Source organism: Streptomyces sp. NPDC008150 (assembly GCF_042956945.1).
GTDB lineage: Bacteria > Actinomycetota > Actinomycetes > Streptomycetales > Streptomycetaceae > Streptomyces.
This window is the reverse complement of sequence record NZ_JBIBHJ010000001.1, coordinates 629,466-685,783: the sequence shown is the minus strand read 5'-3', so window position 1 is coordinate 685,783 and position 56,318 is coordinate 629,466. Positions and strand designations below refer to the sequence as shown.

At 73.4% G+C, this 56,318-nt stretch carries 51 protein-coding genes and 1 tRNA gene (1 of these 52 only partly in view); 27 read left to right on the top strand and 25 right to left on the bottom strand.

Going from position 1 to position 56,318, the window contains the following annotated elements:
• The first annotated feature begins 96 nt into the window (after window positions 1–96).
• A complete protein-coding gene (locus ACFZA0_RS02945; protein WP_391010216.1) occupies window positions 97–531 on the top strand; it encodes a DnaJ family domain-containing protein in 435 nt (144 codons plus the stop codon).
• A gap of 152 nt (window positions 532–683) precedes the next feature.
• Here ACFZA0_RS02945 and ACFZA0_RS02940 read toward each other — a convergent pair whose 3' ends face one another.
• Together ACFZA0_RS02940 and ACFZA0_RS02935 are read right to left on the bottom strand one after the other, a co-directional pair.
• Window positions 684–1,643: a hypothetical protein gene (locus tag ACFZA0_RS02940; RefSeq protein WP_391010213.1), complete on the bottom strand. Its 960-nt coding sequence runs from the start codon at window positions 1,641–1,643 to the stop codon at window positions 684–686.
• 5 nt (window positions 1,644–1,648) lie between these two features.
• Window positions 1,649–2,446: a hypothetical protein gene (locus tag ACFZA0_RS02935; RefSeq protein WP_391010210.1), complete on the bottom strand. Its 798-nt coding sequence runs from the start codon at window positions 2,444–2,446 to the stop codon at window positions 1,649–1,651.
• A gap of 392 nt (window positions 2,447–2,838) precedes the next feature.
• Here ACFZA0_RS02935 and ACFZA0_RS02930 point away from each other — a divergent pair, with 392 nt between their 5' ends.
• Complete coding sequence (locus ACFZA0_RS02930) at window positions 2,839–3,459, top strand: GNAT family N-acetyltransferase (RefSeq protein WP_391010207.1); 621 nt, start codon at window positions 2,839–2,841, stop codon at window positions 3,457–3,459.
• Between the two features lie 17 nt (window positions 3,460–3,476).
• On the opposite strand, the gene ACFZA0_RS02925 is transcribed toward ACFZA0_RS02930, so the two are convergent.
• Window positions 3,477–5,741, bottom strand: a complete 2,265-nt coding sequence (locus tag ACFZA0_RS02925; RefSeq protein WP_391010204.1) for a DHA2 family efflux MFS transporter permease subunit — start codon at window positions 5,739–5,741, stop codon at window positions 3,477–3,479.
• Window positions 5,742–5,914: 173 nt separating this feature from the next.
• Here ACFZA0_RS02925 and ACFZA0_RS02920 point away from each other — a divergent pair, with 173 nt between their 5' ends.
• Complete coding sequence (locus ACFZA0_RS02920) at window positions 5,915–6,979, top strand: peptidoglycan-binding protein (protein WP_391010201.1); 1,065 nt, start codon at window positions 5,915–5,917, stop codon at window positions 6,977–6,979.
• 49 nt (window positions 6,980–7,028) lie between these two features.
• Here ACFZA0_RS02920 and ACFZA0_RS02915 read toward each other — a convergent pair whose 3' ends face one another.
• Window positions 7,029–7,691, bottom strand: a complete 663-nt coding sequence (locus ACFZA0_RS02915) for an HAD-IA family hydrolase (protein ID WP_391010199.1) — start codon at window positions 7,689–7,691, stop codon at window positions 7,029–7,031.
• A 325-nt stretch (window positions 7,692–8,016) separates the two neighbouring features.
• Window positions 8,017–8,595 carry a TMEM165/GDT1 family protein gene (locus ACFZA0_RS02910; RefSeq protein ID WP_391010196.1) on the bottom strand — a complete coding sequence of 193 codons (579 nt, stop codon included), beginning with the start codon at window positions 8,593–8,595 and terminating at the stop codon, window positions 8,017–8,019.
• Between the two features lie 443 nt (window positions 8,596–9,038).
• On the opposite strand from ACFZA0_RS02910, the gene ACFZA0_RS02905 reads away from it, so the two are divergent.
• The 3 genes from ACFZA0_RS02905 to ACFZA0_RS02895 all read left to right on the top strand — a co-directional run bounded on the left by ACFZA0_RS02905 (window position 9,039) and on the right by ACFZA0_RS02895 (window position 13,906).
• Complete coding sequence (locus tag ACFZA0_RS02905; RefSeq protein WP_391010193.1) at window positions 9,039–9,683, top strand: DUF1524 domain-containing protein; 645 nt, start codon at window positions 9,039–9,041, stop codon at window positions 9,681–9,683.
• Between the two features lie 269 nt (window positions 9,684–9,952).
• Complete coding sequence (locus ACFZA0_RS02900) at window positions 9,953–11,602, top strand: alkaline phosphatase D family protein (RefSeq protein WP_391010190.1); 1,650 nt, start codon at window positions 9,953–9,955, stop codon at window positions 11,600–11,602.
• Between the two features lie 240 nt (window positions 11,603–11,842).
• Entirely contained in the window at window positions 11,843–13,906 is a 2,064-nt protein-coding gene (locus ACFZA0_RS02895; RefSeq protein ID WP_391010187.1) for an FAD/NAD(P)-binding protein, read from the top strand.
• On the opposite strand, the gene ACFZA0_RS02890 is transcribed toward ACFZA0_RS02895, so the two are convergent.
• Entirely contained in the window at window positions 13,857–14,435 is a 579-nt protein-coding gene (locus tag ACFZA0_RS02890) for a superoxide dismutase family protein (protein ID WP_391010184.1), read from the bottom strand. The two genes, ACFZA0_RS02895 and ACFZA0_RS02890, sit on opposite strands and share 50 nt — an antisense overlap.
• Before the next feature lie 292 nt (window positions 14,436–14,727).
• On the opposite strand from ACFZA0_RS02890, the gene ACFZA0_RS02885 reads away from it, so the two are divergent.
• Window positions 14,728–15,372 carry a VTT domain-containing protein gene (locus tag ACFZA0_RS02885; RefSeq protein ID WP_391010181.1) on the top strand — a complete coding sequence of 215 codons (645 nt, stop codon included), beginning with the start codon at window positions 14,728–14,730 and terminating at the stop codon, window positions 15,370–15,372.
• A gap of 28 nt (window positions 15,373–15,400) precedes the next feature.
• Here the strand turns inward: ACFZA0_RS02885 and ACFZA0_RS02880 are convergent, their stop codons facing one another.
• On the bottom strand, window positions 15,401–15,643 hold the full coding sequence (locus tag ACFZA0_RS02880) for a DUF2277 family protein (RefSeq protein WP_391010178.1): 243 nt from the start codon (window positions 15,641–15,643) through the stop codon (window positions 15,401–15,403).
• Between the two features lie 138 nt (window positions 15,644–15,781).
• On the opposite strand from ACFZA0_RS02880, the gene ACFZA0_RS02875 reads away from it, so the two are divergent.
• Window positions 15,782–16,123, top strand: a complete 342-nt coding sequence (locus tag ACFZA0_RS02875) for a hypothetical protein (protein WP_391010175.1) — start codon at window positions 15,782–15,784, stop codon at window positions 16,121–16,123.
• 74 nt (window positions 16,124–16,197) lie between these two features.
• Here ACFZA0_RS02875 and ACFZA0_RS02870 read toward each other — a convergent pair.
• Window positions 16,198–16,269: transfer RNA gene (locus tag ACFZA0_RS02870), tRNA-Val, on the bottom strand.
• A gap of 181 nt (window positions 16,270–16,450) precedes the next feature.
• Here ACFZA0_RS02870 and ACFZA0_RS02865 point away from each other — a divergent pair.
• From ACFZA0_RS02865 to ACFZA0_RS02855, 3 genes are all read left to right on the top strand, one after another.
• Window positions 16,451–17,218: a hypothetical protein gene (locus tag ACFZA0_RS02865; protein WP_391010173.1), complete on the top strand. Its 768-nt coding sequence runs from the start codon at window positions 16,451–16,453 to the stop codon at window positions 17,216–17,218.
• Window positions 17,219–17,299: 81 nt separating this feature from the next.
• Entirely contained in the window at window positions 17,300–18,670 is a 1,371-nt protein-coding gene (locus ACFZA0_RS02860) for a hypothetical protein (RefSeq protein ID WP_391010170.1), read from the top strand.
• 306 nt (window positions 18,671–18,976) lie between these two features.
• Window positions 18,977–19,204 (top strand): FmdB family zinc ribbon protein, encoded by a 228-nt coding sequence (locus ACFZA0_RS02855; protein ID WP_391010167.1) that lies wholly within the window; start codon window positions 18,977–18,979, stop codon window positions 19,202–19,204.
• Between the two features lie 41 nt (window positions 19,205–19,245).
• On the opposite strand, the gene ACFZA0_RS02850 is transcribed toward ACFZA0_RS02855, so the two are convergent.
• Genes ACFZA0_RS02850 through ACFZA0_RS02840 form a run of 3 tightly spaced genes read right to left on the bottom strand, consistent with a single transcriptional unit; the run spans window position 19,246 to window position 23,765 of the window.
• Window positions 19,246–20,088, bottom strand: a complete 843-nt coding sequence (locus tag ACFZA0_RS02850; protein WP_391010164.1) for an HAD family hydrolase — start codon at window positions 20,086–20,088, stop codon at window positions 19,246–19,248.
• Window positions 20,088–22,556, bottom strand: coding sequence for a phosphoribosyltransferase domain-containing protein (locus tag ACFZA0_RS02845; RefSeq protein ID WP_391010161.1), 2,469 nt, complete (start codon window positions 22,554–22,556; stop codon window positions 20,088–20,090). The genes ACFZA0_RS02850 and ACFZA0_RS02845 overlap by 1 nt, the downstream gene beginning before the upstream one ends.
• A gap of 42 nt (window positions 22,557–22,598) precedes the next feature.
• Entirely contained in the window at window positions 22,599–23,765 is a 1,167-nt protein-coding gene (locus ACFZA0_RS02840) for an HpcH/HpaI aldolase/citrate lyase family protein (protein WP_391010158.1), read from the bottom strand.
• A gap of 241 nt (window positions 23,766–24,006) precedes the next feature.
• Here ACFZA0_RS02840 and ACFZA0_RS02835 point away from each other — a divergent pair, with 241 nt between their 5' ends.
• Window positions 24,007–24,936 (top strand): TerD family protein, encoded by a 930-nt coding sequence (locus ACFZA0_RS02835; protein ID WP_391010155.1) that lies wholly within the window; start codon window positions 24,007–24,009, stop codon window positions 24,934–24,936.
• 69 nt (window positions 24,937–25,005) lie between these two features.
• Here the strand turns inward: ACFZA0_RS02835 and ACFZA0_RS02830 are convergent, their stop codons facing one another.
• The 6 genes from ACFZA0_RS02830 to ACFZA0_RS02805 form a co-directional block, all read right to left on the bottom strand.
• Window positions 25,006–25,746 (bottom strand): Tellurium resistance, encoded by a 741-nt coding sequence (locus ACFZA0_RS02830; RefSeq protein WP_391010152.1) that lies wholly within the window; start codon window positions 25,744–25,746, stop codon window positions 25,006–25,008.
• 130 nt (window positions 25,747–25,876) lie between these two features.
• The gene (locus ACFZA0_RS02825; protein ID WP_391010150.1) at window positions 25,877–27,025 is read right to left on the bottom strand and encodes a DUF475 domain-containing protein; all 1,149 of its coding nucleotides are present in this window, start codon (window positions 27,023–27,025) and stop codon (window positions 25,877–25,879) included.
• A 165-nt stretch (window positions 27,026–27,190) separates the two neighbouring features.
• Window positions 27,191–27,766 (bottom strand): TerD family protein, encoded by a 576-nt coding sequence (locus tag ACFZA0_RS02820; RefSeq protein WP_391010147.1) that lies wholly within the window; start codon window positions 27,764–27,766, stop codon window positions 27,191–27,193.
• Between the two features lie 165 nt (window positions 27,767–27,931).
• Entirely contained in the window at window positions 27,932–28,507 is a 576-nt protein-coding gene (locus ACFZA0_RS02815; protein WP_391010144.1) for a calcium homeostasis/redox stress adaptation protein, read from the bottom strand.
• Between the two features lie 112 nt (window positions 28,508–28,619).
• Window positions 28,620–29,078 carry a redoxin domain-containing protein gene (locus ACFZA0_RS02810; protein ID WP_391010141.1) on the bottom strand — a complete coding sequence of 153 codons (459 nt, stop codon included), beginning with the start codon at window positions 29,076–29,078 and terminating at the stop codon, window positions 28,620–28,622.
• Between the two features lie 152 nt (window positions 29,079–29,230).
• Window positions 29,231–29,668: a DUF3052 family protein gene (locus ACFZA0_RS02805; RefSeq protein WP_391010138.1), complete on the bottom strand. Its 438-nt coding sequence runs from the start codon at window positions 29,666–29,668 to the stop codon at window positions 29,231–29,233.
• Between the two features lie 636 nt (window positions 29,669–30,304).
• On the opposite strand from ACFZA0_RS02805, the gene aceE reads away from it, so the two are divergent.
• On the top strand, window positions 30,305–33,052 hold the full coding sequence (gene aceE, locus ACFZA0_RS02800) for a pyruvate dehydrogenase (acetyl-transferring), homodimeric type (protein ID WP_391010135.1): 2,748 nt from the start codon (window positions 30,305–30,307) through the stop codon (window positions 33,050–33,052).
• 141 nt (window positions 33,053–33,193) lie between these two features.
• Here aceE and ACFZA0_RS02795 read toward each other — a convergent pair whose 3' ends face one another.
• Window positions 33,194–33,505: a small hydrophobic protein gene (locus ACFZA0_RS02795; RefSeq protein ID WP_391010132.1), complete on the bottom strand. Its 312-nt coding sequence runs from the start codon at window positions 33,503–33,505 to the stop codon at window positions 33,194–33,196.
• Between the two features lie 197 nt (window positions 33,506–33,702).
• Window positions 33,703–35,322: a DHA2 family efflux MFS transporter permease subunit gene (locus ACFZA0_RS02790; protein WP_391010128.1), complete on the bottom strand. Its 1,620-nt coding sequence runs from the start codon at window positions 35,320–35,322 to the stop codon at window positions 33,703–33,705.
• 181 nt (window positions 35,323–35,503) lie between these two features.
• Between ACFZA0_RS02790 and ACFZA0_RS02785 the strand changes: the two genes are divergently transcribed.
• The 3 genes from ACFZA0_RS02785 (at window position 35,504) to ACFZA0_RS02775 (ending at window position 38,333) form a co-directional block, all read left to right on the top strand.
• Window positions 35,504–36,088: a TetR family transcriptional regulator gene (locus tag ACFZA0_RS02785; protein WP_391011797.1), complete on the top strand. Its 585-nt coding sequence runs from the start codon at window positions 35,504–35,506 to the stop codon at window positions 36,086–36,088.
• Window positions 36,089–36,190: 102 nt separating this feature from the next.
• Window positions 36,191–37,405 carry an alpha/beta hydrolase gene (locus tag ACFZA0_RS02780; protein ID WP_391010125.1) on the top strand — a complete coding sequence of 405 codons (1,215 nt, stop codon included), beginning with the start codon at window positions 36,191–36,193 and terminating at the stop codon, window positions 37,403–37,405.
• A gap of 67 nt (window positions 37,406–37,472) precedes the next feature.
• On the top strand, window positions 37,473–38,333 hold the full coding sequence (locus ACFZA0_RS02775) for a DUF4429 domain-containing protein (protein ID WP_391010122.1): 861 nt from the start codon (window positions 37,473–37,475) through the stop codon (window positions 38,331–38,333).
• Between the two features lie 57 nt (window positions 38,334–38,390).
• On the opposite strand, the gene ACFZA0_RS02770 is transcribed toward ACFZA0_RS02775, so the two are convergent.
• Window positions 38,391–39,407: an aldo/keto reductase gene (locus ACFZA0_RS02770; protein ID WP_391010120.1), complete on the bottom strand. Its 1,017-nt coding sequence runs from the start codon at window positions 39,405–39,407 to the stop codon at window positions 38,391–38,393.
• Window positions 39,404–39,901 (bottom strand): MerR family transcriptional regulator, encoded by a 498-nt coding sequence (locus ACFZA0_RS02765; protein WP_391010117.1) that lies wholly within the window; start codon window positions 39,899–39,901, stop codon window positions 39,404–39,406. Before ACFZA0_RS02765 ends, ACFZA0_RS02770 begins: the two co-directional genes overlap by 4 nt.
• Before the next feature lie 95 nt (window positions 39,902–39,996).
• Between ACFZA0_RS02765 and ACFZA0_RS02760 the strand changes: the two genes are divergently transcribed.
• Window positions 39,997–40,479, top strand: a complete 483-nt coding sequence (locus ACFZA0_RS02760) for a GNAT family N-acetyltransferase (protein WP_391010114.1) — start codon at window positions 39,997–39,999, stop codon at window positions 40,477–40,479.
• 69 nt (window positions 40,480–40,548) lie between these two features.
• Window positions 40,549–41,382 carry a serine hydrolase gene (locus ACFZA0_RS02755; protein ID WP_391010112.1) on the top strand — a complete coding sequence of 278 codons (834 nt, stop codon included), beginning with the start codon at window positions 40,549–40,551 and terminating at the stop codon, window positions 41,380–41,382.
• A 110-nt stretch (window positions 41,383–41,492) separates the two neighbouring features.
• On the opposite strand, the gene ACFZA0_RS02750 is transcribed toward ACFZA0_RS02755, so the two are convergent.
• On the bottom strand, window positions 41,493–43,109 hold the full coding sequence (locus ACFZA0_RS02750) for a DHA2 family efflux MFS transporter permease subunit (RefSeq protein ID WP_391010109.1): 1,617 nt from the start codon (window positions 43,107–43,109) through the stop codon (window positions 41,493–41,495).
• Window positions 43,110–43,318: 209 nt separating this feature from the next.
• Here ACFZA0_RS02750 and sigJ point away from each other — a divergent pair, with 209 nt between their 5' ends.
• Entirely contained in the window at window positions 43,319–44,287 is a 969-nt protein-coding gene (gene sigJ / locus ACFZA0_RS02745; protein ID WP_391010106.1) for an RNA polymerase sigma factor SigJ, read from the top strand.
• 24 nt (window positions 44,288–44,311) lie between these two features.
• Here the strand turns inward: sigJ and ACFZA0_RS02740 are convergent, their stop codons facing one another.
• The gene (locus tag ACFZA0_RS02740) at window positions 44,312–44,983 is read right to left on the bottom strand and encodes a pirin family protein (RefSeq protein WP_391010103.1); all 672 of its coding nucleotides are present in this window, start codon (window positions 44,981–44,983) and stop codon (window positions 44,312–44,314) included.
• An 86-nt stretch (window positions 44,984–45,069) separates the two neighbouring features.
• Here ACFZA0_RS02740 and ACFZA0_RS02735 point away from each other — a divergent pair, with 86 nt between their 5' ends.
• From ACFZA0_RS02735 to ACFZA0_RS02710, 6 genes are all read left to right on the top strand, one after another.
• Complete coding sequence (locus ACFZA0_RS02735; protein WP_391010100.1) at window positions 45,070–46,275, top strand: helix-turn-helix domain-containing protein; 1,206 nt, start codon at window positions 45,070–45,072, stop codon at window positions 46,273–46,275.
• An 89-nt stretch (window positions 46,276–46,364) separates the two neighbouring features.
• Entirely contained in the window at window positions 46,365–47,276 is a 912-nt protein-coding gene (locus tag ACFZA0_RS02730) for an acyltransferase domain-containing protein (RefSeq protein WP_391010096.1), read from the top strand.
• A 23-nt stretch (window positions 47,277–47,299) separates the two neighbouring features.
• Window positions 47,300–48,331 carry a beta-ketoacyl-ACP synthase 3 gene (locus ACFZA0_RS02725; protein ID WP_391010094.1) on the top strand — a complete coding sequence of 344 codons (1,032 nt, stop codon included), beginning with the start codon at window positions 47,300–47,302 and terminating at the stop codon, window positions 48,329–48,331.
• 101 nt (window positions 48,332–48,432) lie between these two features.
• A complete protein-coding gene (locus ACFZA0_RS02720) occupies window positions 48,433–48,681 on the top strand; it encodes an acyl carrier protein (protein ID WP_057583001.1) in 249 nt (82 codons plus the stop codon).
• A 121-nt stretch (window positions 48,682–48,802) separates the two neighbouring features.
• The gene (gene fabF, locus ACFZA0_RS02715; protein WP_391010090.1) at window positions 48,803–50,074 is read left to right on the top strand and encodes a beta-ketoacyl-ACP synthase II; all 1,272 of its coding nucleotides are present in this window, start codon (window positions 48,803–48,805) and stop codon (window positions 50,072–50,074) included.
• A gap of 173 nt (window positions 50,075–50,247) precedes the next feature.
• The gene (locus tag ACFZA0_RS02710) at window positions 50,248–51,858 is read left to right on the top strand and encodes a translation initiation factor 2 (protein WP_391010087.1); all 1,611 of its coding nucleotides are present in this window, start codon (window positions 50,248–50,250) and stop codon (window positions 51,856–51,858) included.
• 55 nt (window positions 51,859–51,913) lie between these two features.
• Here the strand turns inward: ACFZA0_RS02710 and ACFZA0_RS02705 are convergent, their stop codons facing one another.
• Window positions 51,914–52,408: a DUF3145 family protein gene (locus tag ACFZA0_RS02705; protein ID WP_391010084.1), complete on the bottom strand. Its 495-nt coding sequence runs from the start codon at window positions 52,406–52,408 to the stop codon at window positions 51,914–51,916.
• A gap of 310 nt (window positions 52,409–52,718) precedes the next feature.
• Here ACFZA0_RS02705 and ACFZA0_RS02700 point away from each other — a divergent pair, with 310 nt between their 5' ends.
• Complete coding sequence (locus tag ACFZA0_RS02700; RefSeq protein WP_391010082.1) at window positions 52,719–53,603, top strand: SGNH/GDSL hydrolase family protein; 885 nt, start codon at window positions 52,719–52,721, stop codon at window positions 53,601–53,603.
• Between the two features lie 77 nt (window positions 53,604–53,680).
• Window positions 53,681–54,655, top strand: coding sequence for a galactose-1-epimerase (locus ACFZA0_RS02695; RefSeq protein WP_391010079.1), 975 nt, complete (start codon window positions 53,681–53,683; stop codon window positions 54,653–54,655).
• Between the two features lie 97 nt (window positions 54,656–54,752).
• On the opposite strand, the gene ACFZA0_RS02690 is transcribed toward ACFZA0_RS02695, so the two are convergent.
• A protein-coding gene (locus ACFZA0_RS02690) for a glycoside hydrolase family 3 C-terminal domain-containing protein (protein ID WP_391010076.1) crosses the window boundary here: on the bottom strand, window positions 54,753–56,318 show its 3' portion. It continues 876 nt past the right edge of the window; 1,566 of the gene's 2,442 nt are visible here — the last part of the coding sequence; the start codon falls outside the window, past its right edge; the stop codon is at window positions 54,753–54,755.

The following is a 56,318-nucleotide window of genomic DNA, read 5'->3' as shown; positions in this document are numbered from 1 at the left end:
TCGGCCGACGCCAATGGCCAGGCGCGGCAGCCTCGTTGGCGCCCGCGGCGGAATGATAGTTGGGCCGGGCCGCCGCGTGTTGGGCACAATGAAGACATGACCGAGCGAAAGCCACCGGGTGTCACTTTCGAGTCCTGGGTCGATCACCAGATCCGTGCCGCCGAGGCGCGCGGGGAGTTCGAGGGGCTGCCCGGCGCGGGCAAGCCCCTGCCGGACGACCTGACCGCCCCCTACGACGAGATGTGGTGGGTGAAGCGGAAGCTGGCCCGCGAGGGCCTGTCCGTGCTGCCGCCCACCCTCGCCCTGCGCAAGGAGGCCGAGGACGCGCTCCTGGCCGCGTCCCGCGCCCCGTCCGAACGCGCGGTGCGCAAAATCGTCGAGGACGTCAACGTCAAGATCCGCGACGTCATGTTCAAGCCGCCGCCCGGCCCGCCGCTGGGCCTGAAGCCGTACGACGTCGACGAGGTCGTACGGCAGTGGCGCGAGGGCCGGGAGCGGCCCGCGCCCCGCGGGGACACCGGCGCGGCGTAGGACCCGGGCGTGCGGCGCGTGCGGGCCGCAGCGCCCCACCGGCGCGACGCGCCGAGGCCACGCTCCCCGGGCCCGGAGATCCGGGTGGGGGCGTGGCCTCGGCGTGCGGACGGCCCGGGTCCCGCGGTGCGGGCGGACGGGTCACCCGTGGGTCACAGGTGCAGGAGCCGTTCGGTCAGCTCGCGGTAGTCCTTCAGGGCCAGCCGCAGCTTCTCGGTGTCGGCCTCGGAGGACGACGTGTCGCCGCCCTTGGAGCCGGACTCCCAGGAGGTGCGCAGCGAGCGGCGGCGCTCGGTCACCGCGTCGGTGAAGCGGGCGGCGACCTCCTCCAGCACGTGGTCGGCCTCCTCGACCGCGTCGCGCGGACCGTCGACGAAGCCGGTGACGGCCTGCTGGAGACGCAGGGCGAACTTGTCGCCGTCGTCGTGGCCGAGCAGTCCCGAGCCGGACTTGCCGGTCCCGGTGCCGGTGGACGTCGACGTGGACGCCGTGCCGGACGGCTTGTGGCCGGGGGCGGCGGGGGTGGTGGCACGCGTCTTGGCGGCGAGGGCGTCGCCCTCGTCCGTACCCGCGCCGATCCCGCTGCGGACAGCGTGGCCCTTGGCGGTGCCGTCGGTGCTGTCGGTGCCGACGCCGGTGCCGGTCGTCGTGCCGCCGGCCGTTCCCGTCCGGGTCCGGCCCGTGTCGGCCGAGGTGTCCGTCGCACGGTCCGAACCGGTCGTCGCGGCGCGGCGCTTGGCCTCGTCCACCACGGACTCGCCGGAGCCGGTGCGGCCGCCGCGGTCGTCCGACGCGGTGGACCGGTCGGAGCCGGACGTACCGGTGCCGGTGCGTCCCGTCGCCGTGTCGTCGCCGCGGACGCCCGAACGCTCCCGGGCGGTGTCGGCGCGCCCGGTCGTGTCGCGGCGGCCGGTGGTGCCCTCGTCCGTGTCGTCCGTGCCGTCGGTGACGCCGTAGCCGTCACGGACCGCGCTGGTGTACGCGCCGCCGTCGACGGCGGGGTCCGTGGTGCCGGTGTCCGTCGTGCGGTCGGCGGCCCGGCGGGCCTTGTCGTCCGTCGTGCGGGCCTTGTCGTCGCCGGTCGTGCCGGCGCCGGATGTCACATCTGCCATGTTGCTCAACTCTCCTTCGCCTGGCGCTTGTTGATGGCCCAGGGTGAGTGGCCGCGGCCACTGTCGGTGTGGGCCGGGGTACGACCGTCGTCGGTGGTGCGGGCCGTGCCGTCCGTGTCGGTGTCCGTCGTGGTGCCGGTCACGGGGTCGGCCGTGCGCTCCGCGGTGGTGTCCGTGGTGCCGCGGGTGGTACGGCCGGCCTCGTGACCGCCGGGGCCGACCAGCTTCTCGAAGAGGTCACGTGCCTCGACCATGGCGGCGCGCAGGTCCTCGGTGCCCGCTGCGGCGGTGCCGTCGGCCGTCGCCGTGCCGTCCGTCGTGGTGGCGCCCGCGTCGGTGGCGGTGGTGCCGCCGACCTCGTGCACCTTGCGGTACCCGTGCACCTGGTGCGCGTGGTGGACGGAGAGCGCCGTGAGCTGCTCCTCGTACTGGCCGCCGTCCGGGTAGCCCCGGGCCGCCGCGACCTCGCCTATCAGCCGGTCCGCCTCGGCGACCGCTTCGCGCGGGGCGTCGACGAACCGCTCCTGGGCGGCGGTCCAGCGCGCTTCGAACTGCTCGCGCTGCGCCGGCTCCAACGGCCGCTCCCGCAGGTCGCCGTGGCGCTGGACGCGCTCGGCGAGCTCCTGCTCGGTGGCCTTGGTATCGCCGTCGTGGCGGGCCAGTACCCGGTCGTACTCGGGACCGAAGCGTCGCTTCAGCTTCTGCCCGCCGTGCGGGCCCCCCTTGCGCCGGGTCAGGACGACCGCCACCACGACGACGGCCGCCACGATCACGATCAAAGCGATGATCACGCCTGTGGACATGAATGCCTTCCGGGTTCTCGACCCAACCGGCCCGTCCTGTGGACCGGTTCGGAAGGCGGGTTGCCCGGAAGTCCCTCCTCAAACGGTCGGCGCCCGCACCTCCCGGCCGGTCCCGGCGCGCCGACGCGGGGTCCGGGACCGGCGCGTGCCGCCGCGCGGACGCCGGCCCGGGGTCGTCACGAGGGGTGACCGGCGGCCGGGACGGGTCAACATCCGCGCGGATCACGGCAGGTGACACCGGGTGGGCACGCGCGCCGCGGGCCCCCGCGGCGGCGACACCGGCCGCGCCGAGCGCCCGCACCCCGCCCGCCTGCCCCAACTCCCCCTGTCTGTAGGGGGCTTGGCCGTGCCGCACATAATCTCCGTGCGTCCGCCGCGCGCGGGCACCCACAATGACCCGCGTGACGACCACGCCCGTGATCCCGCCCGACCCCGCGACCGCCCCCTGGTCCGTCGCCCCGGAGCCGTTCGACTCCCCCACGGCGCGGGCGCTCTGGCGGGCGTACTACACCGAGGTCAGCGACCGCTGGTACCTGCTGCACGAGGGGCGGCACACCGAGCCCGCCGAGCTGGAGCGGGGCATCGCGGCCCGCGACGGTGCGGAACTGACGCCGCCCTCGGGGCGGTTGCTGGTGGCGCGGTACGGCGGGGAGCCGGTCGGCACGGCGGGCGTGCGGCTGCTGGACACCGCCACGGCCGAACTGACCCGGGTGTTCCTCGTCCCGGCCGCCCGCGGCAGGGGCGGCGCCGCCCTGCTCGTGGCCGCCGCCGAGGACGCGGCCCGCGGACTGGGCGCCACGCGGGCGGTGCTCGACACCCGGGCCGACCTCGTCGAGGCCCGCGCCCTGTACGCGCGGCTGGGCTGGACCGAGACCGGTCCCCCGCCGCACAACGACGACCCCTACGCGGACCACTGGTTCACGAAGCGGCTCGGCGGGGCCGCCGCACCCACCGCGCCGGGCGGCCCCGCCGTGCCCACCGCACCGGGCGGCCCCGCCTCCGGTCACCGCTGACCGGCGCCCGCCCGCCCTCAGCCCCCGGCGCGCGAACCGGCGCCGGCGGCCGTCAACACACGTTCCCCGCGCGGGAGTTCCGCGTCCGAGCCGCACAGCTCGCCGTTCAGCTCCTCGACCAGCAGCACCAGGTCGGTCGGCCGGTCCGGGCCCCACCAGTCGCCGAGCAGCTCGGACAACGAGTCCTCGCGGGCCAGCGCGAGCCGCTCGGCGAACTGCCTGCCCCGGTCGGTGAGTTCGAGGTCGAGACCCCTGCGGGTGCCCAACTCCCGCTCCTCCACCTCCCGTTCGGCGGCCAGGATGACGTGCAGCGGCACCACGCTGTGCTCGGCGAGCTCCGCCGGCTCGACCGACCCGTACCGTTTCATCCGCAGCAGCAGCCAGCTCGACGCGGGCATCAGGTCGTAGCCCGCCCGCTCGGTGATCCGTTCGTACACCTCGCGCCGCCCGTCCCGGGTCCCGAGGACGGACAGCGCCCGGCAGACCTCGTCGCGGGAGGACCGCTCGACCGGGTTGGACGCGATCGTCTGGGAGGCGTCCGGCGCGGTCACCGACCGCCGCAGCGGTTCCTCCTTCAGGAACCAGGCCAGCACGAACCCGACCAGCACCACGGGCACCGCGTACAGGAAGACGTCCGTGATGGACGACGCGTACGCGTGCACCACCGGCGGGCGCAGCGCGACGGGCAGGTCGCCGATGCCGCGCGGGTCGGAGGTCAGGGTGTCGGAGGACACGCCGGGCGGCAGTGCCGCGCCCCGCAGCGCGTCGCCGAGCCGGTCGGTGAGCCGGCTCGTGAAGACGGTGCCGAAGACGGCGACGCCGAAGGACGCGCCGATCGACCGGAAGAACGTGGCGCCGGACGTCGCGACGCCGAGATCCCGGTAGGAGACGGCGTTCTGCACGACGAGCACCAGGATCTGGAGCACCATGCCGAGGCCGAACCCGAAGACGAAGAAGGTCGCGCTCATCGCCAACGTGGAGCTGTTCTCGTCGAGACGGTGCAGCAGGAGCAGTCCCACCGCGGTGACGGCGGTGCCCAGGACGGGGAAGACCTTCCAGCGTCCGGTCCGGCTGACGATCTGCCCGGACCCCGTGGACGCGATGAGCAGCCCGATCACCATCGGCAGCATGTGCACGCCCGACATGGTCGGCGACACGCCCTGGACGACCTGGAGGAACGTCGGCAGGTAGGTCATCGCCCCGAACAGGGCGAAGCCGACGACGAGGCTGATGACGGCGGCCAGCGCGAAGGTCCGGATCCGGAACAGCCGCATGGGCAGCACGGGTTCGGCGGCCCGGCGCTCCACGGCGACGAAGACGCAGGCCAGCACCACGCCGAGGGCGGCGAGGCCGGCGATCTGCGGCGAGCCCCAGTCCCAGGTGGTGCCGCCGAGGGAGGCGACGAGCACCAGGCAGACGGCGACCGCCGCGACGAGCGCGGTGCCCAGGTAGTCGATGACGTGCCGGTCGGAGCGGCGCGGGATGTGCAGGAACACGGCGACGACGGCCAGCGCCACAACGCCGATCGGCAGGTTGACGTAGAAGACCCAGCGCCAGCTCAGGTGCTCGGTGAAGACGCCGCCGAGCAGCGGGCCGAGCACGCTGGTCGCGCCGAAGACCGCCCCGAACAGGCCCTGGTACTTGCCGCGTTCGCGGGGCGGGACGATGTCGCCGACGATCGCCATCGACAGCACGAGCAGTCCGCCGCCGCCCAGGCCCTGGAGGGCCCGGAAGCCGATCAGCTCCGGCATGTTCTGCGCCACGCCGCACAGCGCGGAGCCGATCAGGAAGATCACGATCGCGACCTGGAACAGCCGTTTGCGCCCGTACTGGTCGCCGAGCTTGCCCCACAGCGGGGTCGCGGCGGTGGACGCGAGCAGGTAGGCGGTGACGACCCAGGACAGGTGCTCCATGCCGCCGAGGTCGCTGACGATGGTGGGCAGCGCCGTCGCGACGATCGTCTGGTCGAGGGCGGCGAGCAGCATGCCGAGCAGCAGGGCGCCGATCGGGACGAGGACGTTGGCCGGCACGTGCTCGGCGCGGTGGTCGTTGTCCCGTCGTGGCACGGGGGCCTCCGGAGCCTCGGTGGCACCGTGCTCACCACCGGCCGCTCCACCGTGCTCACCACCGGCCGCTCCGCCGGCCGCCCCACCGGCGGCGGCACGCGCCCCGGCCGCGTCCTCGGCGGGCGGGAGAGCGGCTCCGCGCGGTCCGGGCGACGCCCCGGTGACCCCGTGCGCGTCCGCCGCGTCCGCCGCCCCACCCTGCGCATCCCCGGTCATGAAGACCTCCAGGTGCTCTGGGGAACACCTACCATCCTGATCGTTGCAGCCGCTTTGTGCCCAGTTGTGACCTCTGGGCACCGTTCGAGAGCGGATTGTTGCGGGGGCTTCGGGGAGGAGGTGTGCGCGAGGTCTGCATAATCACTTCTGTTCGCAGGGGAGGGGACGAACACGTGAACCAGCAGAAGGGGAACCGGTGTCCGGAGTGCGACGCGCTCAGAGGGCCGGACCACACGCCGTCGTGCGGTTGCGGACAGCAGGCGGCGGAAGCGCTGCGTGACGCCCGGACCGCCGACGCGGCCGCCGCCGGGGACTTCGACCCGCTGCGCATCAGGCCGTACGTCGAGCTGGAGACGCCGGGCGAGGAGACACCGCCCGCCGAGGCCGACGCCACCATGACACTGCGGGCCGTCGGGGCCCCGGCCGCGGACGGCACCGCCGCCCGGGCGCCCGACGCGACCATGGCCCTGCGCACCGTGACCGTGCCGCCGGGGGCCCCGTCGCTCAGGCCGGCGGGCGCGATGCCCCCGCTGGCACCCGTACCGGCGGAGCCGAAGGCCGCGGACCTGGTCCTGTTCACCGGGCCGGACACCGCGCAGGACCGGACGGGGCCGCCCGTGGCGGGCGACGGGGACGGCGCGCCCCGCCGCCCGCGCCGCGCGCTGCTGATCGGCGCGGGGGTCGCCGTGGCCGCCGTCGCGGTGGGGGCCGCCTTCGCGGGGGGGCTGTTCTCGTACAGCACGCCGTCGCACGACGGGGCGCCGCAGGAGGTACGGGCGGCCGTGCCGGAGGTGTCCGAGTCGGCGGCACCGGCCGCGGCGTCCGTCGCGGCGTCGGCCATCGCGCCGGTCACGAGCGCCCCGGTGCCCCCGGTCACCGCGAGCGCGTCGACCGCGCCCGCGTCGCCGAGCCCGTCGCCCAGCGCCACCCACTCGACGCAGGCCGCCACCCCCTCGGCCTCGGTGCGCGCCGAGCACACGAGGAGCCCCGCGCACGACCGGGGCGACAACGACGGGTCGGCCACTCTCCGGCGCGGCGACCGCGGCTCGGACGTGGTCGAACTCCAGGAGCGGCTGCACCAGTTGAGCCTGTACCTGGGCCAGGACGACGGCGTCTACTCGACCCAGGTCGAGGCCGCGGTGACCACCTACCAGTGGGCGCGCGGCCTGCGCGACGACCTGGGCGTGTACGACGCGAAGACCCGCGCGAGCCTGGAGGCGGAGACCTCGCAGCCCTGAGCGGGCGCGACGCCGGGGGCCCGGGAACGGCCCCGCGCGTCCGCGTCCGTCAGCCGATGCGGATCAGCAGTCCCCCGTCGGCGTCCGCCGGTTCCACACGGACCCGGGTCAGGTCCGGGACCACGGCGTCCGGGCCGTACGCGGCGGCGCGGGGGCCGACCCCGACGACCCGCATCCCGGCGGCCCGGCCGGCGGCGATGCCGGCCGCGGAGTCCTCGAAGACCACGCAGTCGGCGGGGGCGACACCGAGTTCGGCGGCGCCCTTCAGGAAGCCCTCGGGGTCCGGCTTGCTGGCCCCGACCGACTCGGCGGTGATCCGCACGTCGGGCAGACCGAGACCGGCCGCCGCCATGCGGGCGGTGGAGAGGGCGACGTCCGCCGAGGTCACGAGGGCGTGCGGCAGCCCGCGCAGCGAGACGAGGAAGGCGTGGGCGCCGGGGATCTCGACGACGCCCTCGACGTCGGAGGTCTCCTCGACGAGCAGCCGGGCGTTGTCGGCCATGTTCTGCTCCACGGGCCGGTCCGGCAGGAGCAGGGCCATCGAGGCGTAGCCCTGGCGGCCGTGGACGACCTTCATGACCTCGGCCCCGTCGAGTCCGTGCTCGGCCGCCCAGCGGTGCCAGATCCGTTCGACGGCGGCGTCGGAGTTGACGAGCGTGCCGTCCATGTCGAGCAGCAGGGCACGGGCGTGGAGAACGGTGGTGGCCGTCATCGGCGGGCTCCAAAGCGCGGTGGGCGCGGGACGCGGGAGGAACCGGGGGGCGGGGTGCCGGGCCCCGGAACGAGGAACAAGGCGGCCCCGCCCGTCGGTCAGGGGAAACGGGCGGGAGCCACTTTGTTCTCCCACGGTACAAAACAACGGGGCTCCCCCGCCACCACCCCCGGCGATTCGCCCGCGGCCGGCGCCGGGACGACGGCCCCGGCACCGCCCGCGGGCGCGGATCGCGGGACCGGGAACGGGCACGGCCACGGGCCGGATCGCGGGACCGGGAACGGGCACGGGGCACCCCGGCGGGCGCCCCGGTGCCGCACCCGGCTCAGGCGATGGCCTCCCACAGGCTCCACACGCCGAGGCCGATCATCAGGAGCGCGGCGACCTGGGTCACCAGCCGCAGCGGGACCCGCTTCATCAGGGCCTTGCCGCCCACGATGCCGAGGCCCGCGACGGCCCACAGGCCGAGGACGGCGCCGATGCCCACGGACAGCGGGTCGTCGTAACGGGCGGCGAGGTTCGCGGTCATGATCTGCGTGAGGTCGCCGAACTCGGCGACCAGGATGAGCATGAACCCGGTGCCGGCGACCTTCCAGAAGGACTGGTTCTCGGGCTTGCGGACCTCTTCCTCGTCCTCGGCCTTCTTCAGCAGCAGGACGGCGGCGCCGGCGAGGAAGAGCACGCCGGTCACCGCGTGCACGATTCCCTGCGGCAGGAGGGTCAGCACACTGCCCGCCGCCACGGCGAGGACGACGTGCAGCGCGAAGGCGGCGGCGACGCCGGTGAAGACGTACGAGGCGCGGTAGCGCGTACCGAGGACCAGGCCGGCGAGCGCGGTCTTGTCCGGCAGCTCGGCGAGGAAGACGACGCCGAAGACGATCGCCATGACGGTGAAGCTGATCAAGATTCCTCAATCGGTCGGGGGCCGCCCCGCCGAGAGAACGCGTCTGCGCGTGGACACCTCGGCACGGCAGCACACGGCTCTGCCCGCGCCGAGGCCGGCACGGGTGGTGCACTGCTTTGCCGAAGGTCTCGCTGGCCGGTCCCGCAACGGGCCCCGCCTCCGGGCGCCGGCCCCGCGATCGTGATCGCTGGGCAGTATGTCGACGGTCCGGCGAAGAGCTACTCCCCTTCTGCGCCGTCCATCGTACGCGACGCTGCGATGTGCACGTCAGGCCGGGCGGCCCCGCGGGGGTTCCCGCTCCCGCGGAAGGTGATCACGTCGGACGTCTTGTCGTGTCATGTTCACGTCATTAGTTTCTAACCCGGCGCTCATCCCCCCGCAACACGGCGCCGCGAGCATTCCCCTGCTCACGTCCAACACCCCCACGCCTCAAGGGAGTTCGCATGCCGAAGTTCTACGCGCGTCGACGGCTCAGCATACTGGCGGCGTTCACCGGACTCATAGCCTCCGTCGGGCTGTTGAACGGTCCGAGCGCCTCCGCCGCCCTCCCCACCCCGGTCAGCGCCGCCACCGCGCGCACGTACCTGGCCTCGCTCACCGTCAAGGCGGAGAGCCGGACCGGCTACGAGCGGGACCTGTTCCCGACCTGGATCACCATCAGCGGCACGTGCAACACCCGTGAGTACATCCTCAAGCGGGACGGCTCCAACGTCGTCACCGACTCCGCCTGCGTCGCCACGAGCGGCAGCTGGTACTCCGTCTACGACGGCGCCACCTGGTCCGCCGCCTCCGACGTGGACATCGACCACCTCGTCCCGCTGGCCGAGGCGTGGGACTCCGGCGCGAGCGCCTGGACCACCGCGCAGCGCCAGGCCTTCGCCAACGACGTCACCCGCCCGCAGCTCCTCGCCGTCACGGACAACGTGAACCAGGCCAAGGGCGACAAGGACCCGGCCGAGTGGATGCCCGCCCTCGCCTCCTACAAGTGCACGTACGTCCGCGCGTGGGTGCAGGTGAAGTACTACTACAAGCTCGCCGTCGACTCCGCGGAGAAGACCGCGCTGACGAACTACCTCGCGGGCTGCTGACCGGCCGCCCGCCGGGGGCGCGGTGTTTCTCACACCGCGCCCCCGGGACGGGTCGTGCGCGCGTGAGCGGGAAGGCGCCGGTGATGAGCACGCACCGAAGCAGCGAACCCGACCCCGCGGACCCCGACCCCGGCCGGGCCCCGACCCCGCACGACCGGCCCGCCCCCGGGCCCCGCGCGACGGACGCCCCGCCCCCGGAACTCCGCGCCACGTCCGGATCGTTGGCTACCGTGCGGGACACGACGGACGCCGAGCGACGGGGAGGCCACGTGCCGGAGCTTCGACTGGGACCGCTGCTGAGGTACGCCGACGGCGCCTCGGCGACCGTGTGGGTGGAGGCGGACCGCCCCTGCACGGCCGAGGTGCGCTGCGCGGACGGCGCCAGCGGCAGCTCCCCGACCTTCCTGGTCGCGGGCCACCACTACGCGCTGGTGCTCGTCGAGGGCCTGACCGCGGGCACGGCGACGGAGTACGAGGTACTGCTCGACGACACCCCGGTCTGGCCGCTGCCCGACTCCCCCTTCCCCCCGTCGCGGATCACCGCGCCCGGCGAGGCCGACGGCGACACGGGGGTGCGCGTGGCGTTCGGCTCCTGCCGCTGGGCGGCGCCCGCCGAGGGCAAGGACCCGGTGGGCCCCGACGCGCTGGACACCCTGGCCGCCCGGCTGGCCGCCGATCCCGCGGCCGAGCGCCCCGACGTCCTGCTGCTGCTGGGCGACCAGGTGTACGCGGACGAGACCTCCGAGAGCACCAGGCGCTGGCTCGCCGGCCGCCGCGACCTGGACGACCCGCCGGGCGCGCAGGTGGCGGACTACGAGGAGTACACCCACCTCTACGACGAGTCCTGGCGCGACCCCGAGGTGCGCTGGCTGCTGTCCACCGTGCCCAGTTGCGCGATCTTCGACGACCACGACGTCATCGACGACTGGAACACCAGCGCGGCCTGGCTCGCCGACATGCGGGCCACCGACTGGTGGCAGGAGCGGATCCTCAGCGGCCTGATGTCGTACTGGGTCTACCAGCACCTGGGCAACCTCTCGCCGGCCGAACTGGCCGTGGACCCGCTGTACGCGGCCGTCCGCGAGGCCGCCGACGGGACCACCGTGCTGCGCGAGTTCGCGGCCCGCGCCGACACCGACGCGACCTCGGTGCGCTGGAGCTACCGGCGCGACTTCGGACGGGTGCGGCTGCTGATGGTGGACAGCAGGGCGGCCCGCGTCCTCGACGAGGACCGGCGCGCGATGCTCGACCCGGGCGAGGAGCAGTGGGTGCGCGAACAGGCCCTGGAATCACCGGAGTCGTACGACCACCTCCTCATCGGCACCTCGCTGCCCTGGCTGCTGCCGCACCTCGTGCACGACGCGGAGGCGTGGGACGCGGCGCTGTGCCGGGGTGAACGCGGCACACTCTGGGCCCGGTTGGGCGAGAAGCTGCGGCGCGGGGCGGACCTCGAACACTGGGCGGCCTTCCCGGCGTCCTTCGACGCGCTCGCCGCGCTGATCGCCGAGGTGGGCTCCGGCCCGCAGGCCCCGGCCACGGTGTGCGTCCTGTCCGGGGACGTGCACCACGCGTACGTGGCGGAACCGGTGTGGCGCAGCGGCCGCCTCGACTCGCGCGTGCTCCAGCTCACCTGCTCGCCGGTGCACAACTCCGTTCCCCCGTACATGCGTTTCGGGTTCCGCTTCGGCTGGAGCCGGGTGGCCCGCGCGTTGGGCCGCGGGCTCGCGCGGCACGGACGGTGCGCGCCCACGCCGGTCGTCTGGCGCCGCACGGAGGGGCCCTGGTTCGGCAACCAGCTCATGACGCTGGTGATGCGCGGGCGTTCGTCCCGGCTGCGGCTGGAGCAGGCGCGCGCGGGGCAGGGCGACGACGGCAGGCCGTACCTGAAGACGGTGATGGAGTCCGAAGTCTCCCGCTGACAGGGCTTTTCGGGGCATCCGGCACGGTGAGCGGCGTTCGGCCGCTTCCGTGCGCCCTTGCCCGGTGTCCGTGATGCTCGCGATGCCCGTGATGCTCGTGACGCATCCCACACCCGGCCCGGATCCTGCGGCCCGCTTGTCGGCGTGGGCGGCCACCGACGGCATGATGAGGCGGACCGTCCGCTTCCATCGTGGGCGCCCCCACCGCGCGCCCCCCACACACGCTCGGGAGTCACCCTCTTGTCTGCACCGACCGCGGCCGTCGCAGGAACCGCGCAGTCCGCCGGGCCCGACGGTTCTGCCGACGTCCGGGTCGCCGTGGTCGGCGCCGGGCCGCGCGGCACCAGCGTCCTGGAGCGCCTGTGCGCCTCCGCCCCGGAACTGCTCGCCCCGGGCACCCGGCTGACGGTCCACGTCGTCGACCCGGCGCCACCGGGACCGGGCCGCGTCTGGCGCCCGGCGCAGTCGCCCGAACTGCTGATGAACACCGTGGCCGGCCAGGTCACCCTGTTCACCGACGAGACGGTGGAGTGCGCGGGCCCGGTCCGTCCGGGCCCGAGCCTGTACGACTGGGCGGCCGGCACGGACGACGCGCTCGGCCCCGACGACTACCCGGCACGCGCGCACTACGGCCGTTACCTGGCCTGGGTGTTCGCCGAGACGGTGCGCACGGCCCCGGCCCGCGTGCACGTCGAGACGCACCGGGCCCGCGCGGTGCGCCTGGAGGACGAGCCAACAGCCCTGAGACACACGGGAGTCGGCGACGGCGCGACCGCCCGGCAGTGCCTGACCCTCGACGACGGCCGGGTCCTGCGCGGACTCCACGCCGTGGTCCTCGCCCAGGGCCACCTGCCGGTGTCCGAGGACGCGGACGCCCGCCGCGCGGCGGCCCACGCCGCGCGCCACGGCCTGCGGTACGTCGCCCCCGCCTCCCCCGCCGACGTCGCCCCCGGCCCGGCGGCGCCCGCGCCGGGCGAACCGGTGCTGCTGCGCGGCCTCGGTCTCAACTTCTTCGACCACGTGGCCCTGTTGACGACCGGACGGGGCGGCCGCTTCGTCCCCGCACCGTCCACCGGCGGCCTGCGCTACCTGCCCTCGGGCAACGAGCCGCGCCTGTACGCCGGTTCACGGCGCGGGGTGCCCTACCAGGCCCGCGGCGACAACGCGAAGGGCCCCTTCGGGCGGCACACCCCGCTGGTGCTGACGCCGCGGGTGATCGCCGGTTTCCGTGAACGGGCCGACGCGGGCGACGCACCGGACTTCCTGGCGGAGATATGGCCGCTGATCGCGAAGGAGGTGGAGACGGTCTACTACGAGACGCTGCTCACGACGACCGGACGCCCCTCCTCCCGCGCCGCCTTCCGGGACCGCTTCCTGGCCGCCGAGCACCGCGGCGACCAGGAGCGCGCCGTACTGGACGAGTTCGGGATCGCGGACTCCGAACGGTGGTCCTGGGAAAGGGCGTCGAGGCCGCACGCGGGCCGTGTCTTCGCCGGCCCCGAGGAGTGGCGGCGGTGGCTGCTCGCGCATCTGCGCGCGGACGCCGCCGAGGCGGCGCGCGGCAACGTGGCCGGCCCGCTGAAGGCCGCCCTGGACGTCCTGCGCGACCTGCGCAACGAGCTGCGTCAGGTGGTCGACCACCGCGGCCTGTCCGGCGTCTCGCGCCGCGACCACCTGGACCGCTGGTACACCCCGCTCAACGCGTTCCTGTCGATCGGCCCGCCCCGCAGGCGCGTCGAGGAGCTGGCCGCGCTGGTCGAGGCCGACGTCGTACGGATCCTCGGACCGCGCCTCGACGTGCGCGAGACCGAGGGGGCGTGGCTGGCCCGCTCCCCCGACGTGCCCGGGTCCGGCGTGCGCGTCACGACACTGGTCGAGGCCCGGCTGCCGGAACCCGACCTGCGCCGCACGGCCGACGACCTGCTGGCCCGCCTGCTGCGGACCGGCGGCTGCCGCCCGCACACCGTCGACGGCCACGAGACGGGCGGCCTCGACGTCACCCCGCGCCCGTACCGGTTGATCGACCGGCTGGGGCGGGCGCACCCGCGCAGGTTCGCGCTGGGGGTGCCGACCGAGGGGGTGCACTGGGTGACGGCGGCGGGCGCGCGGCCGGGCGTGGACTCGGTGCTGCTGTCGGACACGGACGCGGTGGCACGGGCCGCCCTGCGCGCGGCGGCCGCCGGCCCGGTGCCGGCGGGGGAACCGGTCCTCGGCCGGCCCGGCGTCGAGCCGGCGGCGCTTGACCGGCCCGCGCTCAGCTCCCCGCGGGCGTCCCGCCGGACCTCCCGCCGAACGGGACCGTGAAGCAGGCGACGCGGGACCCCTTGGTGCCCGGCATGTCGTGGATCACCACGGAGGAGGCGGCGCCCGGCGCGAACCCCCAGGCGTGGTGGGCCCGCGCCGAGCCGCTGCCGCCGCGTCCGGTCGTGAGGTCGAGCCAGACCTCGTTGCCGGGGTTGGCGGCGGCCGGGTCGGCGGACGGCTCGTGCTGGAAGTGGCCGCCCGCCGCCGCGGGGTCGTTGCCGCACGGCTTCTGGTGCACGTGGACGCCGTACGCGTGCCCCGGCCGCAGGCCCGTGACCCGCAGCCGCACGTCGGTGGAGCCGTCGGCCCCGTTGCGCCGGTCGACCCGGATCGACGACCCGACGGGGACGAGGTCCGCGTCGTAGGTCACCGCCCTCGGCACGACCCCGGCCGCGGGCGCCGCGAACCGCGCGGTGGCCGGCCTCCAGCCGTGCGCGTCGGCGGTCGGGCCGCCCGCGGCGACCCCCGTGCCGCTCGCGAGTACGACGGTGGCGGCCACGACGGCGCCCACGCATGTCCCTGCCAGCATGTTCGGTCCCGTTCCTCGCAGTGGATGCCGCTCCGGTCACTGGTGGTGACGGGCGGTCGCCGGCCCGGTCGGATCCGGGCCGGCGTTCCCTCTGTTGGTAGGGCAGCCGGGGCCGGACCGCGCGCCGGCGTGCGGCAGTTGGGTGAACGGAAGTCGCGGAAGTCACGTGCCCCCGGTGGAACCGCCACCACCCGGGCGGCGTACGCTGTATGGCTGTGACTTGGCCGCCCCTGCCGCTCCCCCGCGACAATGCGGCACCGAACTGGACCACGGGGGAGGTACGGGAGTTCCGGTGCTGGAGAGTGTGGGGTCGCTGACCGACACGCCGTGGATCTATGCCGTGGTGGCCCTGTCGGTCCTGCTCGACGTCTTCGTGCCGCTGCTGCCGAGCGGCGTCCTCGTGATCACGGCCGCGACGGCGGCGGCAGCGGGCACCGGCGCGGTGACCGGCCGCGTGCCGCACGGCGTGCCCGACCTCGCGGTCCTGATCCTCTCGGCGGCGACCGCGTCCGTCCTCGGCGACCTGCTGGCGTACCGCCTGGCCTGGTCCGGGGGCGAGCGCCTGGACCGCGCCATCGCCCGTTCCCGCAGGCTGACCAAGGCGCAGGAACGTCTCGGCGCGGCGCTGGCGCGGGGCGGCGGCGCCCTGGTCGTCGTCGCGCGGTTCGCGCCGGCCGGCCGCTCGGTCGTCTCCCTCGGCGCGGGCGCGGCCCACCGCCGCATCCGCGAGTTCCTGCCCTGGTCGGCCCTGGCGGGCGTGGCGTGGGCGGCGTACAGCGTGGCCCTCGGCTACTTCGGCGGGCAGTGGCTGGGCGGCACGTGGCTGTCCACGGGCGTCTCGGTCGCGGCCCTGTTCGCGGCGGGCGCGGGCGCGGCCTACCTGATGCGCAGCCGCCCGGAGGCACCGGCCCCGGCGGCCCCCGCGTCGGTCTCGTAACCCGGGGGCTTCCCCAACTCCCTTCCCGCTACCCGGCGTTGACCCGGGGAGCGACGGAACCCCGCCCGCGCACCTCCAGCTGGCCCAGGAGCTCGGCGGTCGCCTCGGCGATCGCCTCCACGGCGTGGTCGAAGGCTTCCCTGTTGTGGGCGGCGGGAGCGCGGAACCCGGACACCTTGCGCACGTACTGGAGCGCGGCGGCGCGGATCTCCTCCTCGGTGGCCTGCTCGGGGAGCGCGGGGGGACGAAGCGTCTTGATGCTGCGGCACATGCGTCCAGTGTCCGCCCGCGGGCCCGTCGGCGTCACGTCCTCGGCCGGTCCCGGGTGCCGCGGCACGACCACGACTCGAACACATGAACCCCCTTGGGAAGCTCGCGCCGCAAAATCGAACAGGCGTACCATTGCCGGGTGGCTACGCCGTATGACTTCCCGAGTGACCTTCTCGCCGCACAGGAGGAGCTGCACCAGCTCCGGGCCGAGCTGTCGGCCCTGCTGAAGCGCCTCCCCTGGTCGGTCGAGCCCCTGGACGGCTTCAGTGACGCGGGCGGCTGGCGCAAGGTCGAGCGCCCCGCCTCGCCGGGCTGGACGCCGGACGAACAGGCAGAGGTGGAGAAGCTGCGGCAGCGGGAACACGAACTCGCGGTCTTCGTCACGACGCACCGCTACTGGTCGGACTTCACGGGCACGGACCGCGTCTCGGCCCGCGCGACCCTCAAGCACGCGCACGGGGCGGCGCCGGGCGGCACGTAGCCCGGAACGCGAGAAGGCCCCGCACCCTCCCTTGGCCGGGAAGGACGGGGCCTCACTGCTGGTCCTGACGACGGTGGGCGCGGACGGTTTCGAACCGCCGACATCCGCCTTGTAAGGGCGGCGCTCTACCGCTGAGCTACGCGCCCAGGACGAGTCGACAGCCTACATTGCCGCACGCCGGGTCCCGCAAACCCGTTGCCGCGCCCCCGGCCGGGGGTAAACCCCACCCCCGGCCCGGTAGTGCGCCGGATTCTCCGCACCGCCTCGCGTTCCTAGGGTCGTCCGTGTCACCGTCCGCGCCCCACGACCGCCCCTGAGGAGCCCCCCGTGGCCCGTTCCGTTCGCACACGTGCCCTTGTTCTCGCCGGTGCCGTCGTGGTCCTCGGCGGCGCCCTGAGCGCCTGCTCCGACGCGAGCGACGACAAGCATCCCGACCACCGCGCCTTCGTCCTGCCCGGCGACACCCTCACCGTCGACGCGGACGACTCCGCGCTGGAGATCGTCGCCGCCGCGGACAACAAGGCCGGCAGCGTCGACGTCACGCGCTGGTTCTCCGGGTCCACGTTCGCCGGCGGCGACGCCTCGGTCGACTGGCGGATGAGCGGCGACCGCCTGGTGCTGCGCACCCACTGCTCCGGGATCGTCGCCGACTGCTCCACCCGCCACCGGATCGAGGTGCCGCGCGGGGTCGCGGTGACGGTGGAGACCGACGACGGGAGCGTGCGCGCCTCCGGGTTCCGCGACGCCCTGAGCGTGCGCTCCAGCGACGGATCCGTCCGCGTCAGCGACTCCACCGGGACGCTCGACCTGCGCACCGACGACGGCTCGGTGCGCGCCGACGTCTCCTCGCGGAGCGTGCGCGTACGCACCGAGGACGGCTCCGTGGGGCTCGAACTCGGCGTCGCGCCGGACCTCGTGGACGCCTCCAGCGACGACGGCTCCGTGACGATCGGGCTGCCCGACACGTCGTACCGGGTGAGCACCGCGACGGACGACGGCTCGGTGCACGTGTCGGTCCCCCGCAGCGCGGGCAGCACGCACAAGGTGTCCGCCCGCACCGAGGACGGAAAGATCACGGTGCGGACAGTGAACTGACCGGCCCGTGTGTTCGTCCTTCACGGGTGGGAGAATGGCAGCCACGCAGGGCGAACCCAGCACGGGACACGGGAGAGGGATGTGACGGCGACACCTCCGCAGGCGCACGCGCCGTCCGCGCCGCGCCCGCGCGCCGTGCGGGACACCCTCGCCCTCGTGACACTGCCCGTGCTGGCCGCGCTCCTGGTGCTGCCCGCCTCCTTCGCCGGCGGCGGCACGCGGCGCTGGTTCGGCGGGCGCGCCGAGACCCAGCGCGCCGAGGCGCAGGCCGCGAAGGACGCGGCCGCCGAGGCCTTCTACGAGCTGGACACCGCGCAGCGCGACCTGCGCATCTCCGTGGAGACCATCTCCGCCGTCGACGACACCCCCGACGCCCGCCGCGCGGTCGCCGGGTTCGCGGCCCTGGGGCAGCGCATCGACGCGGCCAGCGGCCAGTACATCGACGCGGTCGACGCGGTGGACCTCGACCGTGACGACCTGGACGCGTCCGCCGCCGGCCGGGCCCGCACCGCGCTCACCGCGGCCAAGGACGAACTGGGCCGCGTGAAGCAGGAGTTGGACCGCTACGCCGACGGCCTCGGCCCGCTCCTCGGCAAGGCCGAGACCCAGCTCGCACGGCTCGCCCCGGCCGTCGAACGGGCCCGGCAGTCCCTCCTCGCCGCGACGAAGGCACTGGACGCGGTACGGGCGACCGACCTGAAGGCGGACGACCTGGCCGCCCGGCTCGCGGTGCTCTCCCCCGAGCTGACGAAGCTGAACCAGGGCGCCGGCCGGCACGGCATCCAGGAGACCCTGGACCGGGCCGCACGGGTCGCACGCGAGGCCGACGCGATCCGCGTCGAGGCCGAACGGCTGCCGGAGCGGGCCGCCGAGATCGACCACCGCCTGGTGTCCCTGCGCACCCGCGCCCAGGCCCTGACCACCCGCACCGGCCAGGTGGAACCGGTCCTCAGCGAGCTGCGCCGCCGCTTCACCGCGGCCTGCTGGCAGGACCTCCAGGAGGTACCGGACGAGGCCGCCGAGAACGTACGGCAGGCCGAACGGAAACTGGCGGAGGCACGCAGCGCACGCGAGGCGCAGCGCTGGCCGGACGCGACCGCGCTGCTGTCGACCGCACGGGCGCTGCTGAACACGACCGACGAGGCGGTCTCCGCCGCGGGCGACCGCCTCCGGCGCCTGAACGCGGTGCAGAAGGACCCGCAGCAGGAGATCGACCGCACCCGCTTCGCGATCAGGGACGCCCAGCGCCTGGCGATGTCGGGCGTGACGACCCCCGACCCCCGGCACGCCCGCCCCCTGGACGAGGCGGTGGCCCGCCTGGACCGCGCGATCGCGACCCTGGAGGGCCGGCACCCGGACTACTGGCACTTCCTGACCGAGACGGAGGCCGTCCGGCAGACGACGTCCCAGGTGGTGTCCCGCATACGGGAGGACCGCGGCGCGGCCCACTGAACGCCGCGCCCGGCGGCGGTGAGATGCCGTGCCCCGCCCCCTGCCCTCCCGCAGCCGGGGACGGCGAGAAGGTGCCGTGTCGGGGGGTGTTCGCCCGCAGCGGCCGGCGCGTCAGCCGCCGTGAACGTACGACCCCACCGCACACGCGCCGGTCCGAGGACGGACACCCCCCGGCGCGGCACCGACCAAGAACGAACCGCCCGCACGGCACGGGACGGGCCCCGCACCCGCACCCGCACCCGCACCCGCACCCGAAGGTCACCACAGGCGAGGCGCAGCCGCCCCCACCCCCGCTAACCTGTGCCCATGCCTCGCTACGAGTACCGCTGCCGCAGTTGCGGCGACACGTTCGAACTCAGCCGTCCGATGGCGGAATCGTCCGCCCCGGCGAGCTGCCCGGCAGGCCACGAGGACACGGTGAAGCTGCTGTCGACCGTGGCAGTGGCCGTGGGCGGCTCGTCGGCCCCCGCCCCCGCCCCGCAGTCGGGCGGCGGAGGAGGCGGCGGCTGCTGCGGGGGCGGCTGCTGCGGCTGAGGGCCGCACCGAACGAGCCTCACCCAACCCCCGCCCAGAACCTAGGAGTCGGCGGCCTCCGCCGCCCCCAGGAATTCCCGCAGGATCCGCTCCCCCGCCACCACGCCCCGCTCGGGCAGCGCGGTGACCGTGGCGGCGGTCCAGCCCTCGTCGGCGAGTTCGCCGTGGCCGGGGCGCCAGCCCCGGTCCGCGGCGAGCAGCAGGTCCGCGTCGAGGAGCGAGTCGCCCGCGGCGAGCGTCAGCTCCGCGCCGGTGCGCCGCGCGACCTCGCGCATCGCCGCGCTCTTGGTCAGCGGCCTCGGCACGGCGTAGATCTTGCGTCCCTGGAGGGACACCCCCCAGCCCCGCTGCTCGGCCCACGCGGACAGGTCCTTGACCCACCCCTCGGGCAGCAGCTCCCGCTCGACGACGAGGTAGGCGAAGAGGTCCTCGGCGACCCGGCGCTTGCGCACCCAGGACGGGTCGGCGGTGGCCTTCAGATGGCGGCGCACCTCCGCGAGCGGGGCGCACTCCGCGGCGACCCGGGTGGTGACCCCGGCGTGCCAGTCGGGGTCGGAGACCCCGTCGACCAGCACGTGGCCGCCGTTGGCGCAGATCGCGTAGGCGGGCTCACGACGGTCGGGGCGCTCGGCGGGCCCCGGCCCCGGCAGGCTGATGCGCGCGTACTGCTCGCGGGTACGGGTCGTCGTCGGGACGAAGACGGTCCGTTCGGCGACCTCGGGGAGGAGTCCGGCGGCGGTCTCGGTGACGTACGAGAGCGGCTTGCCCTCGTAGACCTCGACGCAGAGCAGCCGGGGCGCGCGGGCGTCGGGGGCGGTCAGGGCGAGTGCCCCGGCCGAGTAGATGAGGGTGCGGTCCAGGTCGCTCGCGACGAGCACCCGCATCAGACGGCCACCGCCCGGCCGTCGGCGCCGGTGGCGCCGCGCGTGTACTGCGGGTGGATCAACCCGACGCAGGTGTAGGGGAGTTCGGCGACCTCCTCGACGGGCACCCCGCGCTGTCCGGCGAGCAGCCGGACGTGGTCGAGGTCGGCGCCCGCACCGGCCCGCGCGAGGATCTTCCACGGCACGCGGCGCAGCAGGACGCGGGTGGTCTCGCCGACGCCGGGCTTGACGAGGTTCACGTCGTGGATGCCGTACTCCTCGCTGATGCGCTCGACGGCGGCCCAGCCCTCCCAGGTCGGGGTGCGGTCGGCGGCGAGGAGTTCCTTGGTCTGCACGTCGACGGCGTCGGCGACCTCGGGGAAGTGTGCGGCGACGGCGTCGAGGAAGTCCAACGACACGTCGGCGCCCGCGAGTTCGCGGTAGTACTTCGCGCCGTGGAAGTCGTCGGGGCCGACCAGGTCGGAGCGCAGCACGGTGCGTGAAATGAGGCCGGACACTGTGGAGTTGAGGCACGCGGAGGGGATCAGGAAGTCCTCGCGGGTGCCGTACGTGCGCACGCAGGAGCCGGGGTCGGCGAGCACCGCGATCCCGGGGTCGAACCCGGTGACGTTCTCGGCGGCTTCGAACTCCCGTATCGCGTCGGCGAGTTCGCGGGTGATGGCGCCCTTGCCGGTCCAGCCGTCGACGAACACGACGTCGGCGGGGTCGTGGTGGGCGGCGAGCCAGCGCAGCGCGTTGGCGTCGATGCCCCGGCCGCGCACGATGGACACGGCGTAGTGCGGCAGGTCGAGGCCGTGCCGGTGGGCGGCCCAGCGGCGCATCAGGACGCCGACCGGGGTGCCGGCGCGGGCGAGGGAGACGAGGACGGGCCGGGGCGAGCGCTCGGCGAGGACGGTCTCGGTGACGACGCCGACAGCGTGCGCGATGCGGGCGGCCGAGGTGCGCAGGGCGGCCTGGAACAGCTCCTGGTACTGCTCGCTGGGCTGGTACTCGACCGGCAGCGACTCCGCGTAGTGGGCGCCGCCGCTCTGGATGGCCTCCTCGCGCTCCTCGGTCGGGGCCTCCAGCGTCACGTCCGAGAGGTCCTGGAGCAGCCAGCCGACCTCGTCGGGCGGGTAGGAGGAGAACGCGGGTCCGCGGAGCGGTTCGGGCAGCATGGCGGGCCTTTCGGGGACGTGCGGGGGCTCGGGCGCGTACGAGGGGACCACCGCGAGCAGGACGTGCGGGACGTGCGCGGCGAGCTGGGCCAACAGGCCGTCCGGGGCGTGCAGTTCGGGGGTGTCGCCGACGGAGTCGACGACGGCGACGACGGCGTCGAAGCCGCCGCCCGCGACGTTGTAGGCGTACCGCTCGCCGGGTCCGTCGGCGGGGTGGTCGTGCGCCGGGAAGACGAGGCGGCTGCGTATCGCGTAGCCGGGGTCGTCGACGGCGAGGACCGGGGAGCGGGTGGTCGTGGAGAAGCGCACCTCGGCGTCGGCGATCTGCTCCAGCTCGTGGGCCAGGCGCAGCGGGGCGTACATGAGTTCCTCGAAGCCGAGGACGAGGACCCGGCCGGCGTCCGGCGGCAGCGCCTCGGCGAGCCGTGCGGCCATGGCGGGCAGGGCCCGGTCCAGGCCGGCGCGGTGCGCGGGGGTGAAGCCGTGCCGCCCGCCGTCGGGCACACCGCGCGGCCAGCACAGCCCGACGCGGGCGATCCGGCCGGGGGCGCCGGCCGCGGGGTGGGGCCGGCCGCCCGCCGCCGAGGCGTCCGCCTCGTGCCGGGCGACCAGTTCCTGGCCCTTCCGCAGCACCCCGTCGGGCAGCCGCACCGTGCCGGAGGCGGCGGCGACCAGGTCCACGCGGGCCCCGATCTCGGCGGCGAACGCGTCGAGGCGCCCCGCGTCGGCCGCGGAGCGCATGTCGACGAGCGCGACGACGACGTACCGGGAGCGGGGGTAGCGCGCGTGCAGGTCGCGGATGGTGTTCAGGACGGTGTTGCCGGTGGAGAACTCGTCGTCGACGAGGACCAGCGGGCCGCCCGAGACCAGCAGCGCCGGGTCCTCGGGGAGCAGCAGGTGGGAGGTGGCGTGGGAGTGGGCCTCCTCGAAGCCGCCGGCCGTCGCGACGCCGGCGACCGGCCGCCGGGTGGAGTGCAGGTAGGGGGCCGGTCCCAGCCCGTCGGCGACCGAGTGGCCGAGCCCGGTGGCGGTCTCCGCGTAGCCGAGCACCACGGCGGCGCGCGCCTCGTCCGGTCCGAGCAGGGCACGCACCCGGCGGCCGAGCGCGAAGCCGTGGCCGTGGACGACGGACGGCGCCTGCGGCACGTGCTTGCCCAGCACGTTCGACACCAGCAGGTGCGCGCGCCGGGGGTTGCGGCGCAGGGCCAGCCCCAGGAGGCTGTGCAGTCCGTCGTCACCGGCGAGTTCGACGCCGAGCCGCTCGGCGACCCAACTGCCGGACCAGACACCGTTGTTCACTGCCTTCTTCATGCCTTCCTCAAGTTGGCGCCCGCCCCGGCCGGTCGGCCGGTGTCAGCCGGGTATGCCGGCGGCGAGCAGTTCCACGAAGCCGATGTCCTCGCGGGCGACGCCGAAGACCTCGGCACGCAGCATGGTCCGCTCCGCCCAGGCGCGGTGCGGCTTCACCTCGTTCATCTTGTTCGTGTACGCCGACCTGAGCACACCGCCGCCGCCCCGCTCGGGGCGCAGGATGTCCTGGGCGTCGCTGAACTCCTCGTGGCTGACGACGGACAGCGCGTGCACGGGCAGGACGTGGGTGGGGTGGATGCAGGTCTTGCCGAGCAGGCCGTTGGCCTTGTCGAGGGAGATCTCCCGGAGCAGGCCGTCCATGGCGTGCTCGATGAGGGACTCGCGCAGGGCGACCGCCTTGTTCTCCAGGAACGGGCTCTGCCGCAGCTGCGGCTTGAACATCCGCTCCTGGACGCGGAAGTACTCCCAGACCGGGCCGGTCACCGTGAAGCCGGTGCCGTCGGCCCGGCCGAGCATGTTGACGACGTCCGCGATGACGGAGGCGACGACCTGCACGTCGTACGCGGTCATGTCGGGGGCCCGGCGCAGACCGTACGAGGAGCAGAAGTCGGTGACGCCCAGGCGCAGCGCGAGGACGCGGTCGCGGTACTTGTCGACGGCGCGGGAGATGCCCTCCAGGGTCTCCACGCGGGACTCGCGGTAGAGCAGCTCGGGCGACTCCAGGACCGGCATGGCGAACAGCCGGTGCCCGCTCGTGGCCTCGGCGTCGGTCAGGGCCTCCAGGAAGGGGACGCCGCGCTCCTCGGTGAACTTGGGCACGACGAATCCGGACAGCAGCCGGACCGCGGGGCCGAGCCGCCGTACGAGGTCGGGGATCTGCTCGGGGAAGCGCACCCGGACGAACAGCAGGGGCAGCGGCACGCCGGGCCGGCCGGCGAGGTCGGTGAACTGCCGGACCAGGTTCTCCTCGGCGCCGGTGACCTCGGCGTCGTCGATCGAGTCCTCCAGGCACAGCACCATCGAGACGACACCGGCACGGGCCTGCTTGACGACGTCGTCGGCGAGGCGGGGCCGGGTCGCCGGGCTGTAGAGGGTGGCGCCGAGGCCCGCGGCGAGCACACGGGCCGGTGAGCCGGCGTCGAACGCGGCCGGCTCCTGGTGGAAGAGACGCTTCCGCACGTCGGCGGCGATGTGCCCGAAATGTTGCATACAGCTCCCCCGCGGCAGCGGAACGGTCGGTTGACTGCCACCTGTGGCCCCTGCGGGTTTTCCTCGGGTGGCCGGTAATAGTACGTACGAACCTGTGTCAGAGGTTCCCGCGGGGCATGAATTTCAGGTAACCCGGCCATGTCGGCGGCAATTCGGCGGCCTGTCGGTTCCGGCCACGCAAGCGCATCCGATCCCGCACCCCGCATTGTCGTGACCAGGACCGAGAGGGCAGGATGACCGCATGACGCACGCGATGCTGAAGGGGTCGAACGTCCCGCTGGAGGCGGCCGCGGTCCGCGCCGTGCTGCGCTGGACGCCGGGACAGGGGGTGCCGGACGTCGACGCGTCCGCGCTGCTGCTCGGGACCGACGGCCGCGTGCGCTCCGACGAGGACTTCGTCTTCTACAACCAGCCCCGGCACCCCTCCGGGAAGGTCTGGCGGCTGGGCAAGAAGCGGGTCCCCGAGGGCACCACCGACACGATCCGGACGGACCTCGCGGGGATCGAGCCGGGCGTGGGCCGCGTCCTGCTGGTCGCCTCGGCGGACGGCGTCGCCTTCGGCCGGGTACGCGGACTGCGCATCCTGCTGTACGACGCGGCCGGGCCGGAGGACGAACCGCTGGCGTACTTCGACGTGCGGCCGGAGACCGGCGAGGAGACCGCGCTGATTTGCGGCGAGCTGTACCGGCGCGGCGACGGCTGGAAGTTCCGCGCGCTGGGCGAGGGCTACTCGAACGGGCTGAAGGGGCTGGCCACCGACTTCGGCATCTCGGTGGACGAGTCGGAGGCGATCGACGAGGACGGCTCGGGACAGACCCCCGACCCGGACCGCCCGCCCTCGGCCGGCACGTCCGCTCCCGCCTCCGCGCCGGACGTCTCGTACCCGCTGCCGCCGGAGCTGCCGGCGACCGTGCCGCACCAGCAGGGATCGCCCTCCTACGGCTACCCGCCGCAGGCCGTGACCGTGCAGCAGCCGCCGGCCACCGCGCCCGCGTACGGCTATCCGCAGCCCACCGGGCAATCGGGGTACGGCTATCCGCAGCGCCCGGCGCCGGAACGGCCCGCCGCGAACGCGGGGCAGTCCGGCTACGGCTACCCGCAGCCGGCGGCCGCCGCGCCCGACCCGGACTTCCGACTGCCGCCGCAGGGACCGCAGTTCATCGGCCGCTGACGACGGGCGGGCCCGACGGGCCCGGCCCGCACGGCTGTCCGGCCGCCCGGGTGCCGCCCGGCCCGCGTCTCAGAGCTGTTCGGCCTTCGTCTTGTAGCCGCGGCCCCACTGGAGCCCCCAGCCGTAGAGGCGGTCCAGTTCGGCCTGGAACCCGTAGACGAACTTCACCTCGCGGCGCACGACCAGCTCGCCCTTGACGTTCTCGATCAGGACGACCGCGCAGGAACGGGCCTGCGGGTGGCGCTCGTCGAGGTGGATCTCGATGCGCGGCCCGTTGCTCGGGTAGAGGGTGACGCTGGCGTGCGTCCGGTCGAAGGCGGGCGTCTGGTCGTAGATGTAGACGAATATCAGCAGCCGCTTGATGTTCTCGCGGTGGTCGAGGTTGACGTAGAGGGTCTCCCCCGACGCCGAACCGAACCGGTCGTCCCCGCTGAGCTTCACGTACGGCGCCGCGTTGACGTCGCCGAGATAGCCGCCGAGCGGCTGCACGACGCCCTTGGTGCCGTCAGCCAGCTCGTAGAGGCAGCCGAGGTCGAGGTCGACGTTGACCATGCTCTGGCTGTGGCCCATCACCTCGGGCGGGCGCAGTGCGCCGAAGGGGTGCTTGAAGAGGCTGCCGCGGGTGGGACCGCCGATGTCGGAGGTGCGCATGCGCCAGGTGAGGTTCACGCGCAGGTGACCGGTGGCGGCGCCCTGTTTGGTCAGCGACACCTGGTGGTGCCGTTTGGTCAGTTCGATGGCGTTGGTCGACGCGTTGCCCGAGTCGAAGTCCGCCGCCCGTCCGCCCCTGAGCCCGTCGAAGAAGCCCATCCGCCCCGCCCCCACCTTCCATCGGTCCGCGGCAGGCTGACGTGCCGCGTGCCCTCCACCGCCGAAGGGGCGGCCCGAGGAGTGGTCCTCGTGGCCGCCCCGCTCAGAGCGTTCCTCCCGGGGAGGGGTGTCACACCCCGGACGAGACCTCAGTCTTCTCGTCCGAGCCCTGGGCTTTTCCCTCGGCCGCCGCGATGGCGCGGTTGCGGCGCACGGAGGACCAGAAGGACCAGGCGATGAGGACGACACCGATGAGACCGGTGATGACCTCGTTGATCTCGTACTGGATGGTGACCATCAGCAGCACGGCGAGGGCGCCGATCGCGTAGTGCGCGCCGTGCTCCAGGTAGACGTAGTCGTCGAGGGTGCCCTGGCGGACCAGGTAGACGGTGAGGGACCGGACGTACATCGCGCCGATACCGAGGCCGAGCGCCATCAGGACGATGTCGTTGGTGATGGCGAACGCGCCGATGACGCCGTCGAAGGAGAAGGAGGCGTCGAGGACCTCCAGGTACAGGAACATGAAGAAGGCGGCCTTGCCGGCCAGCAGGACGGCGGGGCGGGCGCTGCCGGAGCGCTTCTCCTCCTCCTCCTTCTCGTGCTCGCGTTCCTCCTCCTCTTCGAGGCGGCTCTCGAAGTGGCCGGAGAGACCGTTCACGATCATGTACGTGATCAGGCCCGCGATGCCGGCGATGAGGACCGTCTGCGCCTTGTCGGCGTGCGCGCCGCCGTGCTGGTGGGCGTGGGCCGCGAAGGTGAAGGACGTGATCAGCAGGACGATCAGCGCGACGCAGACCGACAGCATGTCGACCTTGCCCAGCTTGGACAGCGGGCGCTCGATCCAGCGCAGCCACTGGATGTCACGCTCCTCGAAGATGAAGTCGAGGAAGATCATCAGCAGGAACATGCCACCGAACGCGGCGATCGACGGGTGCGCGTCGGTGACCAGCTGCTGGTAGCGGTCCTTGTCGTTGAGCGCGAGGTTCACCGCGTCGATGGGGTTCAGCTTCGCGGTGACGGCGACGATCACGACGGGGAAGACCAGCCGCATGCCGAAGACGGCGATGAGGACACCGACGGTGAGGAAGATCTTCTGCCAGAACGGGCTCATCTTCTTCAGGATTCCGGCGTTGACCACCGCGTTGTCGAAGGAGAGCGAGATCTCCAGGACCGCGAGGATCGCCACGACCCCGAAAGCGGTCCATCCTCCGTAGAACACCGCCGCGACCAGGCCGAGCGCGGTGATCGCGAACGACCAGCCGAAGGTTTTCAGAAGCACTGGCTACCCAATCCTGTGTGGGGGCACCCCCAGACGATGTCTGAGTGAGAGTCTCCCCCGCGCCGTACTCGGCTTTACCTATCGTTGACCATGCAGTCTAGGGGCCACCCGGGCGTGGCGGTACAAGCGAGTCGCATATATGCCTGTATGTGCCCGAACCGTGTCTCAGGAGACGTGGACGCCGAAGTCGAGGGCGATGCCCCGCAGTCCGGACGCGTACCCCTGGCCGACGGCGCGGAACTTCCACTCGCCCTGGTAGCGGTAGAGCTCGCCGAAGATCATGGCCGTCTCGGTGGAGGCGTCCTCGCTGAGGTCGTAGCGCGCGAGTTCCTGGCCGTCCGCCTGGTTGACGACTCGGATGAACGCGTTGCTGACCTGTCCGAAGGTCTGGCCGCGGTTGTCCGCGTCGTGGATGGAGACGGGGAAGACGATCTTGTCGCAGGCCGCGGGCACCTTCGGCAGGTCCACCAGGATCGACTCGTCGTCGCCCTCGCCCTCACCGGTGAGGTTGTCGCCGGTGTGCTCGACCGAGCCGTCGGGGCTCTTGAGCTGGTTGTAGAAGATGAACCACTCGTCGCCCATGACCCGGCCGCCGGTGCACAGCAGGGCGCTGGCGTCCAGGTCGAAGTCGGCCCCGGTGGTCGAGCGCGCGTCCCAGCCGAGTCCGATCAGTACCTGGGTGAGGTTGGGTGCGGCCTTGGAGAGGGAGACGTTGCCTCCCTTGGCGAGCGTGACGCCCATGATGCTGTTCCTCCCCGATTGCGTGCGTGTGTGCTGTGTCGTCGTTGACGTACTGCGCGTCCGGCGCCGCACGGAAACGTGCGGCGCCGGACGGATGCGCAGGGTGGGCACCCCCCGCGGGCCCGGTCGTGCGGCACGCCCCGTGCGAGCGCGCGGTGGCGCGGGTCAGACGTTGACGCCGAAGTCCTGCGCGATGCCGCGCAGGCCCGAGGCGTAGCCCTGGCCGATGGCACGGAACTTCCACTCCGCGCCGTTGCGGTAGAGCTCACCGAAGACCATCGCGGTCTCGGTGGAGGCGTCCTCGCTGAGGTCGTAGCGGGCGATCTCCGCCTCGCCGGCCTGGTTGACGACGCGGATGAACGCGTTGCGCACCTGGCCGAAGGACTGCTGGCGGTTCTCCGCGTCGTAGATCGAGACGGGGAAGACGATCTTGTCGACGTCCGCGGGGACCGTGGCGAGGTTGATCTTGATCTGCTCGTCGTCCCCCTCGCCCTCACCGGTGATGTTGTCGCCGGTGTGTTCCACCGAGCCGTCCGGGCTCTTCAGGTTGTTGAAGAAGATGAAGTGCGCGTCGCTGGCGACCTTGCCCGACGTGTTGAGGAGCAGGGCGCTGGCGTCGAGGTCGAAGTCGGTGCCGGTCGTCGTCCTGACGTCCCACCCGAGGCCCACGATCACGGCGGTCAGGCCCGGGGCCTCCTTCGTCAGCGATACGTTGCCGCCCTTGCTGAGGCTGACTCCCACGGGTCCTCCATTGATGTCCAGGGGCGGGGAGCCCCAATGTGCGCCGATACCGGATCAACGATCCGATCCTAGTGACGGGTTCCCGCCCCTCGCAGGCCCTGGAACCGACAAATCACAGGGTGTCGAGCGCCTTCACGTAGTCGTTCAGGTCGCGCGCGTCCGGCAGGCCGTTGACCACGGTCCACCGCACGACACCCTCCTTGTCGATGATGAAGGTCCCGCGCACGGCGCAGCCCTTGTCCTCGTCGAAGACGCCGTAGGCGCGCGAAGTGTTGCCGTGCGGCCAGAAGTCGGACAGCAGCGGGTACTCCAGGCCCTCCTGCTCGGCGAAGACGCGCAGGGTGTGGATCGAGTCGTTGGACACGGCGAGGAGCTGCGTGTCGTCGTTCTCGAACTGCGGCAGGCTGTCGCGCAGGGCGCACAGCTCGCCCGTGCACACGCCGGTGAACGCGAAGGGGTAGAAGAGCAGCACCACGTTCTTCTCGCCCCGGAAGTCGGACAGCTTCACGGTGGCGCCGTGATTGTCCTTGAGCTCGAAGTCGGGTGCCTTGTCGCCGGTCTGGATCGCCATGGTCCTGCATCCCTTCGGAGGGGCTGTTCGGGTGAGCCCACCCTACGCAGCGATCACCGGGGAACGCCGACGGCCCGGCCGCGCCCCGCGGTGGGGCGCGACCGGGCCGTCCGGTGCCGTTCGGGTGTCCTCGGGTAGGACGAGCGGTGGTGTCAGCGCTTGGACTTGGCGGCCTTCGGCGTCGCCAGCCGGCTCCCGCTCCAGTCCTTGCCCACACTGACGCTCTTGCTCGCCGACAGACCCGCCGTCGTCGCGGCTTCAGAGATGTCGCTCGGCTCGACGTAGCCGGTACGTCCTGTCTTCGGCGTGAGGAGCAGGATCGCGCCACCTTCTTCGATGTACGTGATGGCGTCCACCAGCACATCGGTCAGGTCGCCGTCCTCGTCGCGGAACCAGAGCACCACGGCATCGGCGACGTCGTCGTACTCCTCGTCCACCAGGTCGCTGCCGATGACGTCCTCAATGGCTTCGCGGAGCTCCTGGTCCACGTCGTCGTCGTAGCCGATCTCCTGGACCACCTGCTCGGGCTGGAACCCCAGCCTGACGGCAGGGCTCGTCCGCTCCTCCGCGTGGTCCGCGGTCGCGCTCACGGGTTGCCTCCTGATCATGTCTTCGGTGAGTGTTCGGCTTCGCGCGTGCGCGAAGCATTGGCCGTAGTCCACACGGGCGGGGCGGATCGCGCAAGTACCCGGCGGTTCGGACCGCCGAAACGGTGACGATCCTGGCCGTGTCGCCGCAACTCCAGGCACGGTAACCCAGCTCTCGGTGATGTACACCACGTCGTTCTGCCCGGAATGCGCGTTTGAGAACCCTCCGTGGGTACGAGTCTCGAATGACTTTGCCATGCCCGCCATGTGCCGGGCGTATCGTTGCGTTTTGCCCGGGACAGCCCCGAAGATACGCCGCCCGGCTGGGGAAATGCGCGGCGGGGTCCGCGGGATTCCCGCCGGACGGGGCCTGCGGCGACCGTTCCGGGACCCTTTCGCGAGGCCGTCTTCGCGGCCTCCGCACGGCGGAGATGACGTTTGTCCCGCCGCGGTACACGATGGGGGACGGTGCCGGCACCTGGAAAGCCGAGGGAAATCCCGTACGAACGAACAGAGTCGGGCGTGAACGAAGAAAAGCACGCGCGCACCGGGCAGCAGAAGAACGAACAACGGGCAGACCCAGATCAGGCACCAACGGAAATCGATGAAGAAGTGGCCCTCTGACAGGTAAGGAACATCGTGGCTTCCGGACCCGATCGCAACCCGATCATCATTGGCGGCCTGCCGAGTCAGGTTCCTGACTTCGATCCCGAGGAGACGCAGGAGTGGCTCGACTCGCTCGACGCCGCCGTCGACGAGCGGGGCCGCGAACGCGCCCGCTACCTGATGCTCCGGCTGATCGAGCGCGCCCGTGAACGGCGGGTCGCCGTCCCCGAGATGCGCAGCACGGACTACGTCAACACTATCGCCACCAAGGACGAGCCGTTCTTCCCCGGCAACGAGGAGATCGAGCGCAAGGTCCTGAACGCGACCCGCTGGAACGCCGCGGTGATGGTCTCGCGCGCGCAGCGTCCGGGCATCGGCGTGGGCGGGCACATCGCCACGTTCGCGTCCTCCGCCTCCCTCTACGACGTGGGCTTCAACCACTTCTTCCGGGGCAAGGACGACGGCACGGGCGGCGACCAGATCTTCTTCCAGGGGCACGCCTCCCCCGGCATCTACGCCCGCGCCTTCCTGCTGGACCGGCTCAGCGAGGCGCAGCTGGACGGGTTCCGCCAGGAGAAGTCGAAGTACCCGGAGGGGCTGTCCAGTTACCCGCACCCGCGGTCCATGCCGGACTTCTGGGAGTTCCCGACGGTCTCCATGGGCCTGGGACCGCTCGGCGCGATCTTCCAGGCGCGGATGAACCGCTACATGCAGGCGCGCGAGATCGCGGACACCTCCGCCTCGCACGTGTGGGCGTTCCTCGGGGACGGCGAGATGGACGAGCCGGAGTCGCTCGGCCAGCTCTCGATCGCCGCCCGCGAGGGCCTGGACAACCTGACCTTCGTGGTCAACTGCAACCTCCAGCGCCTCGACGGCCCGGTGCGCGGCAACGGGAAGATCATCCAGGAGCTGGAGTCGGTCTTCCGGGGCGCCGGCTGGAACGTGATCAAGCTGGTCTGGGACCGGTCCTGGGACCCGCTGCTGGCCCGCGACCGCGACGGCGTGCTGGTGAACCGGATGAACACCACCCCGGACGGCCAGTACCAGACGTACGCGACGGAGACCGGCGCCTACATCCGCGACCACTTCTTCGGCGACGACCAGCGGCTGCGCGCGATGGTCGAGAACATGACCGACGACCAGATCCTGCACCTGGGCCGCGGCGGCCACGACCACCGCAAGATCTTCGCGGCGATGGCGGCGGCCAAGGCGCACAAGGGCCAGCCGACGGTGATCCTCGCGAAGACGGTCAAGGGCTGGACGCTGGGCCCGAACTTCGAGGGCCGCAACGCCACGCACCAGATGAAGAAGCTGACGGTCGACGACCTCAAGCGCTTCCGCGACCGGCTGCACCTGCCCATCTCCGACAAGGAGTTGGAGTCCGGCGCGCCGCCGTACTACCACCCGGGCCGCAAGTCCGAGGAGATCCAGTACATGCACGACCGCCGCAACGCGCTGGGCGGTTACGTGCCCACGCGGGTCGTGCGGTCGAAGGCGCTGCGGCTGCCCGACGAGAAGACGTACGCGAGCGTGAAGAAGGGGTCGGGTCAGCAGTCGATCGCCACCACGATGGCGTTCGTACGGCTGCTCAAGGACCTGATGCGGGACAAGGAGATCGGCAGGCGGTTCGTGCTGATCGCGCCGGACGAGTACCGCACGTTCGGCATGGACTCGTTCTTCCCGAGCGCGAAGATCTACAACCCGCTCGGCCAGCAGTACGAGTCGGTCGACCGTGAACTGCTGCTCGCCTACAAGGAGTCGCCGACCGGGCAGCTGCTGCACGACGGCATCTCGGAGGCGGGCTGCACGGCGTCGCTGATCGCGGCGGGCTCCGCGTACGCGACGCACGGCGAGCCGCTGATCCCGGTCTACGTCTTCTACTCGATGTTCGGATTCCAGCGCACCGGCGACCAGTTCTGGCAGATGGCCGACCAGTTGGCGCGCGGTTTCGTCCTCGGCGCGACCGCCGGACGTACGACCCTGACCGGTGAGGGTCTTCAACACGCCGACGGCCACTCGCAGTTGCTCGCGTCGACCAACCCGGCGTGCGTGGCGTACGACCCGGCCTACGGGTACGAGATCGCGCACATCGTGCACGCGGGGCTCGACCGGATGTACGGCAGTACGGACGAACACCCGCACGGCGAGGACGTGTTCTACTACCTGACCGTCTACAACGAGCCGATCCAGCACCCGGCCGAACCGGCGGACGTCGACGTGGAGGGCATCCTCAAGGGCGTCCACCGCATCTCGGCGGGCACGTCCGGCACGGTCTCCGCGCAGATCATGGCGTCCGGCGTCTCGGTGCCGTGGGCCCTGGAGGCGCAGCGGATCCTCGCCGAGGACTGGAACGTCCGGGCCGACGTCTGGTCGGCGACCTCCTGGAACGAGCTGCGCCGCGAGGCCGTGGAGTGCGAGCGGCACAACCTGCTGCACCCCGAGGAGGAGCAGCGCGTGCCGTGGGTGACGCGCAAACTCGACGGCGCCGAGGGCCCGTTCGTGGCGGTGTCCGACTGGATGCGGTCCGTGCCGGACCAGATCGCGCGGTGGGTGCCGGGCACCTTCCAGTCGCTGGGCGCGGACGGCTTCGGCTTCGCCGACACCCGGGGCGCGGCGCGGCGGTTCTTCCACATCGACGCGCAGTCGATCGTGGTGGCCGTGCTGACCGAGCTGGCGCGCGAGGGCAGGATGGACCGTTCGGCGCTCAAGCAGGCCGTCGACCGCTACCAGTTGCTCGACGTCTCCGCGGCGCACCCGGGCACGGCGGGCGGCGACGCCTGACCGGCCGGAACGGCGGAGGGGGCGGAGAACCACGAGTGGTTCTCCGCCCCCTCGGCGTTCGCCCGGTGCGGGTCCGGGAGCGGGGGGGGGGGGCGCCCCCCCCCCCCCCGGGGGCGGGCCCCCCCCCCCCCCGCTCCCGGGTCAGAACAGTCCGCTGCCCGGGGTTGCCGCGCCGGCCAGCCAGACGACGGCCAGCAGGGTGTCGATGGCGCCCAGTACCACGGCGACCAGGGCGGGCAGTGAGCGTGATCCCGCCCAGCTGCGCCCCATGGCGAGCCAGCCGCACACGACCGCCGCCGGGCCGAGAACGATCCCCAGCACGAAGAATCCGGCGATCGCGCAGACGACTCCGATGACTCCGAGCTGCGCGCTGTCCGGCCCGCTGCGCGACCACGTCCGGCCTCGCGAGCGGGGGGTCCTGCGTGTACTGCCCTGTCCGAAGCCCGCCATCATCAACTCCCGGAACCCCTAGGTTGATTGGCTTGTTGTGGGGTTCATGACCACCGGGTACCCCGGCTCGCACCGATAAGCCTGCGTCCTCGGCGGGACGCGGAGGGGACGCGAAAACGGGAGGGGCCCGGGACACCGTCACCCTGACGAGCGAACGGCGAGCGTCCCGGACCCCTCCCGCGCGGTGCCTCCGCGCCGGGTCAGACGTGACCGACGCCCGCGCCCGCGTCGGCGTTGGCGCCGCGCTTGGTCAGCATGGCGACGAACACCGCGACGACCGCCACCCCGGCGGCGACCAGGCAGGCCAGGCCCATGCCGGAGACGAACGTGTCGTGCGCGACCGTGGTGATCCGCGCGGCGACGGCGGCGGGCGTGCCGGGCGCCACCGGCGGCAGGCCCTGCTGCACCGACTGCGAGGCCAGGGCCTCCTGGGCGGGCGTGAGCGCGGGCAGCTTCGCCGCGGCCCAGTTGCCGGCGAGGTCGTTGTCGACCTTGGACGCCATCACGGCACCGAGGACGGCGGTGCCGAGGCTGCCGCCGATCTGCATCGCCGCCTGCTGGAGACCGCCGGCCACGCCGGACAGCTCGACGGCCGCGTTGCCGACGATGACCTCGGTGGCGCCCACCATCACGGGGGCGAGGCCGAGGCCGAGCAGCGCGAACCAGAGCGACATCAGGGCGCTGCCCGTGTTCACGTCCAGCGTGGACATGCCGAACATGGCGATCGCGGTGGCCGCCATGCCGCCGGCCAGCGGGACGCGGGGGCCGAACCGGGTGATCATCGCGCCCGCGAGCGGCGAGGCGACGATCATCATGCCGGTGAGCGGCAGCAGGTGCAGACCCGCGTCGACGGGGCTCATGCCGTGCACGTTCTGGAGGTAGAAGGTCACGAAGAAGAGGCCGCCCATGAAGGCGATGGCCATCAGGACCATCAGCACCACACCGGCGGACAGCGGCACCGAGCGGAACAGCGTCAGCGGGATCAGCGGCTCCTTCACCTTCGTCTCCCAGAGGGCGAAGAGGGCGAAGAGCACCAGGGAGCCGGCGATGAACGCCCACGTCCGGCCGTCGCCCCAGCCCCACGCCGGCGCCTTGATGAGCGCCCAGACCAGACAGAACATCGCGCCGGACAGCAGCGCGATGCCGGCGACGTCGAAGGAGCGGGGCGCGTTCTCGGCGCGGTGGTCGGTGAGGAAGACCAGGCCGAGCACCAGGGCGGCCAGGCCGACGGGCACGTTGATGAAGAACACCGACTGCCAGCTCACGTGCTGCACCAGCACGCCGCCGAGGATCGGGCCGCCCGCGGTGGAGGCGCCGATGACCATGCCCCAGATGCCGATGGCCATGTTGAGCTTCTCGGCCGGGAAGGTCGCCCGCAGCAGGCCGAGCGCGGCCGGCATCAGCAGTGCGCCGAACAGGCCCTGGAACACGCGGAAGGTGACCACCGCGCCGATGCTGTCCGACAGGCCGATCGCGCCGGAGGACGCGGCGAAGCCGACCACGCCGACGAGGAAGGTCTGCCGGTGGCCGAAGCGGTCGCCGAGCTTGCCCGCGGTGATCAGGGACACCGCGAGGGAGAGGAAGTACGCGTTGGTGATCCACTGGACGTCGGTGAAGCTGGCGCCCAGGTCCTTGGCGATGGCCGGGTTGGCGATCGCGACGATGGTCCCGTCGAGGGCCACCATCATGACGCCGACCGCCACGGTGATGAGGGTGAACCAGGGGTGCCCGCGCAGCCCCCGGGACGGTGCCGGGCCAGCCTGCGTCGGCGGGGTCGCGCCCTCGGGACCTGTCGCGTCGATGGTGGTCTGACTAGTCATACGGAGAGGCTAGTGACAGCCACTGACAGTTGACAAACCAGTTCACAAGTCGGCGGCTGACATGTCTTCTCCGTATAGCCTGAGCAGGCAGAACAGCGCGAAGGAGACGATCGTGGACACGGTGGGGACGGCCGGGCCGGCACCGGGGCTGCGCGAGCGCAAGAAGCGGCGCACTCGCGACATGCTGGTGCGCGCCGCGCTGGAACTGTTCACCACCCGGGGCTACGAGCGCACCACCGTCGACGAGATCACCGAGGCGGTCGAGGTCTCCCAGCGCACCTTCTTCCGGTACTTCGCCGGCAAGGAGGAGGCCGCCTTCGCCGTGCAGGCGATGACGGACGCGCGCTTCGTGGCGTCGGTGCGCGCCCGTCCCGCGCACGAGGCGCCGATGGAGGCGCTGCGCCGGGCGGTGCTCGACGACTGGGACGAGCTGGGCGCCGCGATCGAGTCGGTGGTGCCGGTCGAGCTGTACCTGCGCATGTGCCGGGTCGTCGAGTCGACGCCGGCCCTGGTCGCCGCGCACCTGCGCCGCTCGGCGGAGACCGAGGAGCAGGTGGCCCGGGTGCTCGCCGAGCGCGAGGGCCTCGACGTGGACGCCGACCCGCGACCGCGGCTGGTCGTGGCCGTCTTCGGCGGGGTGCTGCGGGTGACGGAACGCCAGTGGTGCGTGGACGGGGCCGAGGGACTGCGCGCCGTGCGGGAGTTGACGGCGGCGTACCTGGACCGGGTGGGACCGGCCCTGACCGGGAACTGGCGGGCCTCCTGAACGGACGGCCGAACCGGTCGAACTGTGATCCGTGTTATCGAAACGTGATACCGGTCACTCGTGGCACGCGCGACCCTTCCGTTCTCCTAGGGTGTCCTCCCAGTGACTTCCTTCGACACCTCCCCCCTCAACGTCTGGCGCGCGGTCCTCGCCCTCGCCGTGGTCTTCGTGATGCTGGCGACCACGGGCTGGACCGCGGTCAGCGGCAACCGCGGCACGAGCGAACTGCGCGCCTCGGTCGCGGCCTGGGAACACGGGCGCCTGCACGGACACCGGCTGCCCGACCCCGGCGCCGCCCCCGCCCGCCTCGCCCGCTTCTTCGCGTCGCTCACCGCCGCCGACCGGGTCCGCCTCGCGGAGCGCTTCCCGCTCGCCGTCGGCAACATGAACGGCGCCCCGGTCTCCCTGCGGTACCGGGCCAACCGGATCGCCCTCGGCCGCGCCCACGACGCCGAGGAGAAGCGGATGCACGACAGCCGGCTCACCCCGGCCGGCCAGGAGGAGGCGGGCCGCCGCATGCACCGCTTCGCGTCCCTGGCGGGCGGCGGGCGGCAGATCCTCGCCTTCGACCCGGACGGCTCGGGCCGGGTCGCCGAGGTGTTCGGCGACCTCGACGAGGCGCAGCGGGTCTCCGTGGTCGTCCCCGGCGTCGACACCGACCTCCTCACCTTCCAGCGGTCGATCGGCCAGTACACGGCCCCCTCCGGCATGGCGTCCGCGCTGTACTCGGCGGAGCGTTCGGCGCGCCCCTCGACGCGCACGGCCGTCATCGCCTGGGCCGACTGGACCTCCCCCAGCGGCCTCGGCGTCGACGCGGCCACCGGCTCGCTCGCCGCGCGGGGCGCCCTGCGGCTGAACGCCCTGGTGCGCGCGCTGCCCGGCACCGCGCCCGTCTCGCTGTTCTGCCACAGCTACGGCTCGGTGCTGTGCGGTGTCGCCGCGCACCTGCTGCCCCGCCGCGTCGCCGACATCGCGGTGGCCGGCAGCCCCGGCATGCGGGCGGACAAGGCCGGCGACCTGGGCACCGGGGCCCGGGTGTGGGCGATGCGGGACGGCACCGACTGGATCCGCGACGTGCCCTACCTGGAGCTCGGCGGCCTCGGCCACGGCGCCGACCCGGTCGACCCGGCGTTCGGCGCCCGCGTCCTGTCCGCGGGCGGCGCCCGGGGGCACACCGGCTACTTCACCCCGGGCACGACGAGCCTCGCCAACTTCGCGGACATCGGCACCGGCTCGTATCCGTCGGTACGGTGCGCCCGCTCCGACACCGGGTGCGGGACGGGTTTGTCCGCGGCGACGGCGGGCGGACGCGCGTAGAGACCGGAGAAACCGCGGTTCGTACGAGGAGGGGACGAAGACCCGCCCGCCGCCTACGATGAGCCGCATGGGTGACGTACTGGCCGGAATGCATGCCGCCTGGGAGTTCGATTCCGACTCCGTGCTCATCCGCTACGACCGGGGGATTCGAACACCCAAGCTGTTCCAGGCGCTGGGCACGCGCCGGGTGCCCCTCGCGGCGCTGGCGGGAGTCACGCTCGGACCCGGGCGACGCGGGGGTGTGGTGCTGCGCGCGGATCCGCGTCCCGGCGCCGATCCGCTGATGGAGGCCGCCGCCGGGCAGCTCCCCGACGGCTCGGACCCCTACCGCCTGGTGGTCCCCGCCGAGCGCGCGACGCTCGCCGAGTACTACGCCGACGAGCTGCGCGGCCGGCTCGACGGCCGGGGCGCCGAACCCGCCGCCCGCCACCTGGTCGCCGCGCCCGAACCGCCGCTGCGTTTCAAGGCGTACGACGCGAAGGCGTCCTTCGACGGCCGCACCGTCGCGTTCCGCTGGTCCTGGACGGGAGCCTCGTCCGCGAAGTGGAAGGCCGGCGACCAGAGCATCCCCGTCGCCGACATCTGCGGCGTCGAGTGGCGCTCCCCCGAGGCGCTCCAGGGGCACCTGCGGCTGCTGGGCCGCGACCCGGCGGCGACCCCGCTGGCGCCCGACCAGGACCCGGCGGCCGTGGTGTTCGGCCTCGGCTACGGCCCGGTGCACGAGTCGCTGCCGTTCGCGGCGGCGGTCCTGGCCGCGGCCCGCGCGGGCGGCGGCGCGCCGCAGCCGGCCCCGGTGGCCGCCGCGCCGCACCGCGACCCCGCCGACGTCGCCGACCGCATCCGCCATCTCGGCGACCTGCACCGGGCGGGCCTGGTGACGGACGAGGAGTTCTCGGCGAAGAAGGCCGAACTGCTCGCCGAGCTCTAGGGGTGTCGTGCGGATCGGGCCGGCCTCGGCCACCCCTGGGCCCGGTCCGGGCGGCCGCTACTCGCGTCCGGCCGAGGTGAAGGACATGTCCGGGTAGCGGTTGCCCGCGACCTTGCCGGCGACGGGCTCCAGGAGCGCCAGTTCGTCGTCCGTGAGGACGATCCGCGCGGCCGCGACGTTCTCCTCGACGCGGTGCGCCTTCGTCGTCCCCGGGATCGGCACCACGGGCAGCCCGTGCACGGCGGCCCGCTGCTGCACCCAGGCCAGCGCGACCTGCGCCAGCGAGACGCCGTGCGCCTTCGCGACGGCCCCGACCGGTTCGAGCAGCGCCCTGTTGGCCGCCGCGTTCTCGCCGTTGTAGCGCGGCTGGTGGCGCCGGTAGTCGTCCTCGGTCAGCTCGGCCGCCGCGTCCGAGAACGAGCCGGTGAGGAAGCCGCGGCCGAGCGGCGAGTACGGCACGAGGGCCACTCCCAGCTCGCGGGCGGCGGGCACCACGTTCACCTCGATGTCCCGGCTGAACAGCGACCACTCCGACTGCACGGCCGCGATGGGGTGCACGGCGTGCGCCGCGCGCAGCTCGTCGGCGGTGACCTCGCTGAGGCCCAGGTGGCGCACCTTGCCGGCGGTCACCAGCTCCGCCATCGCGCCGACGCTCTCCTCGATCGGGACGTCCACGTTGCGGCGGTGCATGTAGTAGACGTCGATGACGTCCACGCCCAGGCGCTTCAGGCTCGCGTCGGCGGCGGACCGCACGTAGGGCGCGTCGTTGCGGACGTCGCGCCGGCCGCCGAGGTCCATCGGGAACTGGAGGCCGAACTTGGTGGCGATCACCAGCTCGTCGCGGTGCGCCCGGAAGAACGGCGACAGGAACGTCTCGTTCTCTCCCTCGCCGTACGCGTCGGCGGTGTCGAACAGGGTGACGCCGAGGTCGAAAGCGCGGTCCAGGGCGGCCCGCGACCGGTCGCCGTCCGTGGGACCGTACGCCCAGCTCATGCCCATGCAGCCGAGGCCCTGGACGGCGACCTCGGGACCGCCGTCGCCGAGCCGGACCGTGTGCAGGGGGCTGTCGCTCATCGCGTCTTCTCCGTTTCGTGGAGGCGGGCCTCGTAACGGCCGGTGGCCTCCGCGTAGAAACCGATCTTGTGGTCGAGCACCGCGAGGGTGTCCTGGAGCTCGGCGATGCGCCCGAGCACGTCGCGGCGGGTCGCCTCCAGCAGGGCGTGGCGCTCGCCGTACGTGTCCTCGCCCGCCCGCACCAGCTCCGCGTAGCGCACCATGTCGGCGACCGGCATGCCGGTCAGCCGCAGCTTGCCGACGAGGTCGAGCCAGCTCAGGTCGCGGTTGTTGTAGCGGCGCTGGCCGGTGTGCGAGCGGTCGATGTGGGACATCAGCCCGATCCGCTCGTACCAGCGCAGGGTGTGCGCGGTCAGGCCCGTGAGGGCGACGACCTCGCTGATGGTGTAGTTGTCCTCGCCGTCCGGCCGCGGGTGCGGCGGCGGGGCGGAACAGGTGTCGGAACCGGTGGGGACCGCGTCGGATGCCGCGGCCGTCGTCTGCATCACCGTCATGCCCTCCACGCTAGAACCCTGGAGCGCACTCCAAGCAAGCGGTCCCGTGGAAAACCCCGAGACCGGCGGAACGCCTCCTGACTACCGTGCGTGCCATGAGTGACGTACGCCGTGCCGTGCCCGAGGACGCCCCCGAACTGCTGCGCCTGCGCCAGGTGATGCTCGACACGATCCACCCGGGCGCGCCCGCGGGGTCGACCGACTGGCAGCGGGCGAGCCTGCCCGCCGTCCGCGAGCGCCTCGCGGACCCGGACGGGGACTTCGCCGCCTTCGTGATCGACCACCCCGTCCGGCCGGGCGCCCTCGCGGCCCTGGTGGTGGGGACCCTGGAGTACCGGATCGGGGGGCCGCAGGACCCGTCGGGCCGCAGCGGTCACATCTTCAGCGTCGCCACCGACCCGGACGTGAGGCGGCGCGGGTATGCGCGGGCCTGCATGGAGGCGCTGCTGGACTGGTTCCGCGAGCGGGACGCGGGCCATGTCGACCTGAACGCGTCCCCCGAGGGCGAGCCGCTGTACGCGTCGCTGGGCTTCGCCCGCAAGCCGGACCCGGCGATGCGGCTGCGCCTGAAGGGGTAGCGGCACGGGCTTCCGGCCCGCCCGGGAACCCCCGCCGACGCCCCGCGGGAGGCGTTCTAAGCTCGGGGCATGTCCTTGAAGAGCCTCGCCCTGATCGAGAACTGGCCGGTTCCGGCCGCCGCCGCGGGTGCCGTCCTGGCCGACGGGACGGTGCTGGGGACCCACGGTCCGGCGGAGCGCGCCTTCCCCCTGGCGTCGGTCACCAAGCCGCTCGCGGCCTACGCCGCCCTCGTCGCGTACGAGGAGGGTGCCGTCGAGCTCGACGAGCCGGCCGGTCCGCCGGGGTCCACCGTCCGCCACCTGCTGGCCCACACCTCCGGCCTCGCCTTCGACGAGCACCGGACGACGTCGGAGCCGGGCGGACGGCGGCTGTACTCGAACGCGGGGTTCGAGCAGCTCGGCGAGCACATCGCGAGGGCGACGGACATCCCCTTCGCCGACTACGCGCGCCAGGCCGTCCTGGAACCGCTCGGCATGACGTCGACCTCACTGGCCGGCTCCCCCGCCAAGGACGGCGTGTCGAGCGTGGCCGACCTGCTGCGCTTCGCCGCCGAGCTCCAGGCACCGCGGCTGCTCGACCCGCGCACCGTGGCCGAAGCGACGACGGTGCAGTACCCCGGCACCAAGGGCGTGCTGCCGGGCTACGGCCACCAGAACCCCAACGACTGGGGCCTCGGCTTCGAGATCCGGGACTCCAAGTCGCCCCACTGGACCGGTGGTTCGTCGTCACCCCGGACGTTCGGGCACTTCGGCCAGTCGGGCACGTTCCTGTGGGTCGACCCGGACGCGGGAACGGCCTGCGTCGCCCTCACGGACCGGCCGTTCGGCCCCTGGGCGGTCGAGGTGTGGCCGCCGTTCACCGACGCGGTGCTGGCCGAGGTCCGCGCCCTCGGCCGGACCTGACGGTTCATCAGCCGCACGGGCGGGACAACCGTCGCACGGGCGGCCGGTGTTGAGCCACCGGCCGCCCGTCCGCGCTCACTCCCCGAGGGGCCGCGCCGTCCCGCGGGCCGTCAACCCACCTGCTCCAGGGCCGAGTCGGTGTCCGCGCCCGGCAGCCCGTGCGGTCCTCCCCCGGCGGCGCCGTGGCGCCGCACTCCCAGACAGACCAGGGCACCGGCCAGCAGGACCGCCGCGCACACGTACACCGCGGGGCCCATCGCGTCCACGAAGCCGTGGCCGAAGACCGCGCGGCCGGCCTCGCGCAGCCGGTCGGCGGCGTCGTGCGGCACACCCCGGGGCGCGGCGGCCCGCGGCGCGGTCCCCACGCCGGACTCCGGCCGGGAGAACCCCCGGACGAAGGCGTCGCGGTACGCGGCGGGCACCCGGCCGGCCCGCTGCCGCGCCTCGTCCGGCAGCGAGGACGCCAGCCGGGTCTGGAGCACCGCGCCGACGACGGCCCCCGCCAGGACCGAACCGACCTGCCGCAGCGCGTTGGTGACCCCGGACGCGGCACCGGCGAGAGGCACCGGGACGTTGCGCATCACCTCGGCGGCCATCGGCGCGAAGGTGCAGCCGACGCCCAGGCCGGACAGCAGCAGGGGCGCCACCAGGTGGGTCCAGGACGTCCCGACGTCCGCCTCGACGACCGTCCACACCAGGCCGCCCGCCCACGCCAGCAGTCCGCCCATCAGCACGAGCCGGCCGCCCACCCGGTCGGCGAGGGTGCCGGCGGGGCCGGCCGTGACGAACGAACCCACCGCGACGGGCAGCAGCACGAGCCCCGACTTCAGGGCGCTGTACCCGAGGACCGACTGGAGGTAGACGGTCAGCGGCAGGAACATCCCGACGACGCCGAACGAGACGGCGACGCCGACGATGTTGACGAGGGTGAAGTTGCGGTCGCGGAACAGCGAGAACGGCACCAGGGGTTCGGCGTCCTGGCGTCCGCGCTCGTGGAACAGGAACGCTGCGAAGAACACCGCGGCGAGGATCAACAGGCCCCAGATCCAGCGGTTCCAGTCGTAACGCTGCCCCTCGGTCAGCCCGAAGGCCAGGCAGAACAAGGCAGTTGAAGCGAGCAGCACCCCCCGGGTGTCGAACCGGTGGCGCACCGTGTCGCGCCGGCCGGGGATCACCACGGCCGTCAGCAGCAGCACGACCACGCCGAACGGCAGGTTGACGAAGAAGATCCAGCGCCAGGACAGGTGGGTGATCAGGGCCCCGCCGAGGATCGGCCCGAGGGCGCCCGAGACCCCCGCGACCGCGCCCCACACCCCCATGGCGACGCCGCGCCGCTCGGCCGGGAACACCTCCGTGACGATGGCGAGCGTCTGCGGCACGAGCAGCGCGGCGCCCAGCCCCTGCACGGCCCGGAAGGCGATCAACTGGGCCGGATCGGCGGCGAGTCCGCAGGCCAGGCTCGCAAGCGTGAAGACGGCGACCCCGGTGGCGAACAGGTTCCGCTTGCCGCGCAGGTCCCCGAGCCGGCCGCCGGTGATGAGCAGCACGGCCAGGACCAGGGTGTAGGCGTTGACGACCCACAGGATCTGGTCGAGGGACGCGTCCAGGTCGTCGCTCAGGTCGGGGATCGCGATGTTCACGATGGTCAGGTCGAGCAGTGTCATGAAGAACCCGAGGGAGAGCGTGACCAGGATCGCCCAGGGGTTGCCGTGCCATTTCTTGAACACGATGTCGAACTCCTCGTTCCGTGTGCCGAAGGGCGGTGGGGACGGGCCCGGAGACCGCCGGGCAGGACCCGCGTTCAAGAGGCGGGCCCGGCCGACGGGCGTGACACGGAGGGGAGTTGATGAGACATGGGTCACAACGGGGCGGCCCCGTGTCACACTCGCCCGGCGCCGGGCCTCGTAGGGGTGAGCGCGACCTGGGAGGCCCAGCGATGTCCGAGAGTCTTGAGCCCGGCACGCGGACGGGCGGCGCCGCCGCCGACCCCGCGACACGGGTGTTCGTCGACCACCGCGAGCTGCTGTTCGGGGTGGTCTACAACATGCTGGGCAGCGTCGCCGACACCGACGACGTGCTCCAGGAGACCTGGCTGTCGTGGACGGGCCGCCTGGAACGCACGCCTCTCGACAGCGTCGGCAGCCCCCGCGCCTACCTGGTCCGCATCGCCGTCAACCACGCCCTGTCACGGCGCGCCGCCGTCAGCCGGCGGCGCGAGACGTACGTCGGGGCGTGGCTGCCCGAGCCGCTGGTCGAGACGGCGGAGCCGCAGGACCCGGCGCTGCGCGCGGAGTCGGTCTCGCTGGCGCTGCTGGTGGTCCTGGAGTCGCTCAGCCCGCTGGAGCGCGCGGTGTTCGTCCTGCACGAGGTGTTCGGCTACGCGCACACGGAGATCGCCGGGATCATCGGCCGCACCCCGGCCGCCGTGCGGCAGCTCGCCCACCGTGCGCGGGAGCACGTGCACGCCCGGCGGCCCCTGTACGAGGCACGGCCGCGGGTGCGCAGGGAGGCGACCGAGCGGTTCGTGGAAGCCGCGCTGGGCGGGGACATCGGGGCGCTGATGGAGATCCTGGCGCCGGACGTCACGGTGTGGACCGACGGCGGCACCGGCAGGCCGGTCGGGCTGCGCCCGGTGCGGGGCCGCGAGAAGGCGGTCCGGCTGCTCACCGGCTACGCGTCCCGCCGGGCGCCGGAGCGCCTCGACCTGCGCTACCGCCGGGTCAACGGCGACGACGCCGCGGTCCTGTTCCAGGGCGACTCCCCGTTCGCGGTGATGGTCATGGACCTCACTCCGGAGGGCGACCGGGTCTCCGACGTGTACATCGTGACCAACCCCGAGAAGCTGGGCCACGTCCGGAAGGACGACGAAGGACCGGCGGCGGACGGCGGCACGGACGCCGGATGACCCGGCCGGGTTCCGCCCCAACTCCTATACGGACGAGCCCGGTTCGGCCGTCATCTCCCACATCAGCACCTCGGCCGGGGTGACCCCCACCGCCTCGGGCCCCTCCGCGCCGGTGAGGCGGGCCGCGTCGCCGGTGCGCAACTTCTCGCCGTCCAGGAGCACTTCACCGCGCACGACGTGGACGTACACGTGGTGGGCGTCCGGCACGGCGGTGCGTTCGCCCGCGGCCAGGCGCCGCACGTGCAGCATCGCGCCGGCCTGCGGGACGGCGTACGGGGTGGAGTCGGCGATGCCCCGCACGATCTCGTACGAGGGCTCCCCGCCGGCCGCGCGGGGCGCCAGCCACATCTGCACGAACCTCAACGGCCGCTCGCCGTCGTTGCGTTCGACGTGCCGGATGCCGGCCGCCGCGCTCAGCCGCTGCACGTCCCCGGGGCGCACCACCGTCTCGTGGCCCCTGGAGTCGCGGTGGGTCAGCTCGCCCTCGACCACCCAGGACACGATCTCCGTGTGGCTGTGCGGGTGTTCGTCGAAGCCGGCGCCGGGCAGCAGCCGTTCCTCGTTGCAGGCGATCACCGCGCCGAAGCGCAGGTTGCCGGGGTCGTAGTGGGGCCCGAAGGAGAAGGCGTGCCACGACTCGATCCCGCCCGCCGCGTCACCGCCGCGGTAACGCTCCTCGGCACGCCTGACGTCCATCACGTACTCCACGGTAGACCCGGCGGGAAGTCCCCGCCGCGACCCGGCGGCGCACGCCCCCGTCCGGATAAGGCACCCTTGTCCCCGTGCCCGAACCCGAAGCCACCGTGCCCGATCCCTCAGCGCGCGTCGTCCATCCGCACGCCGCGACGCTGAAGCGGCTGGAGAAGTCCTCCGGCAGCCTCGCCGCCCAGGCCATCGCGCGCATGGACGAATCGCTGTCGTGGTACCGGGCGATGCCGCCGGAGAACCGCTCCTGGATCGGGCTGGTCGCGCAGGCGGGCATCGCCGCGTTCACCGAGTGGTTCCGGCACCCCGAGACCCCGCAGGCCATCTCCACCGACGTCTTCGGTACCGCGCCCCGCGAGCTGACCCGGGCGATCACGCTGCGCCAGACCGTCGAGATGGTGCGCACCACCATCGAGGTCATGGAGTCCGCCATCGACGAGGTGGCGGCCCCCGGCGACGAGTCGGTGCTGCGCGAGGCGCTGCTGGTGTACGCCCGGGAGATCGCCTTCGCGACCGCGCAGGTCTACGCCCAGGCCGCCGAGGCGCGCGGCGCCTGGGACGCGCGCCTGGAGTCGCTCGTGGTCAACGCGGTGCTCTCCGGCGAGGCCGACGAGGGCGCGGTGAGCCGGGCCGCGGCGCTCGGCTGGAGTTCGCCGGACCATGTGTGCGTGGTGCTGGGCACGGCGCCCGACGGGGACAGCGAACTGACCGTCGAGGCCATCAGGCGGGCCGCCCGGCACGCGAAGGTGCAGGTGCTCACGGGTGTCCTGGGCGACCGGCTGGTGGTGATCGCGGGCGGCAGCGACAACCCGCTCGCGGTGGCCCGCTCGGTGATCGGGCCGTTCGCGGCCGGTCCCGTGGTCGCCGGGCCGATCGTGCCGGACCTGCTCGCGGCGACGCGTTCCGCGCAGGCGGCGGCGGCCGGGCTGAAGGCGTGTTCCGCCTGGCAGGACGCTCCGCGGCCGGTGCTGGCGGACGATCTGCTCCCGGAGCGCGCGATGGCGGGCGATCCCTCCGCCCGCGACCAACTGGTGGAGGAGATCTACAGACCTCTCGAAGAGGCCGGGTCCGCGCTCCTGGAGACTCTGAGCGTGTACCTGGAGCAGGCGAGCAGCCTGGAGGGCGCGGCGCGGATGTTGTTCGTGCACCCCAACACCGTCCGCTACCGGCTTCGACGTGTGACTGACGTCACCGGGTGGTCACCCTCCGATGTACGGTCGGCCTTTACACTGCGGATCGCGCTGATTCTCGGGCGTCTGGCCGATGGAGAACCGCAGACCTAGTCTTTTGTCGGGGGTCAACAAAACGCCCCCGTGTTCTTCGTCCCTGTCCCCACGGGCGGCCGTGCCCGTACCCAAGAGAGAGTGTGAGAGTGCTCGTACTCGTCGCTCCCGGCCAGGGCGCCCAGACGCCCGGCTTCCTGACCCCCTGGCTCGAACTCCCCGGTGCCGCCGACCGCGTCGCCGCGTGGTCGGACGCCATCGGGCTGGACCTCGCCCATTACGGCACCGAGGCCGACGCGGACGCGATCCGTGACACCGCGGTGGCGCAGCCGCTGCTGGTCGCGGCCGGTCTGCTGTCCGCCGCCGCGCTCGGCGACGTCGCCCCCGGCGCCGTCGCCGGCCACAGCGTCGGCGAGTTCACCGCCGCCGCCCTCGCGGGCGTGCTCGACGACACCGCCGCCCTGACCCTCGTGCGCAAGCGCGGGCTGGCCATGGCCGAGGCCGCCGCGGTCACCCCGACCGGCATGTCGGCGCTGCTCGGCGGCGACCCCGACACGACGACGGCCCACCTGCACAAGCTCGGCCTGACCGCGGCGAACGTGAACGGCGCCGGCCAGATCGTGGCCGCGGGCACTCTCGCGGAACTCGACGCGTTGAACGAGGACAAGCCCGAGGGCGTCCGGCGCGTCGTGCCGCTGAAGGTGGCCGGCGCGTTCCACACGCACCACATGGCCCCGGCGGTCGAGCGGCTGGCGGAAGCGGCGGAATCGTTCGCTCCGGCCGACCCGCGCACCGTGTACGTCTCGAACAAGGACGGCGGCACGGTCGCCTCCGGCGCCGAGGTCGTGGCCCGGCTGGTGGGCCAGGTCGCGAACCCGGTCCGCTGGGACCTGTGCATGGAGACGTTCCAGAAGCTGGGCGTCACCGCGCTGCTGGAGGTCTGCCCCGGCGGCACCCTCACCGGCCTCGCCAAGCGCGCGCTGCCCGGTGTGAAGACGCTGGCGCTGAAGACGCCCGACGACCTCGACGCGGCCCGCGCCCTCCTCTCCGAGCACGCCTGACCCCCTAAGGAGCCGACCCGACAATGTCGAAGATCAAGCCCAGCAAGGGGGCCCCGTACGCGCGCATTCTCGGCGTCGGCGGCTACCGCCCGGTCCGGGTGGTGCCGAACGAGGTGATCCTGGAGACGATCGACTCGTCCGACGAGTGGATCCGTTCGCGCTCCGGCATCGAGACGCGGCACTGGGCCTCCCCCGAGGAGACCGTCGCCGCGATGTCGATCGAGGCCGCCGGCAAGGCGATCGCCGACGCGGGCATCGACGCCGAGCAGATCGGCGCGGTGGTCGTGTCGACCGTCTCGCACTTCACCCAGACACCGGCCGTGGCGACGTCGATCGCGGACAAGCTGGGCACGAACAAGGCCGCCGCGTTCGACATCTCCGCGGGCTGCGCGGGCTTCGGCTACGGCCTGACCCTCGCCAAGGGCATGGTCGTCGAGGGTTCCGCCGAGTACGTCCTCGTCATCGGCGTGGAGCGGCTGAGCGACCTGACCGACCTGGAGGACCGCGCGACGGCCTTCCTGTTCGGCGACGGCGCGGGCGCCGTGATCGTGGGTCCCGCGCAGGAGCCGGGCATCGGCCCGACCGTGTGGGGCTCCGAGGGCGACAAGTCCGACACGATCAAGCAGACCGTGACCTGGGACCGCTTCCACGTCGGCGACGTCGCCGAGCTGCCCCTGGACAGCAAGGGCAACATCAAGTTCCCGGCGATCACGCAGGAGGGCCAGGCGGTCTTCCGCTGGGCCGTGTTCGAGATGGCGAAGGTCGCCCAGCAGGCGCTGGACGCGGCCGGAATCACCGCGGACGAACTGGACGTCTTCATCCCGCACCAGGCAAACGTGCGGATCATCGACTCGATGGTGAAGACTCTCAAGCTGCCGGAGCACGTCACGGTCGCCCGTGACATCCGCACCACCGGCAACACCTCGGCCGCCTCGATCCCGCTCGCGATGGAGCGGCTCCTGGCGACCGGCGAGGCGAAGAGCGGCGACACCGCGCTCGTCATCGGCTTCGGGGCGGGTCTCGTGTACGCCGCGACGGTCGTTACCCTCCCCTAGGCACTCCGTGCCGGATCACCTGGTCCGGCACGGGTACCGCATCACCTGCCGCCGACGCGGCGGGCGCCACAACCCCGGATATCTACGAAGGAGCGCCTGACATGGCCGCCACTCAGGAAGAGATCGTCGCCGGTCTCGCCGACATCGTCAACGAGATCGCCGGCATCCCGGTTGAGGACGTCCAGCTGGACAAGTCCTTCACCGACGACCTGGACGTCGACTCGCTGTCCATGGTCGAGGTCGTCGTCGCCGCCGAGGAGCGCTTCGACGTGAAGATCCCCGACGAGGACGTCAAGAACCTCAAGACGGTCGGCGACGCGACCAGCTACATCCTCAAGCACCAGGCCTGATCGTCCGATCACCTGGGCTGAGCGTCCGGCACCGGGCCCTGGGGCCCGGTCCGCGGACAACAGCCCCGCCACCCGGCGGTGGCGCCGTTCAGTCCTCGCATCCGTTGGAGAAGGAATTCCCGTGAGCCCGACCAATCGCACCGTGGTCGTCACCGGTATCGGCGCAACCACACCGCTGGGTGGCGACGCGGCCTCTACCTGGGAGGGCCTGCTCGCCGGACGTTCCGGCGTCGGTCCCCTCGAACAGGAGTGGGCAGCCGACCAGGCGGTCCGTATCGCCGCGCAGGCGGCGGTGGACCCCTCCGAGGTCATCCCGCGTCCGCAGGCCCGCCGCCTGGACCGCTCGGCGCAGTTCGCGCTGATCGCGGCCAAGGAAGCCTGGGCCGACGCCGGCTTCACCGCGAAGGCGGGCGAGGACGGCACCGTGGACCCGGACCGGCTCGGCACCGTCATCGCCTCCGGCATCGGCGGCGTGACGACCCTGCTGGACCAGTACGACGTGCTGAAGGAGAAGGGCGTCCGCCGCGTCTCCCCGCACACCGTCCCCATGCTGATGCCGAACGGCCCCTCCGCGAACGTGGGCCTGGCCGTGAACGCCCGTGCGGGCGTGCACACGCCGGTCTCCGCGTGCGCGTCGGGCGCCGAGGCGATCGGCTACGCCATCGAGATGATCCGCACCGGCCGCGCCGACGTGGTCGTCGCCGGCGGTACGGAGGCGGCGATCCACCCGCTGCCCATCGCCGCGTTCGGCAACATGATGGCGATGTCGAAGAACAACGACGACCCGCAGGGCGCCTCGCGTCCCTACGACGTCGCCCGGGACGGCTTCGTCCTCGGCGAGGGCGCCGGCGTCGTCGTCCTGGAGTCCGCCGAGCACGCCGCCAAGCGCGGCGCCCGCGTGTACGTGGAGGCGGTCGGCCAGGGCATCTCCGCCGACAGCCACGACATCGTGCAGCCGGAGCCCGAGGGCCGCGGCATCTCGGCCGCGCTCCAGCACCTGCTCGACAACACCGGCCTCGACCCGCGGGAGATCGTGCACGTCAACGCGCACGCGACCTCGACCCCGGCCGGCGACGTCGCCGAACTCAAGGCGCTGCGCAAGGTGTTCGGCGACGAGGCGGACCACATGGCGGTCTCCGCGACGAAGTCGATGACCGGTCACCTCCTCGGCGGCGCGGGCGGCATCGAGTCGGTGGCGTGCGTGCTGGCCCTGCACCAGCGCATCGCCCCGCCGACCATCAATGTCGACAACCTCGACCCGGAGGCGGAGGCCAACGCCGACGTCGTCCGCGGCGAGGCGCGCAAGCTGCCCGTCGACGGCCGGATCGCCGCGCTGAACAACTCGTTCGGCTTCGGCGGCCACAACGTGGTCCTGGCGTTCCGCACGGTCTGACCCGCTCGGGCGGCCCGGCCGCCCTCCGCGTGCGGAAGGGGCCCCACCCCGCGGTGGGGCCCCTTCCGCGTCCGCCGGGGCCCGGCGCCGGCGCGCCCACTACGCTCCGACGTCCCGTCGACGGACGGCGCACGACGCACGACGGAGGCACGCACGGCATGACGGACCACGGCATGACGGAGACAGGCCGCCGCACGCGGGAGTCCGACCGACCCGGCGCGGTGGGCGCGACCACGGCGCCGGGCGGTCTCGCCCTGAACCCCGCCGCGCCCGCCGCCCTGCTGCTGCGCCTGCTGCGGCCGGAGCACGCGGGGGCGTGGCCCGCGCTGGCGCGCCGCCGGGCGGAGTTCCCGCCCGGGGTCCTCGCCGCCGTGGTCGCGCACCCCCACCGGGACGTCCGCGCGGCACTCGCCCGCAATCCGCACGTGGACCCGGCGGCACGGGGGCTCCTGGTGGACGACCCCGACCCGCTGGTCCGCGCCCTGCTGTGCGGGCCGCCCCGGGGCACGTACACGGCCGCCGCGACGCGAAGCCCGGCACGCGCGCACCACCCCCTGCCCGCCGGGGCGCGCCCGGTGCGGCCGCTGCCGGACGACGTGATCGACCGGGTGCTCACGACGTACGACGACGAGAGCGTGGCGGAGCTGATCGTCTCCGGACAGATCCCGTACCGCGTCCGGCGCGCTTACGGCTCGCACCCCTCGCCCCGGGTCCGGCGCCTGGCCGCCGGCAGATGGGAACACCTGTCGGAGGACGAGCGGGCCGCCCTCCTCGCGGACCCGGACGCGGAGGTGCGCGAGAGCGCCCGCACGCGGTTCTCCCAGGACGACGCCGAGGCGGTGGAGGCCCGGCTCGGCCCCTTCCCGCTCACGGCGTCGCACGCGACCGCCCTGGCCCTGGTCGAGTTCCGGCTGTCCCGGCGCGTCGTCGACCACGTGCTGGAGAGCGGCCTCCCCGGCGCTGCGTGGATGCTCGCCCACAACCGCACCACCCCGCCGGACGTCGTCGCCGTGCTGGCCGGTGACCCCGATCCGCGGGTGAGGCGGGAGGTGGCCCGCCGCGAGGACCTCGCACCCGGCCTCGTGGCCTCCCTCGCGCACGACCCGGACGTCCGCGTGCGCACCGAGATCTCCGTGCGGCCCGGTCTCGGCGAGGACGAGCGCGCCGCGATCGACCACGCGACGGACACCGGGGAGGACTTCGGGCCGTTCCCGCACCACGAGGACCCCGCCCCCGACCCGGCCCTCTCCGCCGCGCACGCGCGTTCGCGCCACCCGCTGCTGCGCCGCCGCGCCGCGCGCGACCCCGCCCTCCCGGCACCCCTGGCCGCCCTGCTCGCGCGGGACGACGACCTCGGGGTGCGGGTGCTGCTCGCGCACAACCACCCGGCGGCGCCGCCGGAACTCCTGCTGCGCGCCTACCTGGAGCACCCGGGCGCGCATCGCGGGCTGCTCACGGAGAACCCGCGGTTCCCGGTCGCCGGCCTGGGCGCGCGGTTCGCCGCCGCGGACGAGCCGGACGTACGGCTGCTGGCCACCCTGGACCCCGGTCTCGCCCCGGCCGCCGCCGACCGCCTCACCCGCGACACCGCCCCGGCGGTCCGGGCGGCGGCGGCCCGCCATCCGCGGCTGCCCGCGGCGCGGCTGTCGGCCCTGCTCGACGACGGGGAACTGCGCGGGGCGGCGGCGGCCAACCCGGCACTGCCGGAGTCCGCGATGTACGCGCTGCTCGGCGGCGGGGAGGGGCCGGAAGACCGGCGGGAGGACGGCCTCGCGGCGTCCTGAGCGAGGAACGGGACGGGGCTGAGCCGGAAGGGGGGGCGGGCGGAGCCGGGAGGGGTCAGACCACCTGGTGGAGCCAGCGCACCGGGGCGCCCTCGCCGGCGTAGCGGAAGGGTTCCAGCTCGTCGTCCCAGGGCTTGCCCAGGAGCTTGGCGAGGTCGGCCTCCAGGTCGGTCTCGCCGCGCTGGGAGCGGGTCAGGGCGGCGCGCAGCCGGTCCTCGGGGATCAGGATGTCGCCGTGCATGCCGGTGACGGCGTGGAAGATGCCGAGCTTGGGGGTGCAGCTGTAGCGCTCGCCCTCGGCCGTGGGGCACGGTTCGGCGGTCACCTCGAAGCGCAGGAGCTGCCAGCCGCGCAGCGCGGAGGCGAGCTTGGACGCGGTACCCACCTGGCCCTGCCAGGAGAACTCCGAGCGCCAGGTGCCCGGCGCGGCGGGCTGCCTGATCCAGTCGAGGTTGACGCGCGTCCCCAGCACCCCGGCGATGGCCCACTCAACGTGCGGGCACAGCGCGCGCGGCGCGGAGTGCACGTACAGAACTCCACGTGTCGTCACCGGGACCTCCGGGCTGAGCGGGACATCATGCAACTAAGTGAACGGCAGTGGCGGGGCGGCCACGGGGCGAGGCTACCGTGCGACGGCGCAAGGAGTGTGACGTACCGTCGGTCCCGGGGCCGTGAAACGCCCGGCATTCACCCGGGGGGACGCCTGTACGGGCCGGGCGGGCACGTTCGGGCCCGTCGGGAACCCCCGCGCGTCGACCTTCGTGGAGGCCGTGTCGCGCTCCGCGCGCCGCGCGGGCGGACCGACGGCGCACGAGGGCACGGCGCACGACCACAGCGGACGACCGAGGGGACCACCGGGAATGCGGAAGCCGAACCACCGGGTGCGAGGACTGCTCTCCGTCGTGGCCGCCGCGGCCCTGATCGGGGTGGCGGGCTGCGGCGGTGACGGCCCGCCCGCCACGCACACCGGCGCCCGGCCGGCCCCGGCCCCCACTCCCGTGTGGGACACCGGCCCGGACTCGGTCGCGGCCGTCGGCGACTCCATCACCCGCGGCTTCGACGCGTGCTCGATCCTGTCGGACTGCCCGTCCGTGTCGTGGGCGACGGGCTCCAGCACGGCGGTGGACAGCCTCGCCGTACGGCTGCTCGGCAGGTCGCGGGCGGCCACGCACAGCTGGAACTACGCGGTGACCGGCGCCCGGATGGCGGACCTGCCCGGCCAGGTGGCGAAGGCCGCGAGGCGCGACCCGGCGCTGGTGACGGTGATGGCCGGCGCCAACGACGCGTGCCGCGCGAACACCGCGTCGATGACGCCGGTGACCGACTTCCGCGCCTCGTTCGAGAAGGCGCTGCGCACGCTGCGCGCCACGCGGCCCCGCACCGAGGTGTATGTGGCGAGCGTGCCGAACCTGAAGCGGCTGTGGTCCCAGGGCCGCACCAACGCGCTGGGCAAGCAGGTGTGGAAGCTGGGCATCTGCCCGTCCATGCTGGGCGACGCGGACGACCTCGACGCAGCGGCGACCGCGCGACGGGCGGCGGTGCTGACCCGGGTCCAGGAGTACAACACGGTTCTGCGGCAGGTGTGCGCGGCCGACCGGCGGTGCCGCTTCGACGGCGGAGCGGTCTTCGACTACCGGTTCGGCACCGGCCAGTTGAGCCGCTGGGACTGGTTCCACCCGAGCCGGGACGGACAGGCCAGGCTCGCGGAGATCGCGTACCGCGGGGTGACGCGCCGCGGGGCGTGAGCCGGACGGCGGCGGGGCTCACCCGGCCGGAAGCCGCACGTCAGAGTTTCGCAAGGGGGTGAATTAAGGTGTCGATCATGCAGAGCGAACTCTTCGGCACGCTTCCCGACGGCACGCAGGTCCACCGCTGGACCCTGGAACGGGCCGGGGTGCGCGTGCGGGTCCTGTCGTACGGGGGGATCGTGCAGTCCGTGGAGGTGCCCGACCGCGCCGGGCGGACCGCGAACGTGGTGCTCGGCCTGGACTCCCTCGACGACTACCTCAAGCACCACGAGCCGTTCCTCGGCGCCCTGGTCGGGCGGTACGCGAACCGCATCGGCGGCGCCCGCTTCCCGCTCGGCGACCACACGTACGCGCTCGCCCCGAACGAGGGCGGCAACTCGCTGCACGGCGGCGCGCACGGCTTCGACAAGCGGGTGTGGGACGTGACGGAGATGGAGCACGGGGTGCGGCTGTCGCGGGTCTCCCCGCACGGCGAGGAGGGTTTCCCGGGCCGCCTGGAGGTCTCGGCGACGTACACGCTGGAGGCGGACGGGGCGCTGCGGATCGCGTACGAGGCGGTGACGGACGCGCCGACCGTGGTGAACCTGACGAACCACGGCTACTTCGCGCTGGGCGGCCGGCCCGGCACCGCCGGGCACGAGGTCCGCATCGACGCCTCGCGGTACACGCCGGTGGACGAACAGCTCATCCCCACGGGCGAGTTGCGGGACGTGACGGACTCGCGTCTCGACTTCCGCACGGCCCGTGCGGCCGGCCCCGGCTACGACCACAACTTCGTGCTCGACAAGGGCGTGACCGACTCCCCCGTCGAGGCGGCCGAGCTGCACGACCCCGTGTCGGGGCGGGTGTTGACGGTGGCGACGACCGAACCGGGCGTGCAGCTCTACACGGCGGACCACCTGGGCGCCCCGTTCGCGCCCGGGGACGGCGTCGCGCTGGAGACGCAGCACTTCCCGGACTCGCCCAACCGCCCGGACTTCCCGTCCACTTCGCTGCGGCCGGGCGAGGTGTACCGCTCGACGACGGTGTACGGCTTCTCGACGCGCTGACCGGCGGGGCCCGCCCGGCGCGGGTCCGCGGGACGTACGAGCCCCGGTCCGGTGTCAGGTCCGGGCCGGGGCTGTACGAGGGGGTCGAGAGTCCCGCTCAGACGGTAATCGTCGTGCGCAGGCGACGGTCGGAGACCGAGCGACCGGCGGCGATCTCGTACGAACCCTTCACACGCGACCACGAATTCGCCGCCTCGTCCCAGGTTTCGAACGCCCGCGGGGGCAGTTCCACCACGGCCTCCGCGCTCTCGCCCGGCCCCGCCCCGACGACGGCGAAGCCGGCCAGCCACCGGGCCGGGCGTTCCGCGTCCGGGGCGGTGGGCGCGACGTAGAGCTGCACCACCTCACGGCCGGGCCGGGCGCCGGAGTTGCGGACGCGGACCGTCGCGGTGGTGCCGGTGACCTCCAGCGTCTCGTACGTCCAGTCGGTGTAGCCGAGGCCGTGGCCGAACGGGTAGGCGGGGGTGCGCCGTTCCTTCTCCCAGGCGCGGTAGCCGATGAACACGCCCTCGGTGTAGGGCAGTTCACCATTCTCCGGGGTCACGCGCGTGACCGGGGCGTCGGCCAGGGAGCCCCACGTGGTGGGCAGCCGGCCCCCCGGTTCGTGGGCACCGGTGAGGACGTCGGCGAGGGCGTCGCCGCCCTCCTGGCCGGGGAACCAGCTCAGCAGGACCGCGGCGACGTCGTCGCGCCACGGAAGTTCCACCGGGGAGCCGGAGTTGACGACGACCACGGTGCGCGGGTTGGCGGCGGCGACCGCGCGGACCAGGTCGTCCTGGCGGCCGGGCAGCCGCAGGTCCGTCCGGTCGAAGCCCTCCGACTCGACGCGGTCGGTGGTGGCCACCACGACCACCGCGGTCTCGGCGGCACGCGCCGCGGCCACCGCCTCGGCGATCAACTCGTCCTCGTCGCGCGGGGGTTCCTGGTGCGCGAGGGCGAACACCACGACCTTCAGCGGCATCCGCTCGGGCGAGGTGACGACATGGGTGAGGGAGACCTCGACGGGCTCGCCCGCGGTGAGCTCCACCTCGCCGCGCGGCACCGGGGCGCCGAAGATCCCGCCGAACGGATCGCCCTCGTCGGCGAGTTGCTCACCGTCGAATCGGGTGGTCCCGTCGACGGACAGCCGGAACGGGCCGAAGCCCTTGATCCCGAAGGTGTGCGGACCGCTCTCGCGCGGGGTGAAGGTGCCCGTCAGCTCGACGGTGTGCAGGGTCTCGTGGGTGACCCCGTCGGGCAGGTCGTCGCCCATCCACTGGATCTGGCCGCTGGGCGAGCCGGCCGTGCCGATGACCTCGCCCGCGCTGTCGCGGCAGATCGCGCGCAGCTCGAACCCCGTTGTCGCGACGGCGAGTTCGCCGCTCGGGTCGGCGCCGACCGCGTACGTGAGGCTGCCCTCGGGCAGGGCCGCGGTGAGGCCGTCGAGCGGGCAAACGACGTGGTCGGGGAAGACGGTGGCGGAGCCGCCGCCGAGGAAGCGCGCGTCGCGGGCGGCGGCGCCGGACAGGGCGACGGTGCCGCCGGGCCGCAGCGGCAGGATCCCGTCCTCGTTGCGCACCAGGACGAGGGCGCGGCGGGCGATCTCCCGGGCCAGCGCCGGGCCGTCGACTTCGGCGGGCGGTGCGGCGACCACGGGTTCGGCGCCGTCGAGGACACCGACCCG

Excerpts from the sequence above, each read along its gene's own strand:
- ACFZA0_RS02945 (WP_391010216.1), top strand. The coding sequence starts at position 97 with ATGACCGAGCGAAAGCCACCGGGTGTCACTTTCGAGTCCTGGGTCGAT.
- ACFZA0_RS02940 (WP_391010213.1), bottom strand. The coding sequence starts at position 1,643 with ATGGCAGATGTGACATCCGGCGCCGGCACGACCGGCGACGACAAGGCC.
- ACFZA0_RS02935 (WP_391010210.1), bottom strand. The coding sequence starts at position 2,446 with ATGTCCACAGGCGTGATCATCGCTTTGATCGTGATCGTGGCGGCCGTC.
- ACFZA0_RS02930 (WP_391010207.1), top strand. The coding sequence starts at position 2,839 with ATGACCCGCGTGACGACCACGCCCGTGATCCCGCCCGACCCCGCGACC.
- ACFZA0_RS02925 (WP_391010204.1), bottom strand. The coding sequence starts at position 5,741 with ATGACCGGGGATGCGCAGGGTGGGGCGGCGGACGCGGCGGACGCGCAC.
- ACFZA0_RS02915 (WP_391010199.1), bottom strand. The coding sequence starts at position 7,691 with ATGACGGCCACCACCGTTCTCCACGCCCGTGCCCTGCTGCTCGACATG.
- ACFZA0_RS02905 (WP_391010193.1), top strand. The coding sequence starts at position 9,039 with ATGCCGAAGTTCTACGCGCGTCGACGGCTCAGCATACTGGCGGCGTTC.
- ACFZA0_RS02890 (WP_391010184.1), bottom strand. The coding sequence starts at position 14,435 with ATGCTGGCAGGGACATGCGTGGGCGCCGTCGTGGCCGCCACCGTCGTA.
- ACFZA0_RS02880 (WP_391010178.1), bottom strand. The coding sequence starts at position 15,643 with ATGTGCCGCAGCATCAAGACGCTTCGTCCCCCCGCGCTCCCCGAGCAG.
- ACFZA0_RS02855 (WP_391010167.1), top strand. The coding sequence starts at position 18,977 with ATGCCTCGCTACGAGTACCGCTGCCGCAGTTGCGGCGACACGTTCGAA.
- ACFZA0_RS02850 (WP_391010164.1), bottom strand. The coding sequence starts at position 20,088 with ATGCGGGTGCTCGTCGCGAGCGACCTGGACCGCACCCTCATCTACTCG.
- ACFZA0_RS02845 (WP_391010161.1), bottom strand. The coding sequence starts at position 22,556 with ATGAAGAAGGCAGTGAACAACGGTGTCTGGTCCGGCAGTTGGGTCGCC.
- ACFZA0_RS02840 (WP_391010158.1), bottom strand. The coding sequence starts at position 23,765 with ATGCAACATTTCGGGCACATCGCCGCCGACGTGCGGAAGCGTCTCTTC.
- ACFZA0_RS02835 (WP_391010155.1), top strand. The coding sequence starts at position 24,007 with ATGACGCACGCGATGCTGAAGGGGTCGAACGTCCCGCTGGAGGCGGCC.
- ACFZA0_RS02830 (WP_391010152.1), bottom strand. The coding sequence starts at position 25,746 with ATGGGCTTCTTCGACGGGCTCAGGGGCGGACGGGCGGCGGACTTCGAC.
- ACFZA0_RS02820 (WP_391010147.1), bottom strand. The coding sequence starts at position 27,766 with ATGGGCGTCACGCTCGCCAAGGGAGGCAACGTCTCCCTCTCCAAGGCC.
- ACFZA0_RS02810 (WP_391010141.1), bottom strand. The coding sequence starts at position 29,078 with ATGGCGATCCAGACCGGCGACAAGGCACCCGACTTCGAGCTCAAGGAC.
- ACFZA0_RS02795 (WP_391010132.1), bottom strand. The coding sequence starts at position 33,505 with ATGATGGCGGGCTTCGGACAGGGCAGTACACGCAGGACCCCCCGCTCG.
- ACFZA0_RS02790 (WP_391010128.1), bottom strand. The coding sequence starts at position 35,322 with ATGACTAGTCAGACCACCATCGACGCGACAGGTCCCGAGGGCGCGACC.
- ACFZA0_RS02785 (WP_391011797.1), top strand. The coding sequence starts at position 35,504 with ATGCTGGTGCGCGCCGCGCTGGAACTGTTCACCACCCGGGGCTACGAG.
- ACFZA0_RS02775 (WP_391010122.1), top strand. The coding sequence starts at position 37,473 with ATGGGTGACGTACTGGCCGGAATGCATGCCGCCTGGGAGTTCGATTCC.
- ACFZA0_RS02770 (WP_391010120.1), bottom strand. The coding sequence starts at position 39,407 with ATGAGCGACAGCCCCCTGCACACGGTCCGGCTCGGCGACGGCGGTCCC.
- ACFZA0_RS02765 (WP_391010117.1), bottom strand. The coding sequence starts at position 39,901 with ATGACGGTGATGCAGACGACGGCCGCGGCATCCGACGCGGTCCCCACC.
- ACFZA0_RS02760 (WP_391010114.1), top strand. The coding sequence starts at position 39,997 with ATGAGTGACGTACGCCGTGCCGTGCCCGAGGACGCCCCCGAACTGCTG.
- ACFZA0_RS02755 (WP_391010112.1), top strand. The coding sequence starts at position 40,549 with ATGTCCTTGAAGAGCCTCGCCCTGATCGAGAACTGGCCGGTTCCGGCC.
- sigJ (WP_391010106.1), top strand. The coding sequence starts at position 43,319 with ATGTCCGAGAGTCTTGAGCCCGGCACGCGGACGGGCGGCGCCGCCGCC.
- ACFZA0_RS02740 (WP_391010103.1), bottom strand. The coding sequence starts at position 44,983 with ATGGACGTCAGGCGTGCCGAGGAGCGTTACCGCGGCGGTGACGCGGCG.
- ACFZA0_RS02725 (WP_391010094.1), top strand. The coding sequence starts at position 47,300 with ATGTCGAAGATCAAGCCCAGCAAGGGGGCCCCGTACGCGCGCATTCTC.
- ACFZA0_RS02720 (WP_057583001.1), top strand. The coding sequence starts at position 48,433 with ATGGCCGCCACTCAGGAAGAGATCGTCGCCGGTCTCGCCGACATCGTC.
- ACFZA0_RS02710 (WP_391010087.1), top strand. The coding sequence starts at position 50,248 with ATGACGGAGACAGGCCGCCGCACGCGGGAGTCCGACCGACCCGGCGCG.
- ACFZA0_RS02700 (WP_391010082.1), top strand. The coding sequence starts at position 52,719 with ATGCGGAAGCCGAACCACCGGGTGCGAGGACTGCTCTCCGTCGTGGCC.
- ACFZA0_RS02695 (WP_391010079.1), top strand. The coding sequence starts at position 53,681 with ATGCAGAGCGAACTCTTCGGCACGCTTCCCGACGGCACGCAGGTCCAC.